Source organism: Salipaludibacillus daqingensis (assembly GCF_029891575.1).
Classification (GTDB): domain Bacteria; phylum Bacillota; class Bacilli; order Bacillales; family Salisediminibacteriaceae; genus Salipaludibacillus; species Salipaludibacillus daqingensis.
The window spans coordinates 230,685-288,355 of sequence record NZ_JARZHF010000007.1 but is presented as its reverse complement, the minus strand read 5'-3'; the positions used below and the strand labels follow the sequence as shown (position 1 = coordinate 288,355).

Genomic DNA, 57,671 nt, shown 5'->3' with positions numbered 1-57,671 from the left:
AAATTGGGGATATTCGCAGATTTCCCAGGTTCATTTAGTTCAAGAATAAAGCGATGTTTTCGTTTAGGGGCTACAAAAGAACTTTGCGAATAGCCATCTTCTGGGTTTCCAAAAGTTCCGAGAACAGGGGAAGCATCTAAAAAAGGGAATACTGTTAACAGGTCATCAATATTAGATTTTGTGGAAAAGATCCATGGAGTATAACGTATCTCATTAAACCTTAAAAAATCATCTAAAAGTTCTGTCATACCAGTATTCAACGCTGCTTCTGTGAAAACGAGGGCAGATAAATGGCCCCAGTAAATCCGTTGAGGAGTCGATTGATATATATCGTGTATGGCCATTACAGGAGTTGGACCAACTCCTTTGGCAACAATTGTCTCTGCCTCTTCAAATGTGCTTTGCATTTCTTTCGCCATTGTATGAAAATTCATTACTTGAATGTGAACTTCATATTTTTCATCAACATAATCAAGCCCAACTCCATGAACATAATACATTCTTTCTATCTCATTAGCATTCATACAACCTGTTAGCAATAGAAATATGATCATCATGGACGTGATGCTTTTCATCATTCTTCCTCATTTCCTTGTAGAATCTTTCGTTTTTAAAAAATCAGGTCTAGCCTGCTTTTCATTGGCTGAAGAATTTAATATCGTGTCCTTGAAGTCTCGGAAAGAACTGATAGGAGATAGAGGGACTAAATAAGGTATTCCGAAAGATCGTAAATTTGCCATATATAGCAAAATGGAAAAAGCAGCGATCATGAAACCAAAAAGACCTAAAAAGCTTGAAACGAAAACAACTAGAATTCGTAAAATACTAAATACGCCGATCATGGACTGATTCACTAACGTAAATGTAGCAACTAAAGAAGTTGCAATGACAACAATAATTCCTGGATTGGTAAATCCAGCCCTAATAGCAGCATCCCCAATAATTAACCCTCCTACAACGGTTAACGTTTGCCCTATAGCGGAAGGCATCCGAGAACCTGCCTCACGGAATAATTCAAATAACCCAAGCATTAGTAGCGCTTCAACTGCCGTGGGAAATGGGACCCCTTGTCTGCCAGTTGACAGTGTTGCAAGTAAAAGAACAGGAATTTGATCTTGATGATATGTGGTAACTGCAACCCAAAACCCAGGAAGAAAAACAGCTATCGATAAGCCGACAATGCGAAGAATTCGTTCAAAGGAATTATAAAACGAGATAAATTCGGCATCTTCCGCACTTTTTAAAAGCAAAAATATATTAACTGGTCCAACTAACGCAGTTGGGGTCCCATCAATTAACAAAATAAACCGTCCTCTAAGAAGGGCATTAGCTGTATAATCGGGTCGTCCAGTATATTGAAGGCTAGGTAATATTTGAAATTTTCCAGAAGACATCATTTCAACGAGCGTATTTGAGTTCATTAAGCCATCAAATTTTAAAGTGTTAAGTCGTTTTTTCGCTTCTTTAAGGATGTCGGGGTTAATAATATCATTGATATACATAAGACCGACTTCTGTTTGGGATCTATCTCCAATCGTAAAGGATTCATATTTTAACGACTCTGTCGGTAGTCGTTTTCGTATAAGTGCAGTGTTCACTTTGATATTTTCAATAAAGCCGTCTCTCGCACCTTTTACAGAAACTTCCGCATTCGTTTCTTCAGGATCTCTTCCAGGAATTTCAGAAATATCAATGGATAGTGTATATTGTTTCGAAGGGAAAAAAACTAATACATTTCCTTGAAAAAGTTTAATCGATAAGTCTTTTCTTTCCTTCACTTCTAAAATGGAAGAGAGTTTTATTTTTTCAATCATTTCTTGTTTATCAAACTTCTGTGCGGATCTAAAATATCTGTCTAATCTTGGTATGATGTCATCTTCTATTAAATGTGTGTTCGTTAATCCTTCTGAATATAAAAATAAAACCTTTTCTTCATTGCTAGGCGATGTAAACGTCATTTCATCAACACTGACGTCGCCACAGGACATAAATGTATCTTTGATAGTATCTTCAGTAATCCTTTGTGACTGTGATGAATGAGAAGAATTAGAAGGGCTCTCGTTTTTTCTTGAGTTTGTTAACCAATTAAGCAGTTTCATGACGTTTCACCTCTTTCTGACTTTCTGGAATAAATGATATGACTACCAGAGTTACCGTTAGCGAAATGAAATAGATAAGTGTCCCAGGTAAGAAAATTTGATTGACAAAAGCTAGGTATTCCATGTCACTTTTTGGTAACTGAGTTATCGAAAGTACGATGGAATACAGTCCGATAACGAACATATTTTTCCATTTCCTATTACTGATCGGTATAACTTGAGTAATCAAATAGATAAGAAAGGAAATTCGAATAAAAGATCCTGCTAACCATTGGAAAATAGAAAGAAAGTCAACGTGCTCTATAAATCGTCCCATCGATATCAATGCCCATTGCTCATAAGTTGGAAATCGAAGCCGCTTTAATTCTTCTACGCCAAATTCCATGTAACCTGCTGTTAATGGGCCTATGATCAAAATAGAGACAAATAAAGTAAATAGAAGTAACTGCCAATACTTGACTTGGTTTTTCAATCGATGTTGTATAAACAAAATCATCACCATTTCGCCTAAGCCTGCACTTGAATAAACAATACCGGAAAAAACAGGCATATACCCTTTCTCTAAAATAGGCAGGAGCAATGAAGCATCTTTATTTGGCATATTTGCAAACATGACAAAAAATCCTAGAAGAACAATGACCGGTAATAATACCCCATTTAAAATAGCAATTGTTCTTAAGTTAGTCAAAGTCGTTAGTAAACATAAAATAGCAAATATAACCATAATTAATAAATCAGGTGTAAATGGTAAATACGTAATGGAAGTCCACTTCCCTAGTTCTGTAATGCTGTGGGTTGCAAGAAGCAACAAAACGATACCTATCGATAAGCAGATCAACATTGCCGTGACCTTCCCTACTCGATTCATTATCCATTGGTAAATTGGTATCCCATTCATTTTTTTATAGATATAATAAATTAAAAAAAGCCATAATATATGTAATGCTATAGAGAAAATAACAGTAATCCATGCATCTCTGCCTGCCGTTTCACTTAATGGTGGGATAATAATCAAGTGATTTTTTAATCCAATTGTTGTATAGAAAATAAATAGTAAATATAAACGACTTATTTTATCTTCTCCCATGATACATTCACCCTCTATCTGTTTGCTTCCGCTTATCCTTTCCTTTATAGGTGAAAATTATCACTATTTGTTCAATCAACTTCCCTCTTATTCTTTTCTCATGTATGCTGATAATAATAGCTATAGAAAACGGAGGAAACGACGATGAAAAAATGGGCATTTATTTCAGACTTTGACGGTACAATCTCGAAAAAAGATTTTTATTGGATCATTATTGAAAAGTACTATCCAGAAGGAGAAGCATTATTTCACCAATGGAAAAATGGCGATATGAAAGACATTGAGTTTCTATCGACAATTTTCGGTTCGATCAATCAAACGGAAAAGCAAACGTTGGAAGATATTCATGAGATACCGATTGATGAACATGCGATTCCGTTTATTGAAAAGGTTCAAAATCAAGGGGCTGATTTTTTTATTTTAAGTGCTGGGACGGACTATTATATTAATGAAATTCTCTCTAAATATGGATTGACTGGTGTGGAAGTTTATTCGAACAAAGGAGTTTTTAAAAACAACAATGTTCAATTAGACGTAGATGGAAATGCGTGGCATTATTCCGAGCGTTATGGGATTGATAAATCCGTTGTGCTGAAGAAGATAAAGGAAAACTATGATTTTGTTTTTTATTTCGGGGATAGTGAACCGGACTCTCATCCTGCTAAATATGCGAATACGATGTTTGCTAAAGATGCTTTGATCACTATTTTAAGAGAACAAAATATTCCATATATACCTGTCAGAGACTTCAAAGATGTGGAGATGTTTTTAATGGAAGAAGGTTGGTTAAGTCATGGCGAATGAAGGAATGAGTATTCCAATTCCCGACGTGTTAGAAATAGATCACGGAGTACTAGGTCAATTGGAAAGCATTTTAAAAAAACATCGTTTTCAACGAGCGATTATTTTATTTGACTCTTTTTCTTCAGAACATTACCAAGGTAGAATCATCGAAAATACGTCAGGAGTTTCTGTCGATTGTTTAACTCTCGACTTAACATCTTCTATTTACGATTTAATTGATAAGGCGTTTCAATTGGACAGGTATGATGTGGTCCTTGCGATTGGTGGAGGTTCTATCATCGATTTCGGGAAATATGTCGCTTTTTCTAGAAGAACGCCTTTTATTAGCATTCCAATTTCACCGTCAAATGATGGGTTTGCAAGTAGTAATTGCTCCTTATTCGTAAATGGGAAAAAAACAACGGTACCAGCTAAAGTTCCTTATGGGATCATTGCAGATTTGTCGATTATTCAACATGCCCCTACTCCTTTTATTTTAGCTGGCATTGGAGACTTAATGTCGAACATTACAGCACTGTATGACTGGGCTTTTGAAGAAAAACATGGATATAGCCAAGGAAATGCTTTTGCAACAATGTTAAGTAAAAAAGCAGTGAATAGCTTTATTCGAACACCCATGGATGATTTACGTCAAAAGATTTTTCTGAAGGAATTAATGAGTTCTTTAACAATGGGAGGCATTTCCACGGTAATTAGTGGAAATAGTGCGCCTATTAGTGGAGCGGAACATATGATTTCTCATGCACTAGATAAAACATCGAAAAACCCGCAAATGCATGGTATCCAAGTTGGTGTCTGTACCTATCTTATGTCCCTTGTTCATGAACACCGAGTAGAACGAATGGTGAAAGTTTTCTCTCGCACAGGCTTTTTCGAACATGTGAAACAAACGCCTTTTGATCGAGATGAATTTATTCATGCAATTGATTTAGCTCCGTCCATGAAACCTACCCGTTACACGTATTTACATGAACGGAAATACAGGGAAAAAGCAAAACAACTCATTGAAACTGACCCGTATTTAAAAGAAATGATTAAAAACCCGTGATCACTTTTGGATCACGGGTTTCATCTTATGTTAGCTAAGTGAGCGTAGACATCTTTCAGGCAAGTAAAGCCTTGTTTTTCCACTTCTTCTACAGAATGAGACCACATTTTTGCTGTCATCTCTGCATCAGATAATGCATGATGACGGTTAGTTGAATCAATTCCATAATGAGCACAACAATCTTCTAACGTCACTAAATCTTTCATTGGATCTATCAACTTCGTCAAAAATGACGTATCCAAGATTCGATGATCAAATCTTGTTTTAAAAAGAGTCCAAGTGATGTTTTGCATAAATTGTTTTTCGTGATTAGCATGATGAGCCACAAGAGTGTGTTTATTAATGTACTTAAAAAAATCAATTAACACTTCTTCAGCAGGTGGCGCGTCTTGTAATTCTTTTGACGTGATTCCGGTTATCTTTTGAACCTCATCTGATATTGGATCTGTACTTTTTATTAAAGAATAAAAAGATTTTTCGGTTGAAACGTTCTTTCCGGTAACTTTTGTTGCTCCAATGGAGAGGATACGATCGCCTTTTTGTGGGTAAAATCCTGTTGTCTCGATATCAAATACGACTACTGTTAAATCGGAAAATGGAATGTGTAAGTGGTCTTGTTGCTTTATTGACTTCTGCAAGCGTCGCATATAAGCAACTTTAGCAGGATCCCTCTCGCTAATAACGTCTGTATAATGGTTGGAGGAAACCATACCGGATAATTGTTTAATCCACTGCCCCATTGGATTCATAATTTATCCTCATTTCCAAGCTTTTTTCGAGAATGATCCAATACAAGATTTAACAAAATCGATCCTTCTTTTATCCATCCTTTTAACATTTGACGGTCTGATTTTGATATCTGATCTACGTTAATAAAATGGATGTTTTCATATGACTGAGTTGAATCTGCATGTTTTAAACGATAATCGAGAGCTTTTAAAAATGTTTTTTCATATTTCTGTAATTGCGCCTCACTGTCTGAAAGGCGTTGAAATCTCTTTAATGTGGAAGAATCGCTAATCTTTTCAGCATAAGATAGCAATCTCATCGCATTAACAAAAGGAAATAATACGGTAAGCTTGAAATCAATTTTTCCTTTGTTAGGTCCTTTTTGGATTGGAATCAATTGACCAAACCAACCTAGTCCTTTTTTACTTGTTTCTACATTGTCAGCCATTCTTTTTAATAAGTGTTTTTCGTTTTCGATTTTATCAAAAACCATCTGTTTGCGTTCTTGTAACAAAGAAGGATCTCCAATTAATACTCTAGAATCTATAAAAATTGATGTGTTCCTTAAATTCTCCCAAGAATCCTCTTTAAGCCAATGAGAAAGTTGCTCTTCCCATGAGTGAGATGATCGGCACCATAACGGGTTATTTGCCATTACTTTTCCATCACAAGGCTCGTAACCACAAATCGTTAATCCTTTAACAATTTCTTTTCCTAAACGTAAGAAATAATCTTGGTGATCATCATTTCCTTCAAAGATGATACCGTGATCTTGATCACTCCAAACGGACTGCTCAAATCGACCAGCACTCCCCATCACAATAAAAGCGAAACGAGCAGGGGGATTTCCCTGCTCTGTCTCTACTTTTTTAATAGATAATAATACGACTTTTGCTATTAACTCATCGTGGAATTCATTTAGTTCAAAGTGATTGTTCTTTACGCTAGGTATCTTTTCTGTTCTCCACATTTTCAATTGTTCATATGATTGAATTTTCTGTTTCTTATGAATGGAAGAATCATAAGTTGGTTTCATTAAGCACCTGTTTTCTCTCTTTTGACATCTTCTGATTCACGAATGTTTTCAGGATAACCATAACTTCCGTGTTCGCTTAAATCAAGTCCAACGATTTCTTCTTCTTCTGTTACACGAATACCTCCAACCATCACTTTGTCCATGATTTTCAAGATAATAAATGCCATTGTGAAAGCAAACAAACCTGAAACGGAAACTCCTAAGAATTGAACGCCTAACTGTCCGAATCCACCGCCGTAGAATAGACCAGCAGATCCACCGTTCATTTCTGCTAATGCTGTTGTAGCAAAAAATCCAGTTGATAATGTTCCCCAAATACCTGCTACACCATGGACAGATAAAGCAAAGATTGGATCATCTATTTTCGCTTTGTCAAAGAATACCATACTGAAGTGAACGATTAGTCCAGCAACGATACCGATTATCACTGCTGCCCAAGGTGCAACAAATGCAGTGGAAGCGGTAATAGCTACTAAACCAGCTAACGCTCCATTTAACATCGTAGGAACATCTGCTTTTCCTGTAATCATTGAAACGATGAACATGGCAGCAACCGCACCGGCAGCGGCAGCAAGTTGTGTTGTTAATGCAACGTAACCAAAGAATGCACCGTCAACCCCTAATGTACTACCAGCGTTAAATCCGAACCAACCTACCCATAGAACTAATACTCCTAAAGCCGTATAAACTTGGTTATGACCGGCTAAATCATTTGATGAACCATCTTTATTGTATTTTCCAATACGAGGCTTCAATATAATCGTCGCAGCTAAAGCAGATGCTGCACCAGTTAAATGAACGACTGTTGAACCTGCAAAGTCTTGTTTTCCAAGATCAGCTAACCAACCTGCGCCCCAAATCCAATGTGCAACAACGGGATATATAAGTGCTGAAAAAAGTACTGCGAAAATAATATAAGCAGATAATTTTGCTCTTTCTGCAAAACCTCCAAATGCAATCGTTAATGCGATAGCTGCGAAAGCTAACTGGAACATGAAGTCCACTGATCCGGCGAGACCATCAACGACAGAATCAAAATCACCGTAAAAGAAATCTGACATTCCAATAAATGCGTTTCCTTCTCCATAAATGAATCCATATCCAACAGCCCAAAAAACTAATGAAGCAATTCCTACCGTGAAAATTGTTTTACCAGCAATATGACCGGCGTTTTTCATTCTAGTTGAACCTGCTTCTAGGAGAATGAAGCCACCTTGCATTAACAATACCAAAGCAAAACATACAATAATCCAAACGTTATTCAATAAAAAGATCTCATCCACAATACATCACTCTCCTCAAAAGTTTGTGTCAGTTTATATGCCAACTGATCATAAACCTCAGTATACAGACGGAAAATTCTGAAACAACGAACTTGTCAGATAATTTGACACATTAATTTAAGAAAGCGTTTCCTAAAAAATCTAACCAACAGTGTTAAGGAAATGAAAAAAGAACACAAGATTCCTTGTGTCCTCAGTGATTAGGATGTTTTGCGTAACGGTTGTTTTTGGCGTCTTCTCAGCCATTGTTGTTCAACATAACCAGTTCCTAGCAAAACACCGATAACAATGAATGCAAATCCGATTAGTTGAGATAAATAAAGAGCTTCATTAAGTAAAAAGAACGAACCTAACAATGCGAAAAAAGGAACAAAATTATTGAATATTGCCGTTTGTCCCGCTCCAATTTTTTGAATCGCAGCATTAAATAAGAAATGACCCAAACCTGTAGCAATAATAGCGGATGAGAAAAATACAATCCATATAAGGTCTCCAGTGACAGAAAATGCTTCATTACTCCCTGGTTCAAAGAAGAAACTAATCGTTATCAAACTGATGGAACCAATCATTAACAACATGCCTGTTAATTGTCTTGAAGATAAAGTAGAAGTTATTTTTTTAATTAAAATAAATGAAAAAGCTTGAGATACCATAGACGTAAACACAAGTAGATCACCAGAAGAAATTCCAGATACTGCTTGCTCTGGGTTTAGAACAACAAATGCTACGCCGCTAAAACCAAATATAATACCAATAAACCGAATTTTTGTTAATCTGTCGCCTAGAAAGATCATAGCAAAAATTGCTGTCGTTAATGGTATGAGCCCCAGTATTAACGAAGCATTGGACGCGGTTGTATTAAGTAAACCAATGGCTAATAAAGAGTGATGTCCGATTTGACCGAAAAGTGCGGCGAGGATTGTTAATCCCCATTCTTTTTTCGATAGTTTTCTTAAATCTTTTAAAAAATATAAAATTAAAATGGCGAATAAGCTAGCTGTCCCGATACGTAACCCTTGCATCATAACAGGTGGGAAATGTTCTACTAAGTATTTTACAGCAACGACATTTAGACCCCATATAACCATAACCATCACTAAAAGTATATAAGTTACAAAACGACTCACGTTCTTCCCTTCTTTCTCCAGCGTGTATCCTATCATATTTTAAGTGAAACCATAGTTTTACATACTTGATGTTCTTATCTGTTGTCGAAGAATTTTATCATACATGATAAAATTTATCGTTGTATAAATAAGTTAAATAAGCTGTTTCATCTGATGAGAGCATATTCTATGATCACTCAAGTGTTTTATTATAACAACGTCTATAACGATATGATAGGGTTAGTAGTTAATGAGTATTTATATTATATAGAAGATTTATAGAAATGGTGGGAATAACCATGAAAAAAAACCAAGGAATGATCAAGGAAATATTTGTGTTACGGAGTATTGGGTGCTTGAGTATTGTCTTTTTACACAGCATCTTTATTGCGCTTACTACAGTCCCTATTCGTGAAATGGGAGAACTAGCTGCCATCTCTTTTGACTCCGTGCAAATGATTTTATATTACGGAACACCGATGTTTATTTTTATTTCGGAGTTTTTAATTTCATATTCCTATAGAGACAGGCCACTTCCGGATAATTTCCTTCGTAAAAGAGCTCGATTTATTTTAATCCCATACTTTGTCATGGCGATATTTTATTCTATTCCTTTTATCCTTGAAGGTATCGATGTGTGGACTGTGAAACTATTAATGAACATATTTGTTGGAGATTATCATGGCTATTTTATATTAATTATTTTTCAGTTTTATTTATTCCATTACTTTTTTCACCGTTACTTAAAGGTACTTTCTCCAAGGTTTGTTTTAACGATCGCTTTTATTATTAATGCTGGATATTTAATTATTTTTAATTTTACAACCCCACCTGAAATGATTCCTTTTTCAACCTATATATGGGAAAGGTTTTATTGGATACCGTTATTCGGATGGATTTTTTACTTTGCTTTAGGTTATTATTCAGGATTATATTACCAATCGTTTATTCATTCTTTACAGAAGTTTCGCTATATTATTATCATAGGACCTTTGTTAACGAGTATTCTAATGCTATACCTTTATCATTCAGGATTTTTGCAAGTTCATAGTTCAAAACGAACGGATATTTTACTTCATACAACGATGTTTAGTTTGTTCTTATTTTATGTAACATCAAAATTTAAGACGCCGCCGAGAATTCTTGTGTTTATTAGTCAATATTCTTTCGGTATCTATCTTCTTCACTATTTTTACATTTTCTTAGCTGACTATCTATTTCGCCTATATCCTCTCAATATAGGTTTCACCTATATCATTTTACTTTTTACTTTTAGTATTGTAAGTTCCATACTAACAATTTACGTATTAAACAAATGGAAATATGGTTATTTAATGATAGGTAAGGTTGGCGCGCCTTACAAACAAAGCGTTGAATAAAGATTAAAACCGGGGCATCTGAATAAAAGATGCTCCGGTTTTTCTAAGTTATTCTGTACGTTTTGCATCGAGGATTAGTTGGAGAAGTTGCATCCGCTGCAATTCGTTTACACTACTTCGAGTGATACCGAACGTTAATCGATTCGAGTCCACTCGATTAACAAATACGAGATCCAATTCCGGAATTATGTCAATCGATTGTCCGTATCGACCGACGGCAGAATACATGTCCAAATCACTAAATGGTGATTCTGTAGCAACCCACCATAAATAACCGTAGTCAAATAAACTGTTCGATGGAACTTCCGCATGATCAGACGTACTTTCTTTTATCCACTTCTTTGGAACGATTTGTTCTCCTTCCCACTTTCCTTCTTGAAGGTAAAGCTGCCCGAAACGAGCAAAATCTCTTGCAGACATTCTAAATAAATAAGAAGGATGCGTCGATCGACGATTTTCGTATTTATAGTGGGTATGGCTTAACTGAAAATCTTCCATACCAATGGGTTCTGCAATGTTCCTCTGGAAATCTTCAAACAAATCGCTTTCTGTTGCTTGATTATATATCGTTCCTAATACATTGAAATCCCAATTATTATAGTAATAAAAATGACCTGGTAAATGAGAACTGCGATTTGGCCTTGCCCGTCTCATTCCCCATGATTCTTCGCCAGCAGGTAAATACACACCTGATGTAGACGTTAATAAATGTTGAAGCTCTGCTTGTTTTTCCAATGGATTTAATGGAGGGTTATCGTCGATGGATAAGTCTTCTAATGATTTATCTAAAGGTGGAAACCCTCCTTTTTCTTTCTCTATACCTATAAGAGCGCTCAAAAAACTTTTTCTAACGGAGTGAGCATTCGTGCTTTTCGTTACATCTCCCCATGAAAAAAGAACCTTACCTTCGTAAATGGCCATGGCAGAGGTTGAGTTGATAGAGTCGTAATATCTTCTCGCTTGCTCAAGAGCATCTGGGTTCCATCCAGCGTCGTGCACACTTTCGTGAAATTCCCACGTTGTCGATTGATCTGATTCCATCGAATAGTAAACGTAGATAAACATCCCCACCAGTATCACAATAATTATAATCAATAAACCAATAATTTTATTAAACAAGAGTATCATCCTTTAAGGTACAGTACGATTTCAAATATAACATGGTATACCCAACTAAGTCATGAAATTAACAATAAATAAAGTTGTTAAAGCCTTCACAAAACTAATTGACTATTTTGTCGAAAACTGATAGGATTTTTTTATTCACACAAATTAAAAGCTGGTTATGATGGTTATGGGTCACACTATAACATGAGCCGCTTCTGGAGAGTCCGCTTTATATATAGCGGCGCCGAAGGATTCACAATCTCAGGCAAAAGGACAGAAGAAAGATGTCTATACGATAGATGTCACTATTTCTTTTACCTTTAGAGATTGGAGCCACTCCAATCTTTTTTTTATACTTTAAGTTTAACTCCGTTAAAGGGCTAAAGTATAAATAAACTAAGGCTTTCGCCATGACTTGGCGATAAGCCAAGTTTTTCTAATTGTATTGGTAATGATCATTATTTTACATTGAAAATGATGAATCGGACAGGACCTAGATAGGTCACGATTTAAAATATTATGATGAGGTGAGAAAATGAAGCAAAAACGTGCCGTAGTTAGTGTTGTTGGGAAAGATCAGGTTGGAATTATTGCTAAAGTTACGACAGCTTTAGCAGACAATCATATGAACGTGTTAGATATTAGCCAAACGATTTTACAAGACTTTTTTACAATGATGATGTTAGTAGATGTATCCGAAGCAAAAGATTTGGACAAACTTCATCACGACTTTGACGAAGTAAGTAAAGAATTAGGATTAAAAATAAACATTCAGTTAGAAGACATTTTTCAAACGATGCACCGAATCTAAAGGAGAGAAACAATGATGAATATAGCTTTCGCTGAAATTCAAGAAACAATCCGAATGGTACAAATGGAAAGTTTAGATATCCGAACTGTGACAATGGGAATAAGTTTGAAAGACTGTATCGACCCTGATTTCGAAAAAATGAATGAAAGAGTTTACAACAAAATAACTACTTATGCTGGTGAATTACGGTCAGTTGCTGAACAAGTGGAAAAAGAATATGGGATTCCGATTATCAATAAAAGGATATCTATCACTCCCGTTGCTGAACTTCTCGGTCATGCAACAAAAGATGAAGCAGTCGAACTGGCAAAAACACTAGATCGCGCAGCTCAATTTTTAGGTGTTGATTTTATCGGTGGTTTTTCTGCTTTGGTTCATAAAGGAATTACAAAAGGTGATCAAACATTGTTGGATGCCCTCCCAGAAGCGCTAAGTGTTACAGAACGAGTATGCGCTTCCGTTTCTGTCGCTACAACAAGAACGGGTATTAATATGGATGCTGTGCAATTGATGGGAAAAATTATTAAAGAGTCTTCCGAACGAACGAAAGATGCAAATGGAATTGCTTGTGCAAAACTTGTTGTGTTTTGTAATCCTGTAGAAGATAATCCGTTTATGGCAGGTGCCTTTCATGGAACAGGTGAAGGCGAAGCAGTAATCAACGTTGGCGTTAGTGGACCTGGTGTTGTTTTGAACGCTTTGAAACGACATAAGGATGCTGATTTTGGCGAAATCTCAGAAGTAATTAAAAAGACAGTGTTCAAAATTACTCGTGCAGGTGAAATGATCGGCCGAGTTGTAGCCGATCGTTTAAACCTTCCATTTGGAATAATGGACCTTTCTCTCGCCCCTACCAATGCGTTGAATGATAGTGTGGCTGAAATTTTAGAGGAAATGGGTTTAGAAAGAGTTGGAACACACGGGACGATTGCCGCGTTAGCATTAATGAATGATGCTGTGAAAAAAGGTGGTGCCATGGCAAGTTCCTATGTAGGTGGGTTAAGTGGAGCCTTCATTCCTGTTAGTGAAGATAATGGCATGATTAAAGGGATTGAAGACAATTCACTAAGTTTATCTAAACTCGAAGCAATGACATGTGTATGTTCCGTCGGTTTAGACATGATTGCATTAACAGGAGACGTTTCCCCTGCCACATTATCAGGGTTAATTTCAGATGAAATGGCCATTGGGATGATTAATAAGAAAACTACCGCTGTTCGTGTCATTCCTGTCCCAGGTAAACAAGAAGGTGACATGGTTGAATTCGGTGGATTGTTAGGAAGAGCACCAGTGATGGGCGTTAATCCATTTAGTTCGGAGAAGTTTATTCAGCGTGGGGGACGTATTCCAGCACCACTTCAATCTTTAATAAATTAATGTGATATATAAAACAATGCGTCTATCTAAATGAAAAACGCGCCTTTATTGGCGCGTTTTTGCGTTAGTTTTCAAGTTCTGTTCGCTCAGTGATCTCTCCCCCATGGTTTTCCACTAATTGAAAGACTTGCGATCGATACTGTAACAGCTCAAAGGTTGCAGACAATTCCACTTCACGACCATCCTCTGTTATTATTCCTAATCGGGAAAAATACTGATCTTCTTCATCGACATAAGGAATAATTTCAGCTATATCTTTCCATAAATACGTTGTTTCTTCTGTAGCTAACAAATGGTTATAATGCAAACCTTCTTCATCTAAGTAATAATAATTCATAACCCCAAGAGAACTCATTGGGATGAATGTTAATGAAGCAATTAGAAATAACCACCCGACATTAATGGAAATGTGATTTTTCTTTAAAATAAATGATGTTATAAAATATAAAATAGACATGATAGGAACAATTAGCATTCCTACAATAAAAATGATATAAGCACTTATTGGAGCCTCAAGAAACCAATGATCTCTTGAAAAATACAATACATCTTGCATTATGTATATGACAATAATCGGAATAAAAAAAGCACTTAATGTAAAAATAATACTTATTACGATTAACCCTTTATGAATATCATCAGGATCAATTTTCCATTTTGTATCCATTTATTTCCTCCCTTTTTTATCTTGAATCCATGATATTAGGATTCAAGTTTATTTATAGTTACCGTATACGTAGAATAGTAAGGAAAAGTTTCAATATTTTAACTTTTTTCAAAACTTTTGCTTTTTTAATACGCTATATTTTTTTATTTGTTCTAAGCTAATGAAATAATCGTTTAAGAAATAAATAATTATTTCTAAATTGCTCTTGACATCGAGTGTGTATTATCAGATAATTATAAAAATTAAACAGTTATACATACTACGTATTGAGACTAGTAAATAATTCTCTGCCAGTAGAGATTGGAATTCATCGGCTGAAAGATTCCATTGGTTACGATTATTGAACCTACTCAATTTTTAACGAGTACGTTTTACTCACGTTACGAGATTCAAGTGGACATTTTCATGTCAACTAAGGTGGTACCGCGGAGCCAAATGCTTTCGTCCTTTTTAATTTAGAAGGATGAAGGCATTTTTTTATTTTTAGCTATGTTAAAACTTTTCAGAGGTTTTTTAAATAAACTAGGAATGATAACAGAGGCATTATTTTAAAACAGTTATAGTTACGTTCCATATACCTCAACAAAAACCTAACAAAAAGGAGGATGCAGCGTGTCAAAGAGAAGAATCGTCGTAAAAATTGGTAGTAGTTCATTAACAGAAAAAGATGGTCAATTATCTCCCTTGAAACTAAATACGTACGTTAAAGCGATCGCCGAATTGGCGGAAAAAGAACATGAGGTAATCCTCATTTCTTCTGGAGCAGTTGCAGCTGGTTTTAAAATGATTGGTTATCCTGCAAGACCAGTGACAGTGTCTGGCAAACAAGCCGCAGCAGCAGTTGGTCAAAATTTACTTATGAAAGGATATGCTGAGGCGTTCTATGAAAAAGGATTGATCACAGCCCAGTTATTGTTAACGAGGCAAGATTTCTTGCAGGAAGAGCAATATCAAAATGCGTCGAACACTTTAAAGGAACTATTAAAAAGAAAAGTGATTCCAATTATTAATGAAAATGATTCTACAGCGATAGAAGAATTGACGTTCGGAGATAATGATATGCTCTCAGCTTTAGTTAGCGGGTTTCTTCATGCAGATCAGTTAATCATTTTAACTGATATTGATGGAATATACGATGCGAATCCCCATACCAATCCTGAAGCGAAGAAATATGCCTTTTTAAATGAGATTACAGATGATTTGATGGAAAAAGCGCAAGGATCTTCCTCGAAGGTAGGAACCGGCGGGATGAATTCAAAACTAAATGCAGCAAAAGCTGCTTTATCTATGGGTGTTGACGTTTTTATTGGGAAAGGAAATGATGCGACTGTCTTATCAACAATATTACAGGGACAAGGAAATGGAACTTACCTCTCCCCTTCCAAACACAGAGTCATGAAAAATAAAAAACAGTGGATAGCTTATCACTCCACATCAAAAGGAAAACTTATTCTGGATGAAGGAGCAGCACATGCAGTTTTGAAAAATGGGAAAAGTGTATTACCCGTAGGAATTACTGCTATTGAGGGAAAGTTTGAGAAAAATGATGTAGTCGATGTCTACAATTCTGGTGGACAAATTATCGGTAAAGGGAAAGTAAACTATCGTGCCGAACAACTTAACTCGATGATTAACCATTCGGAAAAAAATAAAAAAGAAACGTCAAATGAAGCGATTCACCGGGACTATTGGTTTTCAATTTAATGAATGGAGGCTATTATCATGAATGAAGTTATAACAAAAGCAACAATTGCTAAACAACAAACGAGACAACTTGCACAAGTGACGACAGCTCAAAAAAACGAAGCATTGCATACCATTGCTAATAAGATAATCGAAAATACGGATAGCTTATTAGCAGCTAACAAAAAAGATTTAGAAGCGGCTGTAGAAAAAGGGTTAACAAAAGCGATGGTCGATCGACTAACGTTAACAAAAGAACGGTTGGAAGATATGGTTGCTTCCATCCGTTTATTAACAAATTTAGACGATCCAATCGGGCGTATTCAATGGCATTCGGTTCGACCGAATGGGCTTGACATTAAAAAGGTTTCGGTTCCCCTAGGTGTCATTGGAATTATTTATGAAGCGAGACCTAATGTGACTGTTGATGCTGCTGTTTTATCTATCAAAACAGGAAACGCCATTTTACTTCGAGGGAGTACATCGACGATTCATTCGAATCGAGCGATTGTTTCGGTCATCCGTTCGGCTTTATCGACTACGAGTATTCCTGAAGAAGCCATTCAATTAATTGAAGAAGCGAATCGGGAAAAAGTGAAAGACTTATACATTCGTAAAGATTTAATTGATGTTCTTATACCAAGAGGTGGAAAAAAACTGATTGATACGGTTGTGGAACAATCCCAAGTACCTGTTTTAGAAACGGGTGCTGGTAACTGTCATATATACATTGATGAATCTGCCAATAAAACCATAGTACTTCCTGTTGTTACAAACGCAAAAACACAACGTCCATCGGTCTGTAATGCATGTGAGACGGTTGTCGTTCATGAGAATTGGGCAGAACGACATTTATCCGAACTCGTAGAAGAATTACAAAGGCATCATGTTCATTTAAAAGGTGATTCTCAAGCAGTTGAATTCGATAACCGAATTGATCCTGCAGATGAGGACGATTGGTCTACGGAATTTCTTGATCTAACTCTTGCTGTAAAAATTGTTCCTTCTATTGAAAAAGCAATTGATCACATTCAACAATTCGGAACAAAACATTCTGAATCCATTTTATCGGAACATCCAGGAAACACTGAACTGTTCTTGAATAGTGTTGATGCTTCCACTGTTTATCATAACGCCTCTACTCGATTTACAGATGGCTTTGAATTTGGATTTGGAGCTGAGATTGGTATTAGTACACAAAAATTACATGCTCGAGGTCCGATGGGATTAGAAGCGTTAACAACAACAAAATATGTCGTTCATGGTCAAGGGCAAATTAAATAGTTTTGTAATTTAGATTTTTGTTGCAAGACTCTGTTGCTATCGTGAGGAAGGTACACTAATTCTTTGATTGCCGCATTTTCACCAAACTTTAAGCCAAACTTCCATTAACAAAAGGTTGTAACTTCCCCACTATCACAAAAAATAAGAAGGGTGATCCCATGCAAATGAGATCTCCTTCTTATTGTCAATATAGTTGTAAAAAAATTTACGTTAACGATCAACTAATACTTTTCAAAATCAAACTGCAACGGTAATACCTTTTCTACTTCAGATGTTAAATCTTCGACGAAATATGTGGCCCCTTCCTTTTCTCCTGCTAATTTTAATAACGGTGAAAATGGCGTCTGAGAAGACGATGATACTACTTCACACGTATTCCCATTTTTCATGATAATGTTCGTTTGTTCAGGATATGGTACAAAGAATTTTTGCCAAGAAGAGAGTAAATCTATCGTGTTTTCTTCTACCCACTTTAAGCTTGTATGATAAAAAACAAACGGTGCTATTTGACGCAGCCAAAAAATTTCATTTAGCCAAAAAGCAATTTTTTCACACGATACGACCACATTTTCATGCGATGTAGCATCTAACTGTTCTGGTGATTTTTTTGTCATACCTTCGATGAAACTGTAGTTTATTTTTTTTATATAATCATAACTTGCACGTCTTTCCCAATCAGATTCTAATAAAGAATCGGGAAAATAATAATTCTTTTCCATCTCATCTAGATCGATACCACATTCTTCAACAAACGTGACTTTTCGAAGAAACAAATTAATTTGTACCAGTAATGGTACGACATCCACTTCTGTTTCATGTCTTTCTAGATTGTACTTAAAGAATGCTTGTTTCTCCGTTGTTAATTCTTTTAGATGTTCATTCGTAAGGACAGTTCCTTTTTTAAAGAGAAGGTTATTGAACTGATCGTGCAAGTCATTTTCTAGCTGCATTCCTGGAAATAAATCATTTAGTGAAATAACAGAATCATTCATGATACTTCCCCATTTCGATTTAATTTGACAAAATTCGATACTATTTATATGATTCAGTATAAAAGAAAATGAACTAACGCACACTAAATTCGCCTTAAAATGATAAAAATCACGAAATATCTGAAAATACGGTGTGTGTTATTGTCAAGTGTGATATAATAGTAAAGTTGATTTACTTTACACAAAGAACAGGAGCGTTTTATTAATGAACAAACGATTAGACATAAGGAACATTGCGATTATTGCTCACGTAGACCATGGGAAGACAACTCTCGTGGATGAACTATTGAAACAGTCAGGAACGTATCGCGAAAACGAGCAAGTAAACGAACGAGCGATGGATAACAATGATATTGAGAAAGAACGTGGAATTACGATTCTAGCTAAAAATACAGCTGTTAATTATCAAGGAACTCGAATTAATATTATGGATACTCCAGGACACGCCGACTTTGGTGGCGAAGTGGAACGTATTTTAAAAATGGTTGACGGGGTTCTACTTGTTGTTGATGCTTTTGAAGGTTGTATGCCTCAGACACGCTTTGTTTTGAAAAAAGCGTTAGAGCAAAAGTTAACACCAGTTGTTGTTGTGAATAAGATTGACCGACCAATGGCTCGGCCGACCGAAGTCATTGATGAAGTGCTTGACCTATTTATTGAATTAGGAGCAGAAGAAAATCAATTAGACTTCCCTGTTATTTTCGCATCTGCTATTAATGGAACAGCAAGTCTTGATCCAGATCCTGAAAAGCAAGATGGTAAAATGGATATTGTATTTGATACAGTAATCGATACTGTTTCTGCACCAGTAGATAATTCTGATGAGCCATTCCAATTCCAAGTAACAATGCTTGATTATAATGATTATTTAGGTCGAATTGGTGTAGGACGTGTTTTTAGAGGGACAGTGAAAAAAGGTGATCAAGCTGCTCTTATCCAACGTGATGGAACGGTGAAAAAATTCCGTATTTCTAAACTTTTTGGTTTCCTTGGTTTAAAACGAATGGAAATTGATGAAGCAAAAGCTGGAGATTTAATTGCGATTGCCGGTGTGGAAGACATCATGGTTGGTGAAACGATTTGTCCAGTTGATCATCAAGACCCAATGGAACTTGTGAGAATTGACGAACCAACACTACAAATGACGTTTATTGTTAACAATAGTCCTTTCGCTGGACGCGAAGGTGACCACGTGACAAGTAGAAAAATTGAAGCGCGTTTAATGACACAAGTTGAAACGGATGTTAGTTTACGTGTAGAAAACACAAACTCCCCTGACGTTTGGACTGTATCTGGACGTGGTGAACTTCACCTTTCCATTTTGATTGAAAATTTACGTCGTGAAGGCTATGAACTTCAAGTATCTAAACCTGAAGTTATTATCCGCGAAGTAGATGGAAAAAACTGCGAACCTTTTGAGAGCTGTCAAGTGGATGTTCCTGAAGAATATACAGGAGCAGTCATGGAATCATTAGGTGAAAGAAAAGGCGAGCTCGTAAACATGATCAATAAAGGTGATGGACAAGTTCGTATGGACTTCTTAGTTCCATCTCGAGGACTTATTGGGTATACGACTGAATTCATGGCCCAAACGAAAGGGTACGGTATCTTAAACCACACGTTTGATAGCTATCAGCCTGTTGCTCAAGGTTATGTCGGTGGTCGTCGTCAAGGTGTACTTGTATCGATGGAAAACGGAAAAGCAACACCATATGGCATGCTACAAGTAGAAGACCGAGGTACACTCTTCCTTGAAGCTGGAACAGAAATATATGAAGGTATGATTGTTGGTGAACATACTCGAGATAATGATATCACTGTCAACATTACCAAAATGAAAGCTCAAACAAACATTCGATCAGCAAACAAAGATTTTACTGTAACAATGAAAAAACCTAGAATTTTAACGCTTGAAGAGGCTCTTGAGTTTTTAAATGAAGACGAATATTGTGAAGTGACACCTACTTCTATTCGTTTACGTAAAAAAATTCTTGATAAAGGTACACGTGAAAGAGAAGAAAAAAAATCAAAACTTACCACAAAATCCAATTAATTCCTTATAAAGCCTATCATAGCAACGATCTCAACAAAAATGTTGAGATCGTTTTTGTTTAAGCCTTTCATAGCAAGGGTTTCCCCCATTTTCATTCTCAAATTCGGTGTATTCGATACGATAGTGGAGAAATAAATAAGATGAACGGTCTAAGCACGACTAACCTATACTGACCCACATATATCCTTATTCATCCACTTTAACCATGTTTGATTATTTAACAAGAAGCCCCTATGATTAATATTGTTCATTGCTTGAGATGAATATTGAAAAAGGAGGAATGTTCAACTCTTTGAACAATAAAACTTTAAAGGTGGGAATATGGCTATGAGTAAAAACACAACGGCAATATTAGATACATTTTCGTTAGAACAACCAACAAAGGAAGATGGTCAAGGAATGTGGGCTCTGGCCAAAAAAACATCTCTTGATTTAAATTCTGCTTATAAATACATTATGATGGCTGAATATTTCTCCGAGACTTGTGTTGTTGCCAAAGAACGAGGTGAAGTCGTTGGTTTTATCACAGGATTTATTCAACCAGAACATCCAGATGTCATTTTCGTATGGCAAGTAGGTGTAGATTCATCTCAACGCGGAAAAGGAATCGGCTCCAAAATGTTAAATGAAATTATTTCAAGAGACGCATGTGAAAGCGTGAAGTATTTGGAGGCGACCATAACGAAAGATAACGAAGCCTCTCAGTCTTTATTTAAAAGATTAGCTAGAGAACATGACACATCATGCGAAGTGCATGACTGCTTCCCTGCTGACGTATTTCCAGAAGAGGGACAAAAAGCAGAATACACGTATCGCATCGGACCTTTTTCCAAGTAAATCGATCTATTTAATTAAAGAGAATCATTAAAAAAGACGGAGGGATTTTAAAATAATGACTAACAATGGCTTGAAAATTATTGAAGAACTTGAATCTTGTGTAAGAAGTTATGTAAGAAGTTTTCCTACTGTCTTTACAAAAGCACGTGGGTACAAAATGTGGGATGAGCAAGGGAAAGAATATGTAGACTTCTTCTCAGGAGCAGGAGCTCTTAACTATGGTCATAACGAACCAAATATGAAGAAAAAACTTGTAGAGTATATTTTGGATGATGGAATTACTCATTCATTGGATATGGCAACAGAAGCAAAAGTTAACTTTTTAGAAAAATTTAATGATGTGATCTTGAAACCAAGAGATCTTGATTATAGAATTATGTTCCCAGGTCCAACTGGAACAAATACCGTTGAGAGTGCACTGAAATTAGCAAGAAAAGTTACAGGTAGAACAGATATTATTAGTTTTACGAATGGATTCCACGGAATGACAATTGGGGCCCTTTCTGTTACAGGAAACTCTATGAAGAGAAGCGGCGCAGGAATACCATTACAAAATACTGTTACTATGCCTTATGATAACTTTGTCAGTGAAGATCTCGACACTCTGGAGTATCTCGAGCGATTTTTAGAAGACAATGGTAGTGGCGTATCGATACCTGCTGCGATCATTCTCGAGACAGTCCAAGGTGAAGGCGGTATTAATGCAGCAAGATTTGAATGGATCAAAAGAGTTGATGACATTTGTAAACGTTGGGGCATCATGCTAATCATTGATGATGTGCAAGCAGGTGTTGGTCGAACAGGCACATTCTTCTCATTTGAACCAGCTGGTATTAAACCTGACATTGTCTGTCTTTCTAAATCGATTGGTGGATATGGACTACCATTAGCGCTAACGTTAATTAGACCAGAACTTGATTCTTTCAAACCTGGTGAGCATAATGGAACATTCCGTGGAAACAATCACGCGTTTATTACTGCAACGGAAGCACTAACGTATTGGGAAGATCCAGCGTTTGAAAAGAGTATTCAAAAGAAATCTGATCAAATCACAACGTTTCTTGATAAAATGATAAAAGAAAATCCTGAAATGAAAGGTCACCTCAAAGGCAGAGGTTTCATGCAAGGGATATCTTCTGATGTGGATGGATTCAGCGAAAAAGTTGCTGAAGAAGCGTTCCGTCGTGGATTAATCATGGAAACTGCTGGTGGACATGACCAAGTATTTAAACTATTCCCTCCTATTAATATTGATGAGGAAGGTTTAGAAAGAGGATTTGAAATTATTGAGCAAAGCATTAAAGAAACTGTAAAAACCATGAATCTTGAAAAAGACACAGTAGCAAACTAAACAGGGATTACATCTAAGGAGGACTAACAAACATGAAAGTAGTTAAACTAAAAGATATCATTGGATCAGATCAAGAAGTGAAAGGTGAAAACTGGACCAGTCGTCGCCTACTATTGAAAAAAGATAACATGGGTTATTCTGTTCATGATACAGTGATCAAAGCGGGTACGGAAACGCACATTTGGTATCAGAATCATTTAGAAGCCGTGTACTGCATTGAAGGAGAAGGCGAAGTTGAAACGCTTGCAGATAATAAAATTCACAAGATCTCTGCTAACGAGATTTATGCATTAGATAAAAATGACGAGCATCTTCTTCGTGCATATCCAGGATCAGATATGAGAATGGTTTGTGTATTTAACCCACCGATCACAGGAAAAGAAACACACAATGAAGAAGGCGCTTATGAACTTGTAGAAGATGATGAATAAGAAGATTTCAGCTGGCTGCTTTGCAGCTAGCTGTTTTTTTGGAGTTGACCTCATCTATGAAAGAAGTTAAACCATTTATTGAGACGTTGGCGTTTTCAATTCTAGGAGGAGTTATCTTTTTTATATTAAACCTCCCTCTTCCCTGGATGCTTGGTCCGTTAACTTCGGTTATGTTATGGAATGGACTTACAAATAGAAGGTTGTTATGGCCAAGCTATTTAAAAAATGCAGGTTTAATCGTATTAGGTATGTCGTTTGGCCTCTATTTTACTATGGCAACGATTCAAGCCATTGGTCCTTATCTTATCCCATATGTTATTCTCACCTTCCTACTGATTATAATCAGTATTATAAACAGTTTATTCGTTTCAAAATTTATTCGAGTGGATGAAATCACAAGTGTATTTGGATCGATCCCTGGTGGATTAACCGAAATGGTTATTGCTAGTGAATCCCTTCAAGCGAATGCAGCTTATGTGATGGTCTTTCAAACAATTCGTCTCATTGTTGTTTTGTTTACAGTACCTTTTATCATCTTATACGTGTTTTCTAGTGAGAACGGTCAAACAATGGAACTGTTAGTTGAAACTAGTGCTACGTTTTTCTCTTTCAACGTTCTCTGGCTTGTCATTCCCATTGTGTTAGGAGTGCGATTTCAAAACTTATTACCTGCAGGGATCATGATCATCCCGTTAGCCATCACTGCGGGTTTAAATATAGGACCTGTTACCATTCCCTCTATTCCTAATAGTCTCTTTCTTGCAGCTCAGCTATGCGTTGGGACATCCTTAGGAAAGAGTATCTCTTTAAAAGATGTCAAATTTGCCGGTAAGTTTGGGCTTATTTATGCTGGTTTAGCCTTTTTATTAATTTTTATTTCTTTTGGATTTGGTTACATCCTCTATTCCCTAACATCCATGGATTTACCAACGGCCCTGCTTAGCACTGCTCCAGGTGGACTAGTTGAAATGGTTTTAACGGCATCCATTGTTAATGCAGACCCTGCTGTTGTGACGTCCCTTCAACTAACTAGGATTATCTTAATTATTGTTTTTGTCCCAGTATCACTAAAGTGGTATTTTAACCGAATATATAAAACGTAGATTAGTCACATGTGCATCAAAAAACTCAGTTCAATTAGTGAACTGAGTTTTTTGATGTTAAAATAGTCATTCATTTTTTATAAGCTAAAATCATCAATGGCATCATCGATTTCTTCTTGTGAGATTCCGATATATTTCAACGTGACGCTTTGTGAGGAGTGGTTAAATATTTTCTGAAGCATCGAGGCATCTTTATATTTTTTATAAAAATGATAACCGAATGTTTTCCGCATCGTGTGTGTACCAACATACTCTGCTCCTGCCTCTTCTGCTGCATCTTTTAATATTTTGTAAGCTCTATCTCGTTGAATAGGTTGCTTTGTCATTCGTGAAGCAAACAAGTATTCATCATCACTCATACCAATTGTATAATCTGTAGTATACTCTCGAATGTCACGATTTAATGGAAATCGTTTCGGTTTGTTTGTTTTCTCTTCGATAATATTAATGTATCGTTTCCCTCGCACGTCCCCTACTTTTAGTGGCAAAATATCTCCTACACGAAGACCTGTGTTTAAACCGAGTATAAACATAAAGTAATCCCGATAAGATCGATTGCGTAATATTTGTTTCATCGTTTCAATTGTTCGCTTTTCACGAATAGGTTCGACCATTCTTGGTGTCATGGCAAGCAAAGCTTGAAAATCTGATTTCATTTTAAATGGACGCTTCCCTTTCAGTTTCATATCATTCAATCGTTTCATTCGATGTTTCGTTTGATGTGCCCCTAATCTCTCCGTCAATTTCTGAAACTCTTTTTCCGTCAGTCGAATATAGTCGGCGTAATTTTTTTTATTCGATTCACTGGCCGTGTTCATATTTTTCTCTCCTCTACTATTTCTCTCTATTAATTATTTTAACATACAATGACACTCATTTAGTATTCTTATTTCGCTATTTTATCGATTCAATTTTTCACCTGTCAAAACTTCTGTATCTATTGGTATATATGGCTTAATTGCCATTTTTCATATTCTATTTTTGCAAACAAGAATACAAAATGAGTATTTTGTATTCTTAGAGTTCGCGCGTAAAAAAGAAGCTGCTATTTTTCGAGCAACTTCTGTGTGTCATTCTATATAGTGAAATTTAAACAAACTACAGTTGATCACCTACAAGTCATAAAAAGATCGTTTTGATCGTTATACGTCCATGAGTGAAGCCAATATTACTCTCTCTTATACGAATTCAATCTTTGTTCAAAAAGTCTGAAATTTCTTTATTATTTATTAATTTATATGTATTTTTATCTGCTCCTGATTTTTCAAATGCTATTAATCTATCAGACATTTTTTGTTTTCGTTGATGAAACGTTGTGATTATAAATTTCAGGAATTCCCAATCCATTTTTTCAGGACATCCCTGCCCCATGTCGTCTCGGTTGTTACCAATATTCATGATCCATCTTTTCAGTACACGGTACAAACAAATTCTTAACGGTAGTTCTAGATATATGATTGTATCTGCTTCTTGTGCTCTCAAATCAAACGTGGATCCGTAATTTCCTTCAATAATCCATTTATTTTTTTTGACGAGTGCTTCTTGTTTATTACAAAACGTTTCATAGGAAGTTTCCCTCCATCCTGGTTCCCAATAATAACGATCTAGGTGATATACCGGGATAGATAGCTTTTTACTTAATCGTTTCGCAAAAGTTGATTTTCCAACTCCCGCAGAAACCCCTACAACCATTACCCTTTCCATATCATTTCCTCCTCACATATCTGTGGTGATCTGTACGAAGTGAATTATAACTCCCTTTCCTGTATCATAGTTGATGTAAGGTAGTAAAAGGTGAATACATGATTTAAGTATTGAACTACCCGCCACTTCATTGCTCTTACGTGCTATTTGAAGTGGGGGATTCCTAAGAACACCTTCGTAACCGAAAGTTTTGATTAGGCTATCCCCGTCGCACCGACGGTTAGAAGCCTTATAGCTTCATTTTTGAGATTTAATCCTGCGTTCCTATCGCGGTCGTGATGCATGCCACAAACACACGTCCACTCACGCAAATTCAGATCTTTCACGTCTTTGTTTTTATAGCCGCAACTGGAACAACGTTGGGAGCTAGGGAAGGTTTTGCTCACTTCCACCACCGTCTTCCCGTACCATTTCGCTTTATATTTCAACATGGTCTTGAATTGGAACCAAGATACGTCAGCGATGGATTTAGCTGTTTTCTTATTTTTCATCATGTTCGATACTTGCAGACTCTCCATTCCGATAATATCGTGATTTTTGATAATATCCGTCGAAGTTTTATGCAAGAAATCTGTCCGCTTGTTTTCGATCTTTTCGTGTATTCGAGCGACCTTGATTCGTTGCTTATTCCAGTTGCTAGAACCGATGACTCGCCTTGATAGAACTTGTTGAGCCTTTACTAATTTTTGTTCTAACGACTTGAAATAACGATTGTTTTTGTATCTTGTTCCATCTGCAAGGATAGCGAAGTCTTTTAGTCCTAAGTCAACGCCCGTACTGGCGTTTGTCTTCGGCATGTCAACGACTTCTGTTTCAGCTAAGATCGACACAAAGTACTTACCACTTGGGTTGCGTCGTATGGTTGCATTGATGATTCGCCCGTCCACGTCACGACTTTTAGCAAACCGAACAAGACCAAGCTTCGGCAACTTGATGTGTTTACTTGAAACAGCGATATTTCCATTGGTTTGCTTTGTGATATAGGACTGTACCTTGTTCTTTTTACTTTTAAATGTAGGGGCTTTGGTTTGTTTTTTATAATACCGTTGGTAAGAATCAGCGAGGTTTTCAACCGACTTTTGCAGGGAAATACTATCCACTTCTTTTAAGAAAGGATACTGCTCTTTTAACGGGCGAACCGCCTTCATCGAATCGTATTTGTTGAAAAACTCTCCTTTCCAGTTATTTGAAGGTAGCTGACCGTTTTGCACCATGTCTTCGACGATGTACCAGTATGCGTCTTTTTGCTTCTGCTTACCGAGGAAGAAATTGAAAACAAATCTAGAACAACCGAGCGTTTTATGAATGAGATCGACCTGTTTTTGGTTAGGAAAAAGACGAAATTTGAACGCTTTTTTTACTACCATGACAACACCTCATTCACAGGAACGTTTGTTCTTATTATATCATAAGGTGAGTCTGTTGGCTATCGCCAATCGCCATTCATCTCCCCCATACCGCTGGGCTAAAAGCCCTTCTCGCGATGGAAGAGGGAGTCTTCTGTCGGAAAACGATAAAATATTTCGTGAAAATAATAGACGATACCGAACGATACCTCACTCCAAATGTAATAATATACTAAAATCGCGTGTCCATAAAGGAGAAATGGTAGATGAGTGATATAATACTTTTTGATGGCGTCTGCAACATGTGTTCGGCTAGTGTGCAATTTATTATGAAAAGAGATCCTAACAGAAGATTCATGTTTGTATCATTACAAAGTAATGTTGCAGAAGAATTGCTCTTAAAACATAACACTTCAAAAGACGTAGATAGTGTTGTGCTAATTACAGAAGGTGGACGTGTTTATGACAAATCAACAGCCGCCCTTCGAATTTCATCGAAATTAAAAGGCGGCTGGAAGCTGTTTGCTATTTTTTTAATCGTCCCTCCGTTTATACGTAACACGATCTATCAATGGATTGCAAAACATCGATATGACTGGTTTGGGAAAAAACAAGAATGCATGCTACCAACACCAGAACAAAAAGAACGATTTCTAGACTGATTTTGTTACTTTTTTTTGATTAATACGGTCCTCTGCATAAATGCGGGAGGAAAAATCGGTATCGTTGGTGATGAGAATAAATAAACTTCCCCATCCACAACAAATCTGCCCTTGCCCAAATATTCTGCATCTCTACCTTGATTTTGTAACTCTTTTTCAGTTGCCTTTATGTGGTCAGAGTAATTCTTATAATGGTCGTTTAACGTGAGACTAATTTTATTTTTGCCATATCCAAAATACAAATTTAACAAAAAGATAGACAAAACAAACGTAGCTAAAGTTAGAAATAGATACAACATAACTAACCTCCTCCTTATTTTTCCTGTATTTGTATATACGTCCATGGAGAAAAGGAGGTTTCAGACTTATTCCACTTCCATTGGATCAAAGCCTTCAGAGTATGCAGGATATATGTTCGGGTGTAAAATAGCTGCAATTTGCATCAATCCAATTAACAGTCGAGGCGAAGGACGGCAAAAATATGGTTCATCTAAAATATGTAGTTCACCATTAACGATCGCTCTCATCTCTTCCCACTGAGGGCGTTTTTTGATCACTTTAGGTTTTACTTTTTCTTTATGTACACCAACCCATATGACGCCAATCACATCAGGGTCTCGGTTATACACATCTTCCCAATCTGTTTTAACGCTCGCTTGCTCATAATCAGAAAAAATGTTCTTTCCTCCAGCTAGTTCTGTCATTTCTGTAAGCCAATTTTGCTTACCAGGCGTGAAAACAGGTTTTCCCCACCACTCCCAATAGACTGTTTTGTGCTCAGTCACTTGTTCACTTAATTTCTTATATTTTTCAAGCCAATAATAAAAACGATCGTGCGCAACTAAACCAGTTTCTCGTTTTCCTGTTTCTTCTCCAAGCCAAAGCAATTGTTTGCCAATATCTGAGAAAGTTTTTGGGTTTGGAACGATAACATAAGGGATTCCTTGCTCCTTTAAACCTTCAATATTTTTTTCCATACCAGGTACTGTTTGCGATGCCAAAACAAGGTCAGGTTTCAAGGCTGCTACCTTGTTTATATCTATAGACAAGTCCGGACCTAATCGTGGTAAACCTTTTAACGTATTCTCTGGCCAGTCTGAGTAATCATCCACGCCAATTAAATAGTCACCTAACCCCGCATAAACGGCTAACTCTGTATTACTTGGACAAATGGAAACAAGTTTCATATAGGTCCCTCCTCTTGATCATTTTCTCCGTAACGCTTTTCTTTCTGCTTGTGGAACACATTGAAAACAAACACTTATTTCTTCGTCACGTTCGTTTAAATATTTCGTTGGACTCGTTAATTTCCCTTTGCATAAATCACAACTTTTTCGTTTAAACCATGAAAACATAGTCTTTCATCCTCTCATATCAATGAGTTTAAACATATCAATCTTCTAACGACATGCATCGTTTATCTGAACTTGACCCGAATACCGTTTTCATTCATTTCTCGTAAAACGAACTCTTCTTCCCAACTAATTTTCAACGCATTCGTATCTGTTGCAGATACTTCATCTATGTCCGTGATAATTTCCGATAATTCTCTACTAATCCATGTAGACTCTTCGCCTTCGCGAAGCTTTTTCTTATATCGATTAAAGGCTGGGTCTAGTTCCTCAATATTTTTAAACACTTGTTTAAGATTTCCGTATTGACGAATCAAAGGCAACGCAGATTTTTCACCAACACCCGGACATCCAGGAATATTATCACTAGAATCACCTAAAAGCGCTTTTACATCAACCCATTGAGAAGGATGAATATCAAATTCTTTTTGAAAACTATCAGATGAATAAACGATCTCTTGTTTTTTCTTAGATAACACTTGAGAAGTTGTTGCATTTAACAGTTGAAATAAATCCCTGTCATTACTATAGATATACGTTTGCCCTGTTTCATTTTCGTGCCATGAAGTAGAGAAAGCACCGATAATATCATCAGCTTCAAATCCAGGAACGGCAATTTGATGGACGTCTAATTTATCAAGAAGTTCTACCGTTAAGTGATATTGCTCTATCAACGGTTTTGGAAGGTCATTTCGTTGTGCTTTATAAAATGAATAATTTTGGTTCCTCGTCGTATCTTCTCTTTTTCCATCCCATGCTACTGATATATGAGTGACATCATAATTTCGAGTTAGTTGAAATAATTTTTGAAAAAACACACGAGTTGCGTTAATATATTGACCTTTTTCGTTTTTTGAAAGTTGTTCGTCACTTTTACCATATGCTGTTGCGAAATACCCTCTGCTTAATAAATTAAATCCGTCTATTAGTAATAATGTCTGATCATTCATATTTACTTCTCTCCTGTCAGATTTAAATAGTGATGGACCACATGCCATGAAATAACTTTCTCCTCAAAGGTTTTTACATTTTTCCCTGGTACCGGACTGGAAGAAGGTAATTTCGTATAAGGCATGGCAGGAAATTCTTTTGTCTTCCTATATTTTTGGAAAGATTGATACGCTTTGGTGCCATTTAATCCAATCCACTTTATCGTCGGAAAATCTTGAATAAGCGAATTTAAATCATTCATCTCTTCTTGACGAATAGCTGAATCAAGGCTACCTTTTCGTTCGCAAGACGCCAACACATCCCATAGGGCAATCTTGTTTTCAATAAGGAAGGAACATTTCTGTTCATAATCCCATGTTGTGATATCTGTATTCAATAATTCACTAATAATAGACCAAAAATGGTTTCTTGGATTGCCGTAATACTGTTGTTTTTCAAGTGATTTAATTCCAGGCATTGACCCTAAAATCAGTACGTTGGCTTCTGGACCAATGACAGGTGCCATCGATGAAATAATTGTCACGTAATCGGCCTCCTCATGATTGGATTACTACGAAGAGGTGTATCGAAATGAACGGCTTGTTTCAGTTCTCTTTGCATAATACCTATCCCACTAGACGTAAGAAGCGGAAAAATCAATTCTGCTTCTTTCTGTAACGTATGATCAAGAATAGGCACGTATTTTTTCCCAGTTAATACTACAAATCTATCATAAGAGTCTAGCCCTTTATTTCTTACTTGTCTTATTAACTCGTCATTGGTGATGACTTCGTTTGTTTTCATTGAAAAACTAACGTCGTAAGGACCATCAACAAAATCATCTGGATGCAAAAACCCATGCTTAGCAGATAAAATAACAAAATCATCGAAGAAGTGTTTAGCGTAGGTTTTGCACAAACGATGAAATGTTCCAATATACGCCTCTTCCGCACGAACTTCTTGTCGGTTGGGTTGTTTGCTCCATATTTTTTTATTACCACAAGGAATGATGCAAATTTCGTTCATGGAAGTAACTCCTCTATCCTTTACTTATTGTATTATCGTACCATAAGAACGGAATGATGTTGATTAGAAACACTTAAAAATTAAGGAAAACCGCCCTAAAAAACTAGAGCGGTTTATTATTTAATAATCGATTGTTTTTTATCGCCTGCCGAACAGTCACGCAATCACAATCGAGTATTACTCATGAAATAACAATCACTTCAACGCCTTGTTCATTCATAACAGTTAACAAATGCTTATCTACCTTTTCATCAGTAATGATATAATCAATTTCATGAAATTCAGCAATTTTCACGAAATCATTTTTGCCAAATTTCGTGTGATCAGCTAATACGTAAGTTTCATCTGCCTGCTTGATCATTTGTTTTTTCAAAGAGGCATCTTCATCATGAGCTACTGTCAATCCATTTTCAGATATGCCAACGACTCCTAGAAATGCTTTATCTACAAAAAATCGAGCTATGCTTTGACAAGACTCTGTTCCGTACATATAACGATGGCTCTTATGAAGATTTCCACCAATCAGTTGAATACTAACAGAGGAATAAGACGCAAGCAGGTCTGCTTGATGAATCGAATTCGTAACCACTGCACACTCTTTATGTTGCATAGCAGCAGCACACGTTTGAACAGTTGTAGAAGCATCAAGAATGATTCGATCGCCTGTCTGGATCATCGAAGCTGCAACTTGACCAATTCGTTTATGATTGTCTGTTAAATTATCTAACCGCACGTGGTAACTTTGAATATCTCGAACGAGTTGAGACCTCGTCGCCCCTCCGCGTGTTCGAATAATTTGGTCATTCTCTTCTAACCGAATAAGGTCTCTTCTTGCTGTATCTTTAGATACTTGAAACATCTCACAAATATCTTCAATTCTGATCGATGGTTGATCGATTAAAAATTGAACGATTGCTTCCATCCGTTCTTCTTGGTTCATCAAGAAAGCCCCCTTCCTCTTCTTTTATTATAAGTATAAAATGCAATTAAATCAATGAATTATATGTTTTTATAAGTTTTTTCATTATTATTCACACTTTTTCTTTTCTGTTTCACGATGTATGATTGTAGAAAGAGTAGTCTAAGGAGGTTTAATCATGGAAGTAACGCAAGAAGCATTGGCTTTTTTACAGCAATTAATGGATAAACAATCAAAACATACCGTTGTTATTGGCTACAAAGCTAAAAAAAGATGAGGAACGTCAGACTTTCGGTTAACTCTGGATGAGTTACCTCATGCTGAAAATTTTGAATACCATAGCAATATAGCCTTTTATATTGATGAATCTGCTAAATCACATAGTCATCGCTTAACGATTTCAATGGATAATAACCGTTTAACTTTAAAAGATAAGAACGATCAAAAGCCGTAACGAATTAAATCGTCACGGCTCTTAATATATAAATGAATCAACCTATTTCGTTATTTTCATTTTTTCCCGTGTAATGGAAAACAAACGATAAGCTAGGCCAACTACGATACAAATAAAACTGACATAAATAAAGTTCCATTTAAAAAAAGTGAAAACTGGTGCTAATTGAGCAATAAATGGTGTTTCTAAAGGATAGCGCCACATGACAAAAGCAGCGGAAGTGTTTTCTAAAAAGTCGAATAAAACACCTGCAAATGGTAACAAAGGTACAAATGTAAGTGCCTTGACTGACATCCATTTTTTAAACACAACGGTGAGAGATGACGCTAAGAAGAATAAGTATACGAGCGGCCATACAACGTCAAAAGTAAAACGAGACGTTATATAATAGGTCCGGCCTTCTTCTCCATATTCACCAGCAATACGATAGAGGTCTTCTGCCGTGTATAAATAAGATCCGTCTGGGGACTCAGAAGTTCCAGTGACTTCTTTTGTTTGTTCTGCGACTCCGGGAAGTACAAAAGCAAGAAATAGGACAAATATTAAGAAAGACAAAACCCAAATTTTCAAGCCTACTCTTGTATATAAAAAAAGTAAGAAACGTTTTAGCATCATGCCATCTCCTAAAGTAGGACGTAAAAGATTTGATATATATTCCTTATGTTACAATGAACATTGCGCGAAAGAAATATTGACAGAAATAGGATTACTACCATCATATATTGGAGGATGAAACGATGCAATTAAAACCCATTCCTTATCCTATTTTCTTTGGATTAGCTATCGCCTTTAGTGCTAGTGCAATGAACATAGTTCTCGGTCAGTTATTGTTTGAAACTTTTCCTTTATTTTTAGGAGTCGTATCATTTGTTACTACATTTATTGCAGTTCAATTTTTAAACATGTATTTAAAAAGGAAACAAAACTAAATAATAAGGCTGAAATATTGCCTTTTAGAATATGGTGCGAAGTTATGTGAAATAAAATTAGAAAAACTTGGCTTATCGCCAAGTGCTGGCGAAAGCCTTCGTTTTGTGATACTTTAACCATTTAATGGAGTTAAACTATCTTAAAGTATAAAAAGGCTGTCTCAAAAATGATGCTTGAGACAGCCTTTGGTGCTTATTCTACTTTTTCTGTCCAACCAAATGGGTCAGGAAGTTTCCCTGTTTGAATACCTGTAATGGTTGAATAGAGAGATTTGGTTAATTCACCCGTTTGTCTACCATTGATGATCATCGATTGATCACCAGAGCTTAATTCACCAATTGGTGATACGACAGCGGCAGTTCCGGCACCAAACGCTTCTTCTAGATGACCACTTTCATACGCTTGGTATAATTCATTCATGGAGATTTTTCGTTCGACAACGTCAAATTTCCATTCTTTCAATAGTTCAATGATCGACTTCCTCGTTACACCTTCTAAAATACTATCATTCAGTTCTGGAGTAACTACCTGACCATTAATTTTGAAAAATACATTCATGCTTCCAACTTCTTCAATATATTTTTTCTCTACCCCATCAAGCCACATGACTTGAGCATGCCCTTGATTCGCTGCAGACTCTTGTGCATTGTATCCAGCTGAGTAGTTCCCTCCTGTTTTTGCAGTTCCTGTTCCACCTCGAACTGCTCTAGTGAAGTGATCTTCTACTTGAATGCTCACTGGGTGTATACCTTCTGGATAATAAGAGCCAACCGGTGATAAAATGACCATCAGTTTATAACTTTTAGAAGGTGCTACCGATAAACTAGGTTCTGTTGCAATAATAAACGGACGAATGTATAAAGACGTTCCTTCCGCTGATGGAACCCAGTCTTTTTCCACAGTAATTAATTGTTTCAAATAATTTAACATGAGCTCTTCACTAACGGGCGGAATACTTAGTCGAGCATTCGATCGATTCAGTCGTTTTAAATTTTCTTCCGGTCTAAACAATTGAACGTCACCATCTTCGGTCAAATAAGCTTTTAAGCCTTCAAATACTGATTGACCATAGTGGAAAATCATTGCCGCAGGTTCAAGAGTAATTGGCTCGTAAGGAACAATTTGCGGTTGAAACCACCCCTTATCTCTCGAATATTCCATTGTAAACATATGATCAGTAAACATCTTACCGAACTGAAGGTTTTCTGGGTCTGGTTTAGGTTTTTTATTAGGATTCTCTTTTACTTCTAATTGAACATCAATCATTGTGTTCACTCCTTTTCTTAATAGAAAAATTCCAGTAATCGTGTAATGTTGATTATACACTTGCTTTAACTTAGTTAATAGAAAAACGCTTGGAATAAAGCTACTCCAGCGCTATACAGGTTCATGTTATCGTCCGTCGTTTCACTTCGAAAGAAACTCTTCGTTCTACAGCGCAAATACCTCTGCAATCGGTAGAAGATTGGCACATACAGGGATTTTTTGCTAATAGACCTCGTAACTCCGATAATTCTTCTTCATCCAAAGATTTCAGTCGAGATTGAAGGGTCATGATTCGTATAAAAGAATCGCTCATGATTTCATCACTCACTTTAACGCGTTAATGCTATTTATTGTATCATAAACAAGAACAATCGTGATACAATTTTAGAATTGTTAAGAAATACGACACAATACTCGAATAACAAATCGTTGATTTGATGCAAAAACAGAAAGCGGGACGTTATAACTCTCAACGTCCCGCTCTTCGCTTTACTCGTTATAAAGTTTGGGAGTTAAGATGACAATGTTTTCTTTGCTAACTTAAGCTGCTCTCTTACTTGATCTTGGGACGTTCCACCATAACTTCGACGATTAGCTACCACTTGTTCAGGCGCTAAAACGTCGTATATATCTTCTTCAAAAAAGTCACTGAACTTTTTGTACTCTTCTATGGATAAATCGAGTAAGTACTTCCCATTATCAATTCCGTACAAGACGATTTTACCGATAATTTCATGTGATTGTCGAAACGGAACTCCTTTTGTAACAAGATAATCTGCAATGTCTGTTGCATTCGAGTAATCTTCAGATACCGCTTGTTTCATGTTCTCTTTTTTTACATTCATTGTTTCAATCATAGGCGCTAACATCATGAGTGAAGCTTCTAACGTTTCTACCGTGTCGAACATACCTTCTTTGTCTTCCTGCATATCTTTGTTATAAGCAAGTGGCAAACCTTTCAATACAGTTAATAAGCCAATTAAATTTCCGTAAACACGCCCGGTTTTGGCACGCAATAGCTCAGGTACATCTGGATTTTTCTTTTGAGGCATGATACTAGAACCTGTGCAAAAGGAATCGTCTAATTCAATAAATTGAAACTCTTGGCTACTCCAAATGACTAATTCTTCCGATAGCCGTGAAATATGCATCATCATAATCGATGCAGCGGACATAAACTCTAAGATGAAATCTCGATCACTAACAGCATCCATGCTATTTGGATACACATAGTCGAAACCTAATTCATCAGCAACTTGATGTCGGTTAATCGGAAACGTTGTCCCAGCTAAAGCACCTGCACCTAAAGGCGATCCACTTGTTCTTTTCAAGCTGTCTATGAACCTTTCTTTGTCTCGTTGCAACATCCAAAAATAAGCTAACAAATGATGTGCAAATGAAATTGGTTGCGCTCGCTGCAAGTGAGTATAACCAGGCAAAATTGTATCTACGTGATCAGATGAGATCTTTAAAATAGCGGATTGTGTTGCGTGTACCAACTCAATGATTTCTTCTGTATGCTTTTTCAAATACAAATGCATATCAGTAGCAACTTGGTCATTACGACTCCGCCCCGTATGAAGTTTCCCCCCTAGAGGCCCGATTTCATCTATGAGAAACTTTTCAATATTCATATGTATATCTTCATGCTCAATAGAGTATGTCAAAGCTCCTTGTTCGAGCTTTTTTTGAACACTTTTAAGTCCATCAATAATTGTTAAGGCTTCTTCTTCGGATACTGTACCAGTTGTAGAAAGCATTTTTACATGGGCAATACTCCCTTGAATGTCTTCGTTCGCAAGTTTTTGATCAAACGAAATCGAAGCAGTTTCCTGTTCAACAAGTTTATTCGTATCTTTTGTAAATCTACCACCCCAAAGCTTTGACATGATTGTTCCCTCCTATATATGAACTGGTTATATTTTTGGAATTTCACTTAATTTTTATACACTATCTAATGGTAATCACCGCTGGTATATCACAATGATATGCCAGCGGTGAAGGATAAACTTTTTATTATTTTTGTTGGTTATTCACTAATTCAGGTTTTTTCTTTTTATTGACTTGAGAATACGTTTTGGTAGAAAGACCCCATAGTTTAATGAAACCTACAGCAGCATTGTGATCAAATGCGTCTCCTTTAGAATACGTTGCTAGTTCTTCATTGTAAAGGCTGTTATCAGAATATCTCGCTACAACCATGTGTGTGCCTTTCCAAAGCTTCACTTGAACTTTCCCGTTAACTTTTTCTTGCGTGTCATCAATAAACGCTTCAAGAGCATTTTTCAACGGTGAGTACCATAATCCATCGTACACAAGTTGCGTCATTTTTTGATCGATTTGCGTTTTGTATTGTGTGACTTCTTTTGGTAATGTTAAAAATTCCATTTCTTTGTGTGCATTAATTAAGATAAGAGCTCCTGGATTTTCATATACTTCTCTTGCTTTGATTCCAACTAATCTGTTTTCAATGTGGTCAATTCGACCAACACCGTGTTTTCCACCAATTTTATTAAGTTTTTGAATAATTTTAACCAACGATTCAGGTTGACCGTTTAATGCAACTGGTTTTCCTTCTTTAAATTCAATCTCCACATATTCTGGTTCATCTGGTGCATCAGCAATCGATGCGGTCCAATCAAAAGCTTCTTCCGGTGCTTCTTTCCATGTATCTTCAAGCACTCCTGCTTCACAAGCTCTTCCCCAAATATTTGCATCAATAGAATAAGGTTTTTCAAGATTGACTGGAACTGGAATGTTTTTTTGCTTTGCATATTCAATTTCTTCTTCTCTATTCATTCCCCATTCGCGAACAGGGGCAATCACTTCTAGGTCAGGGTTCAATGCTTGAATCGATACTTCGAATCGAACTTGGTCATTCCCTTTTCCCGTACAACCATGAGCCACAGCAACGGCTCCTTCTTGTTCAGCAACTTCTACTAACAGCTTGGAAATGAGCGGTCGAGATAAAGCAGATGATAACGGATATTTTCCTTCATACATGCAGTTTGCCTTTAGTGCAGGAAGTAAATACTCCTCTGCTAGTAATTCTTTTGCATCAATTATAACTGCTTTATCAGCACCCACTTCTAGAGCTTTTTCTTTTATTGCTTCTAAGTCTTTTCCTTCACCGATCTCAAGACCTAAAGCAATAACATCGTACCCTTTATCTTGCAACCATTTAATAGAAACGGAAGTATCTAAACCTCCTGAATAAGCTAAAACAACTTTACCTTTACTCATTTTTAAATCTCTCCTTGAAGTAGTATTTTTATCTATCCTAACGTATCTTTATGCATTTGTCTACAAAAAAAACTAACTTTTCATGATTTTTTTTAATAATGCTTTTTGGGCATGGAGGCGATTTTCTGCTTCGTCAAATACAACAGAGTGCTGTCCATCAATGATTTCAGCCGTTACTTCTTCACCTCGATGCACGGGAAGGCAGTGTAAAAAGATAAAATCACTTTTTGCATAAGAAACTAATTGTTTATTAATTTGATAAGGTTTAAAATGTTCTTTGCGTTTTTCCTGCTCTTCTTCTTGCCCCATACTTGCCCAAACATCTGTGACAACAACATCTGCATCCTTCACTGCTGATTCTGGATCATAATGAAAGGAAATGGTTGTTCCATTTTCTGAAGCTTTCTCAACAGCTCGATTATATATGTGTTCGTCTGGTTCGTATCCTTTTGGACTCGATACACCCATATGCATTCCTGCTAATGCAGCTCCTTGTAATAAAGAGTGCGTCATATTATTGTTTCCATCTCCCACATAAGCAATTTTTAGTCCTTTTAACGTCCCTTTATTTTCATAAATTGTTAGAAGGTCAGCTAAAACTTGTGTTGGATGATGGGAATCGGTTAATCCGTTTATCACTGGAACCGAAGAGTTTGTTGCAAATTCTTCGATTGTTGCATGTTCAAAAGTACGAATCATCAACCCATCTACATAACGAGAAAGCACTTGCGCGGTATCAGATACTGTTTCCCCTCGACCTAATTGAATGTCTTTTGAACTTAAAAATAACGCATGACCACCTAACTGCATCATTCCTACTTCAAATGATACTCTTGTTCTTGTAGAAGATTTTTCAAAAATCATTCCTAACGTTTTACCTTGTAAATGAGGGTGAGGAACCCCTTCTTTTAATTGTTTTTTCATGATCGCAGCTTCTTCGATTAATTGAACAATTTCCTCACTTGTTAAATCAAATATGGTTAATAAATGATCAGTTGTCAATGTCCACTCTTGATCTTTCTCTTTTACATTCTCCATTGTTTTACACCTCTTTTAATCCTATGGTTTATTTGTTAACTATTGTTTGTTGAGATAACTTATGAACAAATTCATCAATTGCTCTTGGTGTATCTTCCATGTCCTCACCATTAACCCAACCGATGACAGCGCTCATCGTTTCTAAGCTTGTAAAGTAAGGAACGGCGTATTTTACTGACAGTTCGCGAATGTAAAAGCCGATTTTCTCCTTCTCTCTACCTTGGTTTGGGATGTTTAAAACCATGTGAGGCGGAGAGTTTTTCCAATAGCTTAACAGTTCTTTTTTATCTTTCACCATTGTTTTTGCGTATATATTTTTCGTTTCCAAAAATTGAGCTGTTCCTGTTGTAGCAGTGACCTCTGCTCCAGCATCATAAAGTGATTTAATAACGGAGACACTTTCTTGTTTCATTCGATCAGAAACGGATACAAACAATTGCAAAGGCTCATCTGTTTCTAACTTTGTATATCCAGCAAAGGATGCAATTTTCTTTATTGCTTCATTTTTTGTTAAACCGATTCCGATAATTTCTCCTGTTGATTTCATTTCAGGACCAAGAACGTGGTCGACTCCTTTTAACTTCGTTGCCGAAAAAATCGGAGCTTTAACTGTATAATAATCAGGTTCACTCATTAATCCTGTCTCAGGTGTTAGTTCATTCAGATGACTCCCGTTTTGAACCATCACAGCCCATTCAATCATCGGTACTCCTGTCACTTTACTGATGATCGGAACAGTCCTTGAAGACCTTGGATTAACTTCAAGTACATGGACAACATTCTCATGGACAACGAACTGTATATTCATGATCCCTATGATAGGTATCGCTTTAGAAATTTGTTTTACTTGCTCCACAATGACTTCTTTTATTTCCTCTGAAATGGAAACAGGTGGGAAAACAGTCATACTATCTCCAGAATGAACACCAGCTTTTTCTAAATGTTCGAATATACCTGGGATGAGGATATTTTCTCCATCACAAATCACGTCCACTTCACACTCAAGTCCGGGCACATACTGGTCGATGAGCAATGGCCAACAGCGGTCATTAGTATCTTCTTGCACTCTATGCGCATATTGCTGTAATTCGCTTTCGTTATAGCATATAAACATCGATTGACCGCCAATCACATACGAAGGTCGAATAAGTACAGGATATCCTATCGTTGAAGCGAGTTCTTTTAAAGCAGTAGATGAATGAGCCATGTCACCAGCAATATGCGGGATATTTAACTCATTTAATAGAGAATAAAACTGTTCGCGATCTTCTATTTGATCGATATGGTCTGGTGTTGTACCTAAAATTTTCACTCCAGCCTCTTCTAAGGTTTTCGCTAAATTTATTGCTGTCTGACCACCAAATTGAATCAATACTGATTCGACTTGCTCTTTTTCAATCACTGCTAATACATCTTCTGCAGCCAACGGTTCGAAGTAGAGACGATCGGCAATAGAATAATCTGTACTAACTGTTTCTGGATTATTATTGATGACAACCGCTTCATAACCCATTTTTTTCACAGCTAATGCAGCATGAACAGAACAATAATCAAATTCGACGCCTTGGCCAATTCGAATCGGTCCAGAACCAAGAACAAGAATTTTTTTACGGTCGTTCTGCACTTTCACTTCATCTTTTCCGTGCCAAGTTGAATAATAATAAGGTGTGATGGCATCAAATTCTCCAGCACAAGTATCCACTAATTTGTATGAAGGTTGAATATTCATTCGCTTATATTCATTTCGTAAAAATGACGGTAAAAAGTCAAAAAGTTCCGCAATTCTTTCATCACTAATATTTAATTTCTTTGAATATAATAAGTCTTCTTTTGATAACTGCGCCCAATTCGTTTGTTTTAAGTGCTCTTCACATTGAATAATTCGCTCTATTTTTCTTAAAAACCAGTAATCTATTTCTGTCCATTCCATCAATATATCGATAGAAATATGACGGACAAGTGCTTCTGCTATTGCGAAGATTCGTAAATCATTCGGAGTTTTTAATAAGTTCGTCAATTCCTGCAACGATTTTTTCTCCATGTTAGGCCAATGAAGGCTATGCACATTCAATTCCAATGAGCGGATCGCTTTATTCAATGCCCCTTCAAATGTTCTGTCGATAGCCATCACTTCGCCGGTTGCTTTCATTTGTGTTCCTAATGTTCGATCCGCTTCAGGAAACTTATCAAATGGAAATCTAGGAAGCTTCACAACAACATAATCTAACGCAGGTTCGAACGACGCATACGTATTTCCTGTAATCGGATTAATGATTTCATCTAATGGGTATCCAATCGAACATTTTGCAGCGATTCTAGCGATAGGATAACCTGTTGCTTTGGATGCCAGTGCAGAAGAACGACTTACCCGCGGATTTACTTCGATGATCGCATATTCATTTGATTCAGGATTTAAAGCAAACTGAATATTACACCCACCTACAACATCAAGAGCTCGAATCACTTTGATTGATGAGGTTCGTAACATTTGATATTGGTGATCTGTTAAAGTTTGTGAAGGTGCGACAACAATAGAATCACCCGTATGAACACCAACAGGATCCATGTTTTCCATGTTGCATACGATGATACATGTATCATTCGCATCTCTCATCACTTCGTATTCTACTTCTTTCCAACCTTTAATGCTTTTTTCAACGAGTACTTGGTGTATGGGACTAAGCGTTAATCCTTGTTTTAAAATCGTTTGAAACTCGTCAATATCATAAGCAAATCCGCCTCCAGCTCCTCCTAATGTATAGGCTGGTCGAATAATGACAGGAAATCCGATTTGTTCGATGAACGTCATTCCTTCTTCCATCGTTTCGACAATTTCAGATTCAGGAATTGGTTCATGTAACTCCATCATTAACTGACGGAATTGGTCTCTATCTTCTCCTTTTTGAATGGAAGGAACGGACGTCCCTAGTAATTGAACATTATATTTTTCTAAAATGCCATGTTCAAACAGTTCTACCGTTAAATTTAAACCAGTTTGGCCTCCGAGACTTCCGATCATTCCATCTGGCTTTTCCTTTGCGATAATTTTTTCGATAGACTGAACTGTTAAAGGCTCCATATATACGTGATCAGCGATCATTTCGTCTGTCATGATCGTTGCGGGATTGTTATTAACAAGAACAACTTCAATTCCTTCTTCTTTTAATGCTAAACAAGCTTGTGTTCCTGCATAGTCAAATTCTGCTGCTTGCCCTATCACAATTGGTCCTGACCCAATAACGAGTACTTTTTTTAAAGAATCGCACTTCCACATATTTCTTCCCCTCCTGCTGCTTCCACCTGCTGAATAAATTGTTTAAAGATATACGCTGTATCACTTGGTCCAGGATGTCCTTCAGGATGAAACTGGACAGTTTGGATCGGTAAATAGTGATGTTTTATTCCTTCTAATGATCCGTCATTCACGTTTTGAAATTGGATTTGAAATGTTGCTTTATTTATCGATCCTTCTTCGACAACATAGCCGTGATTTTGTGATGTGATCGCTACTTTACCAGAAATAATATCTTTCACAGGGTGATTTCCTCCGCGATGGCCAAACGGCATTTTCTTCGTTTTAGCGCCATGAGCTAAAGCAATTAATTGATGGCCTAAGCAGATACCAAGAGTTGGATACTGTTCCGTAATAACTTTGATTTTTGAGAACTGAGCTTTCATTTGCATCGGATCTCCAGGACCATTACTTAATAAAATGCCGTCAGGATTTAACTGGTGAATATCCGTTATCGATGATTCATATGGGACGATGGTCACTTTACACCCTTCATTTAGCAAAGCATCTAAAATAGACTTCTTATAACCGAAATCCATCATCACAACGTGAGGTCCATTATTATCAAAGGTCACCGATTCTTTGACAGATACAAGATCTATTAGATTTCTTTCTGTCTCTGAAATCCAACTCAATTCCTTAACTTTTTCCATATCATCTACGATTTTCCCTCTAACGGTATGGTGTTGACGAATAACAGAAACTAATTCTCTCGTGTCAATATTTTTTAATCCAGGTATTCCTTCATCTTCTAATTGTTCGGTGAATGTTCGAGATGATTGATAATGACTAGGTTCTTCACATAAATCATTCACAATGACCGCTGAAACGGCTATTTTCTTCGATTCTTGATCATAATCATTTAATCCATAGTTTCCTATAAGAGGATAACAAAATGTGAGAATTTGTCCTGCATAAGAAGGATCCGTCATCATTTCTTGGTATCCAGTCATACTTGTATTAAATACAACTTCACCAGTAACTGGTTTTAAAGCGCCGATCCAATCTCCTTCAAATATTTCACCTGTTTCTAGAACAAGATATCCCTTTGTCATGAAGATTCCTCCTTTAACTGTTCGTCAAGTATGTCATGTAGTATCATTAAAAATTGATCAATTTCTTCCTCTGTCGTATTTAAAGGTGGAAGAATTCTTAATACATTTGGTCCAGCTACAAGGGCTAATACATGGTTTTTACGTAATCCTTCGATTATTCCTTTGACTTCTTTATCAAATTCAACCCCGATAAGAAATCCTTTCCCGCGAACATCAACGATTGCTGGGAATTCCTTTTTCCACTCATGTAATTTAGTGAAAATCTTTTCGCTGTATCTTTTCACTTCATCTACTAAATGGTGGCTGACAATTGTATCAAGCGTTGCTTTAGCAGCTGTCATTGCTAAAGGATTTCCACCAAACGTACTTCCGTGTGTTCCTGGTTGAAAAGATAGTGCTGATTTATCTTTCGCTAATAAAGCTCCGACTGGAAAACCTGACCCTAATCCTTTGGCCAACGTCATCATATCTGGTTCAATACCATATTGTTCATAGGAAAATAGTGTTCCCGTTCGTCCCATTCCGGTTTGTACTTCATCTATAATGAGTAAAATATCTTCTTTTTGACAAGCATTTGCTAATTCTTGAACCCATTCGAGGTTAGCGGGACGAACGCCCCCTTCCCCTTGAACGAGTTCAAGGATTACCGCAGTCGTTTTACCATTATTTATTTTTTCAAGCGATTCAAAATCATTAAATGGTAAATAACGAAACCCAGGTGTAATAGGAGTAAATCCTTGGTGAATTTTTTCTTGAGCAGTTGCCGCAAGAGTTGTTCCAGTTCGACCATGAAAAGACCCAGTAAAACTAACAATTTCTACTCTTTCTTCATTCCCTTGATCTTTTGCGTATTTTTTAGCTAGTTTAATGGCAGCTTCGTTTGCTTCGGCCCCACTATTACAAAAGAAAGCTTGTGAAAAACAACTGAGTGATGTTAATTCATCTGCTAAGTTTTGCTGTGCTGGAATTTCAAAAAGATTGGAGCAATGCCAAAGCTTATCTAATTGCTCAGTTACTTTTGCATGTACTTCAGGAGGCACATGACCTAAATTCAGCGTGGCGATTCCTGATGTATAATCCAAATACATATGATCATTTTGATCCCATACATAACTACCTTTTCCTTTTGACAATGTTAGAGGTAGTCTTAAGTACGTATTCATAATTGTGCTTTTATTTGTCGTTGTTAACTCAGACATAATATGCCTCCTCATGCACTACTTTTGTTCCTACTGGATTTCCTTGGATGTATTGTGTAACATCTGCAGGTTGACAACCATTTAAGATTACGGCTTCGGAGACCCCTGCTTCAAGGACACTTAATGCGGACTGTACTTTTGGAATCATGCCACCTGTGATAACCCCAATTTGTATCAATTCTTTTATTTTTGATTTGGTCAACTCTGGATAAACATAAGAGCCAGAGGATTTTTCTTCCATCACACCTGGTACGTCTGAGATAAAAGCAAGTTTTCCTTTTAATGCAATAGCGATTGCGGCTGCTGCCATATCAGCATTGATGTTATATTTTTGACCATCTGCATCGATTCCAATGGGAGAAATAACTGGAATCGAATCTTGGTTAATGACCATATTTAACATGTTATTATTCACCGAAGACACCTCCCCGACGAAGCCTAGTTTAGAATCCAATGGTTTTGTCGTTAATAACGAACCATCCACTCCACTTAATCCAATCCCAGAGCCACCCGCCCGCTGTATATTTGCGACAATCTGTTTATTTAAAGAACCACTTAATACCATCTCTGCAACATGCAATACGTCAGCCGTTGTCACTCGTAAACCATTAACAAACGTTGATTTAACATTCCATTTATTTAAAGCTTCTGTAATTTCAGGTCCACCACCGTGTACGATGACAGGTTGGCATTTATAATCTTGTTTCACCTTAACTAATGTTTCAAAAAAAGAGTTTGGAAGTTTTGCTAAAATACTGCCACCTAGTTTAAAAACAATAATATCCATGATTTCACTCCTTACGTTCGATAAGATGCATTGATTTTTACGTAATCATAGGTCAAGTCGCATCCCCACGCTGTTGCCTCATGATCCCCGTCTTGAAGGTCTACGAATAGTTGTACATGTTCATTTGATAAATACCTTTTCCCTTCATCTTCATCGAAATCGACAGGTAATCCATCTTTTACAACAGGAATTGGTCCAATGAATACAGCGACTTTATCTGGGTCAACATATTGCTCGCTATAACCAACAGCGCAGATGATTCTTCCCCAATTGGGGTCAGCACCATAAACAGCCGATTTAACTAAATTAGAAGAAATGACTGCCTTACTAACTTGACGAGCAGAATTGGTTGATGGAGCTCCTTTCACGGTTACTTCGAGTAATTTTGTTGCTCCTTCTCCATCTCTTGCAATTTGTTTCGCTAACTCTTCACTAACTTCTTGCAACGCATTCACAAACAATGACCACTGGGGATGTTTTTCTGATAAAGGTTCATTTTTTGCAAGACCGTTTGCTAAAACTAATACAGTATCATTTGTACTGCAGTCCCCATCTACGGTGATCATATTAAACGTTTGATTCGTAACCGTTCTTAATGCAAGTTGAAGACTATCTGCTTCTACTTCAGCATCCGTTGTCACATAGGCTAACATTGTCGCCATATTAGGGTGAATCATCCCGGAACCTTTAGCAGCACCACCAATAGTAATCGTTTTACCGTCTATCTCAAGTTTTACAGCTGTATGTTTTGTTTTCGTATCTGTCGTTAAAATTGCCTGTTCGAAACGCTCGGCAGACTGATTTTCTTCTATGTTCATGGAAGAAACACCACTTGAGATCTTCTCCATTGGAAGGTTAACCCCTATAACGCCAGTAGAAGCAACTCCTACATGATGTTTTTTCACACCCATCTCATCAGCTGTTTTTTGTTGTGTTTCTAGCGCATCGGTCATCCCTTGTTCTCCAGTACAAGAATTAGCAATACCTGAATTCACAACGACCGTTTGCAACTTTTGATCTACTGCAATACTTTTTTTCATTAATTTTAGCGGAGCTGCTTGAAAGGTATTCTTCGTATATACACCTGCTGCTGTTGCAGGAATTTCTGAATGAAGCCATCCAAAATCTAATTTAGTTTTTCGTATACCACAATGCATACCTCCTGCAGTAAACCCTTTTGGACTTGTAACATGGCCTTCCGTTATTAATTGAATCTCTGTTTTTGATGGTGTAAACATATAACATACTCCTTTCGATTCTTTACCATTCCATTCATTTTCATAATAGGTTTTATCGCCTAACGCTTATGGATAGATAGGGATATGTTTTAGGCCTTCTTCGATTGGCCAATTATTCATAATATTTGCATTTTGAATTGCCTGCCCTGCGGCACCTTTTACGAGGTTGTCAATCGCTGAGATCACAATAAGTTGGTTTGTTCTCGCATCGATATGCACTGCAATATCACAAAAGTTACTACCGTATACCTCTTTTGTTGCAGGGAAGCTGCCAAGAGGTCTAATTCGCACAAATGGGTGTGATTGATAAAATTTCGTATATTGTTCATGCACTTCTTCTGGTGAAATAGTAGAAGTTAAGCGACCATACATCGTGCATAGAAGACCTCTCGTCATTGGAATTAAATGAGTCGTCATATTAATAAATACAGAAGAATTTGCTTCCTTCGTTAAATATTGTTCAATTTCAGGTATGTGTTGGTGTTTTCCAATTTTATAAGGTTTGACGTTTTCATTAGTTTCAGAAAAGTGAGTCATTAATGACTGTTTTCTTCCGGCACCTGATACACCAGTTTTTCCATCTATGATAATGGAATCCGTTTCGATCAGTTCACTCTGAACAGCTGGAATTAAGCCTAGTAAACTAGCTGTTGAAAAACAACCTGGATTGGAGCAAATCAACGAATCTTTTATTTCAGTGCCATATATTTCTGATAATCCATAAACAGCTCTATCTAATATTGCTTGGGCTGCAGCCTCTTCCCCATACCAACTCCTATAAGAACTCCGATCAGAAAGTCTTAAATCACCTGATAAATCGATGCATTGAATCGTAGTATCCAAAAAAGAAGAGATTAATTGTTTAGTAACCCCTGCTGGTGTTGCAAAAAACACGATATCAATGTTTTCTTTTAAGTTTGAAACGTCATATGTGTGTAATGGTTCTTCTATAAATGTTGTAAGATGTGGGTAAAAATCATCTAATTGTGTACCATGCTGTGATTGGGAGATAATTTGTTTTAATTGAAGATGAGAGTGTCCCTCTATGAACCTCATTAACTCCAATGCTCCATACCCCGTGCCACCTACAATAGCTACCTTTTTCAAAAAAACCATCTACCTTTCATCTATAAGTTGATTTAATTCATTATTATACTCTCAGGTACATATATATGCAACATTTTTATGAAACATCATTTATTTTTATACAATAATTTATACTTACAGTGTATAAAATCGGTATAAATTATTGTAAAGTGCATAAAAAAACAGGTGTTATAGAAAACACCTGTTGCTGGTATACTTATAAGATTGGCGATAATAACCTAGAAATAGATTCTTTAAACCGAATCCAGTTGGATCGTTTATTATACAGTTCTTCTGTTAGTCGAGTTGAATCAAGAATATCCCTTTCAAAAGCCTGTGCGAGTGTTTCCGATGTTTCCTTGTCATAGATAAAGGCATTCACTTCAAAATTAAGTTTGAAACTACGATTATCAATATTCGCCGTTCCTACGGAGTTCATATTTCTATCAACAACGATTGATTTGGCATGAATAAATCCTTTTTCATAAATGTACACTTTTGCACCTGAGCTTAAAAGTCCCCCAATATGAGAGAGAGTTGCCCAATAAATAAATGGATGATCTGGTTTATTAGGTATCATAATTCGAACATCTTTTCCCGATAAACATGCTATTCTTAGCGCATCTAATAAACTTTCGTCTGGAATGAAATAAGGTGTTTGAATATAAATAGATTCCTTTGCTGTCATGATCATCTTCATGTAACCATTTTTTATTTGTTCCCACTCAGAATCAGGTCCACTTGAAACGAGCTGTATGGTCGCATTTCCTTGATTTGTTTTCATCGGGAAATACCTGGGTTCATATTCGATGAAAAGATGTTTAGACGCTTGATTCCAGTCTAAGATAAAACGTGTTTGCATCGGATCAACAACATTTCCCTTTATCTTTAAGTGAGTATCTCTCCAATATCCGAATTTTTTACTTTCTCCAATATATTCATCACCAACATTAAATCCTCCGACATAACCGATCTGTCCATCAATAATACACAGTTTACGGTGGTTTCGGTAGTTTAAACGTATGTTAATTAAAGGGAACCGTGCTGGGAAGAATACACCTACTTCTCCACCAGCTTCCGTTAACTCAAGAAAATCTTTTCGACGAAGCTTTCTAGAACCTAACTCATCGTACAATATTCTAACATTCAGACCTTCTTTTGCTTTTTTGGTCATTTCATTGATCAACTGTTTGCCAATCGTGTCATTTCGGAAAATATAATATTGAATGTGAATATGATCTTTTGCTTGACGAATATCTTCTATTAACTGATCAAACTTATGTCTACCATCGTGAAATACTTCTACATTATTATCTTTCGTCAATATAGCATCGTTATTCACTAAATGCATATAAATTAAATCACGGTATGGATCAACGTTCGTGTCGTGAAAGGTAAAAGATGGGTTTTGTATTTGTTCTATTTGTTTGGATATGATCTCTACAATCCCAACCTTTTTTACACCTTCCCAGTCGAACAACCGTCGTCTCGTTAAATTTTGTCCTAAAAAGAGATAAATTATAAATCCTAAGACAGGAATAAAAAATAAAATAAGAACCCAAGCCCATGCAGAAGAAGCATCTTTTCTTTCAATAAATATAATAACTCCAGCAAATAAAATGTTAAACACAAATAAAAGCACTAGTAAAACGGATGTAATGTCCATAGGCCCTCCTTTAAAAGAGAATTGACATAATTAAATATAACCTATTTTACTATTATCTGTATATCATTTATTGTAATCGCGTAATGTTGAATTTAAGATTTTCTCATAAGGACCATAGTAAAAAAGAAACCCATTTTGTACTTTAAATACTATTCTATCTTAAAAAGACTGTTGCGGTCTTTCTAAACAGTCTTTTTAAGATAGAGTCGAAGTTGCTGTTTGTAACCTATTTCCTGTACTTCATCAACGACGTTCTCACTCGCCGCGCACTATTCTCCTTTCACATAGCAACCAACTCAACAAAAGTCACTAGACTCTCGCCTTACTCCATTTCTAAAGAATTTCAGGGAAGAAATAGAGACGAGATAGTGCGTTGGAATAACTACCGGACTAGCCAGGTTGAAACAAACTTAGCTAAATAAGTTTGCTGTGCTCTATTTTGATCTATCTGAAAGCAATTAATTTATTAGTAGAAATGGCATTGACAAACACAAGAGAAAAATGTTTTCAAGTTCAACAAAGAAGCTATTATTTCGTGTGAAGAGGTTTCAATTTAGCCTCTATCTCCTCACGCTGATCTTCAAAAAAAGGAGGTAGCGCTAAGTTTTCTCCTAAAGTATCAAAAGATTCATCTCCTTCAAATCCAGGTCCATCCGTCGCTAATTCAAATAGTATTCCATTTGATTCACGAAAATATAAAGAACGGAAATAATATCTTTCTACAAAACCAGAATTTATAAATCCAAGAGACTGAATATGCTCTACCCACTTCCGAAGCTCCTCTTCATTGTCTACTCGAAAAGCAACATGATGGACACTCCCTCGCCCCGGCCGTTCCGTAGGTAAATCTATGGAGGCTTGCACATGTACTTCTGCGCCATTACCTCCGTCTCCTGTAGAAAATACGACAACGTCCGTTCCTTCTAATTCATATCGGGAGGTTTCAGTAAAACCTAATACATCTTTTAAAACAGCATGTGTTTTAGTCGGTTTTGGAACGGTCAGTCTTATGGGACCAAGACCGATAATGCCTTTGTCTCTTGGAACCGGACTTTTCTCCCAAGGAGTCCCACCTGGAACACCAATATTATTTTCATCAGAAATAAACTGAAGCCTCTGTCCTTCAAAATCTCGGAAATTTAAAGTTTTCCGTCCGTTATTTGTTGTTATTTCTCCATGCTCAACATCATATTCATGGAGCCTATTGATCCAATAGTTTAATGAATGATCATTTGGCACTCTCAACGATGTCTGACTAATACTGTGTGTTCCTTCTTTTGTTTTTGCGGCATGTGGAATCTCAAAAAAAGTCAAATCTGTCCCCGGGTTTCCTCGTTCATCCGCATAGAATAGGTGGTATACACTCGTATCATCTTGATTAACTGTTTTCTTAACTAATCTCATCCCTAATATTGTCGTGTAAAAATATAAATTATCTTTCGCATTCGCAGTAAGTGCTGATACGTGATGAATTCCTCTTAAAGCATTCATAATATCCCTCCAAAACTACCATACTAACTTTTATAAAGTATATATATTTTAATTAGTTAAATCAAGAAGAAGTGATTATAAAACCTATTCTAATTAACAATCTTACTAAACAATTATATGTTTTATTTTCCTCGTTCTAGTGATACTAGTAGATATTTATAGTCTAATCCTTATTTATAATATATTTCACAAACCATTGATAAGGTAATAGGCTATCTTTTGTTGATAAGTTCGCAGTAACAGTAACGGCTAATTGTTGTTCAGGACAAATAAAAATAAATTTTCCTCCTCTGCCTGCTGCATAGTAAAATTCAGGTTGATGATTAACGGATTCACTTACCCACCAATGGTAACCATACGATTGTTTCCATTTTTCCGTAGAAACATGTTGCTTAGATGCTTCACGAGTCCATGACTCTGAAACTACTTGTTCTCCTTCCCATTGACCATTTTGCAACATCATGACGGCATATTTCATTAAATCTTCGGCTGTGAGAAACAAGCCATATCCGCCGATAGGTAATTCAAACGAGTCTTTATCCCAAGAATAATTGTTCATCTTTAAAGGACGAAATAAATACTTTTCTGCGAAAGTAAGCGGATTCATCTCTGTCGCTTTCTCAAGTATTGCACTTAAAAGATGAGAATCAGCATTATTATAAACCATTTGATTTCTTGGATCTTTTGGCAATGCAGATGTTAAAATTTTTTCGACAGAATCAGGTGATTCTATTGCCTGTTTCCATATTGTAGGATCGACTCCGGAAGTCATTGTTAATAATTGGCGAATGGTGATGTTCCCTTTATAGTATGGAAAATATGTTGCGATCGAATGATCTAATGAATCGATCTGCTCCTTATCAATAGCGATACCAATTAGAGTCGATAAAACAGATTTTGTTACAGAATTCATTTGATGTGGTTCTAAAATAAGATTTTCCGTTCTTTCATATGTATAAGCCAAAGCACTAGACTGATAAATCATCACTGTTTCTATTTTGTAATCATCGAATTGTTTTTCGAGACTTTCAATTTTACTCTTTGATAAATTACTTTCTTTGATCGTTGCATGCGAGAAAAAAGATGAATGATGTTTAGACATATTAATTACTCCTTTTAAAATAAAATTAGTGCAGTTTTTGATAAAAAACCACCATAAAACTAAAAAACAGTGGAGTGAGTTCAAGCTGTGCCCCCTGTCATACAACGGAGGAATCAACAAGCTACCTCTGACTGCCCTGTTTTTGGGGCTAATTTGATATCTTCTTCTTTAATTAATGTTACATTGATTATTATTTTCATGTCATAATTCGGATTATGTCGCATGGAGGACTATTTTAGATTTTCCCCAATTGCATCAGAACTAATCATAGTAAAACTGTAATTCTCCAGAATAGCTTTTTGACAAACTACCAGCGGTTATATTTCTAGGAGATGTTCACATATCGGTATTTCATATGCAAATTATTCCGCCAAGGTATAGAAAAACGAGTCAGAATGGATATATCTGACTCGTTTTTTAAATGTAGAAAGGCTTTTAAGTCATTCTCTTCTTTTCATATAGAAGCTAAGAATACCCTTCATGACCAGTGGCTATGTATAAATTGATCTCGACCGGAATCTTCTCTTTCTTGTTTGTATTTTTCGGGATTTTTTTTATAAAACGATTGATGTTCTGATTCAGCACTATAAAAGGTAGACAGTGGAAGAATTTTCGTGACGATTGGGCTCGTAAAGGGGCCCTTTTCTTCTACCTTTAACAATGATTGCTCTGCTAACTGTTTTTGTTCTTCATCTTCATAAAAAATTGCCGTTCGATATTGGCTACCTCTATCGATAAATTGACCGCCATCATCGGTTGGATCAATCTGTGGCCAATATAAATCAAGTAACTTTTGATAAGAAAAAACATCGGGATCATATATGATTTGAACAGCTTCATAATGACCACTCATTCCTTGTTTTACTTGCTTATATGTTGGTTTTTTTACATGACCGCCTGTGTAACCTGATAAAACATCAATAATACCTGGTAGTTCATCAAATGGCTCAACCATGCACCAAAAACAACCACCCGCAAATGTAGCTTTTTTATATGACATCCAATGTTTCTCCTTTCATATAGTTTTCAAAAAAGGCAAGGTTAGACGGATGTTAATTTCTGTCCTTTGTCTAGAAGCTCATTTGATACATTTGTTAAATTTTTAGTAGATTCTGCTAATTCTTTAACGGAATGAACAATTAAGTCCACTTCATTTTTATTTGATTGGAACATTTCATTATAATTTTCCATTTCAATTTTTACACCTGAAAAACTAGATTTTACATCCGTAATTTTCTTATCTGATTCTCTCGTAGCTTGGTTCATCGTTGCAAGTGATTCTACAAGCTGATTTGTATTATGATTACTTTCTGAAGATAAGTCAATAATTGATTGGGTGATTTGCTTCGAATTTTCCGCTAGTTTTCGCACCTCGTTTGCAACAACAGCAAACCCTTTTCCAGCATCTCCTGCTCGAGCCGCTTCAATAGAAGCGTTGAGTGCAAGTAAATTTGTCTGATCTGCGATTTGCTCAATTTTCCCTGTCATATTAGAGATATTTTCGGAAATCTTTTTCATCTCTTCTACTTTATTTGTTCCTATTTCCATTTGATCTCGAAGTACTTTAAAAGATAAGGTCATCTCTTCAATATTTTTTTCACTCATATTAGCTAAGCCTAAGACATTTTGATTACTCTTCATTGTTATTAAAGTATCTTTACTCACTTTTTCAGCACGTGCTGCTGTTTCATCAAGGGCTGCTTCATTTTCATCAACCATTGCTGCTAGCTGTTGACTCAACCCACTCAATTCTTGTTGAAGGCCTTGCTGTTCATTATATAAAGACGTAATTTCTTCTACCTTGCTATCTATATACGTTTCAACTACAAGTTGAGCATCGAAATTCATCACGTCTGTGATAGCAACGAGCACATCTGCTAATTTTTTCGGATCATGAACATAGAGTTGAACGATTTTAGGAATTAATAGACTATTAAATGCTTGGTACGTAGCTAAAAACCAACCAACAGGCAATTCCCCACGATTGTGTGTTGCTCCGATTCTTTTTCTAATCTGAACATATTTATCATCTATAGCACCTGCAAATAAGGTGTCCAAATACATAGAAAAAACATCTTTTAACCGTTCTCTAGATGAATGTGTTTCAGCAATGGCGACCAAGTCATTAAATTGATAGACATTATCCAAAACGGACTCCAGAAATTCATCCTTTATTTCCTCCATGTGTGGTTTTACCTCTTGTAAAATTATTAGGTTTTCAGGTGTTACGTTCATATATTGTAAACGTTGTTCAAGAACAGAATCCTCAAGTTTAAAAGATTTTCCTTTAACATATTGAAGAGTAGGATGAAAGTCTTGGTTTTTCCTTTGGTTTTGCTTCAGTTTAAATATTCCCATGTTATGTATCTCCTTCGTATAACTTTTGTTTAATACCTTTATACCTATTTTATACGAATGCAACGATTAATCAAGCATAACGTATCGATTAATTCAAAAAAAAGAACGATACGTTTTGTATCGTTCTAAGACAGATAAATATTTTCAAGTTTTTTCATAGAAGAAATCAATTCATTAATCTTCAAATAAATACAAGAATTCTTCATAGCCAGCAGATTCCATCTCTTCTTTCGGAATGAAATCTAATGCTGCAGAATTCATACAATACCTAAGCCCGGTTGGATCAGGACCATCATTGAACACATGGCCTAAATGAGAGTCACCATATTTACTTCTAATTTCTGTTCGGCGACCAAGTAACCCCCAGTCATCTTCTTCAACTATGGTTTCTTCTAAAATTGGTTGTGTGAAACTTGGCCACCCTGTATCAGAATCGTATTGATGAGTAGAACTAAACAACGGTTCACCTGATAAAAGATCAACGTAAATCCCGTCCTCATAGTGATCCCAATAAGCATTTCTATATGCTGGTTCAGTACCATCTTCTTGTGTGACCTCAAATTGTATAGTTGAAAGCTTTTCTTTCAACGTTTCCTCATCTTCTTTTTCATACATTCGCCAAAATGAAATATTTTCTTCTTCTGGTTCATTGAGAGAAACCTCTCTATCTTCACCCCAATATTCATCTAAAAATTCGTCTCTTCCAGAGTTAGAACGGTAAAATTCATATCGAACTGGATTTTCCTTGTAATAATTTTGATGATACTCTTCCGCTTTATAAAATGTATCAGCTTCTGTTATTTTTGTGACGAGAGGTTCATCAAAACGCATGGAATCTTCTAGTTCCTGTTTCGATTCTTCAGCCAACAGTTTTTGTTCTTCATCATAGTAAAAGATTCCTGAAGTGTATTGGTAACCACGGTCAACAAATTGTCCCTCATCATCGGTAGGATCAATTTGTCTCCAAAAAATTTGTAATAAATCTTCATACGTAACCATGTCAGGGTCATAAATTACTTGCACAGCTTCTAGATGACCTGTGTTACCTCCTGCTACATCTTCATAAGAAGGATTTTCTTCCTCCCCGCCAATGTATCCAGAAATAACGTCGTGCACTCCCTCTACTTTTTCAAAAGGTGGTTCCATACACCAAAAACAACCTCCAGCAAATGTTGCTACTCCACGTGTATCTTCGTCTGCTAATTCCATTGGTTCACTACCATAAGATCGCGATGTAAAATAATCATATATTATTGGAATAAAAATAACGGAAAGGACTGTAAAAACACCTATAAACAAAAGAACAACGAGTTTTTTCATTTGTTGTCACCTCTTTCATGTTGCGCTATATATATGGATTAATGCTATTATACTTAATTTTATTACAAAACACATGAATAGTGACTTACGTTTAAATAGATTTACAAACGAAAAGCCTGAGAATACTCTCAGGCTTTTTAATGTATTATTTTGCTTTTACTACGAGATCAACGTCAATATTTCCTCTAGTCGCTTTTGAATATGGACAGAAATCGTGAGCTTTATGAGCGAGCGCTTCAGCTTCTTCTTGGCTTGCACCAGCAACTTCTACATGAAGAGTTACGCCAACTTTAAAGCCGCCATCTGAAGGATCCTTTATGAGACTAACTTCCCCTGTTACAGTTGAATTAATTTCTTTTTTCTCTTTTGAAGCCATTAAATTTAAAGCTCCGTCGTAACAAGCTGCATAACCCGCTGCAAATAACTGCTCAGGATTTGACGCGTCTTTAGGAAGGTCTCCGCCTTTAGGCATTGATAAATCAACATCAATGACACCATTATCGGACTTCACATGACCTTCACGGCCACCATTTACTGTAGCACTTGTTGTAAAGATTTTTTCAGCCATACTCCACACTCCTTCGTTAATTTAGAAAATCTGTCCTACACCTTATTATATTTACGTTTATGTCAAAATCTAAACCTACTTTAGGATTTAAAATATATTAGTATGGAATAAACCAAAGCTTCATCTTTAGAAAAATCAGATGATGACTGATATACTAATCTACATAAATAAACTCTATAAACAAACAAATTTGAATGAATCATATAAAAGGAGACCTAATTTAATGAAACATATTACGTCACTTTTCACATTTTCTGATAAAACTAGCATTCCATATTATGAGTTTCCTGTTAAGCCAACAACAAATAAAGTGTTGCTTTGCATTCATGGCATTACTTCAGACTTAGAACATTTATTTATAATGGCGGAAAACATTCGTTCAAACGTTCGAATTGATATTCATATTCCGATTTTAAGAGGGTACACGTCTTTCGAAGAAGGCAAAGGAGACATTAAGCGAAAAGGAATCTATGATCAAGACTTAATAGAAATGATTGATGAGTTATCAAAGGAGTATGAAGAAATATATTTATTAGGTCATTCTATGGGGGCTGGAAATATACTTCGTTATTATCTTAATACCCCTTCAGAAAAAATAATAAATATTTTTCTCGTTGCCCCTTTTATTAACCCATCAATGAAAGTATTTCATGATAAAAACGATGACCAAAGTGATGATCTTTATGAAATCTTTTTCAAGCGTGCTGTTTTTTTAGGCTTGTTAGATCGTTTAAAAATTGGCTTCCTCTCGCATTTACCGGTTGTAAAAATACCATTAAGAGAAATACCCTACGATACTTCGTCGAAAACAATCAGTTATACGTTGAGTTTTCGGCTAATGATTTCTAGGTTTGTTAGCAACCTTGCAATCATCAAACGTCTACCTATTGAAAGAATCCATATCTTTATTGGAGAAAACGATGAAGTTATTCATGGGAAGAAATTCAAAGACTATTGGGAAAAAGAGGTTGGTAATGAAACCAACCTCTTGGAAGAACTTGATCATAACAGTGTCTTAACGAGTGAGGAATTTACTAGAAAGATGGCAGCAATCATTCGACATGTTTCTAATTAGGCTCTTCTTTGTTGAAACACTTCTTTTCCATTTTTAGCTAACGTTAAAAAGAGGGATAGCAATGGCGAAAAAGATGGTTTTGTTGCTTTTCCTTTTGCAATTCTTTCTAATTGCTGGCTATACCAAGTTAACTCTAACATTGCTCGATCATCAATAAAGGAAAGCCCTGTTTTTACAGGACTAATCCCCAACGTCGGTACATCATTTTCCATAAGTAAGTTAGGGAAATTTGGATAAATAGCCATTGGTCTTGCAAGACCTATCATGTCAGTTGCATTTTCATGTAACGCATGCTCC

General features: G+C 36.3%; 55 protein-coding genes and 1 riboswitch (2 of these 56 cut by a window edge). Of the genes, 15 read left to right on the top strand and 40 right to left on the bottom strand.

The features are described from left to right. The 3 genes in view from QDN89_RS15165 to QDN89_RS15155 are tightly spaced (at most 6 nt apart) and all read right to left on the bottom strand, a layout consistent with a single transcriptional unit that may run on beyond the window. A protein-coding gene (locus tag QDN89_RS15165) for a Ger(x)C family spore germination protein (protein ID WP_280771001.1) crosses the window boundary here: on the bottom strand, positions 1-578 show its 5' portion. 571 nt of this gene lie to the left of the window's left edge; the window shows 578 of its 1,149 coding nt (coding positions 1-578); the start codon lies at positions 576-578; the stop codon falls past the left edge of the window. Positions 579-584: 6 nt separating this feature from the next. Beyond that, positions 585-2,099, bottom strand: a complete 1,515-nt coding sequence (locus QDN89_RS15160) for a spore germination protein (protein WP_280771000.1) — start codon at positions 2,097-2,099, stop codon at positions 585-587. Beyond that, complete coding sequence (locus QDN89_RS15155) at positions 2,086-3,186, bottom strand: GerAB/ArcD/ProY family transporter (protein WP_280770999.1); 1,101 nt, start codon at positions 3,184-3,186, stop codon at positions 2,086-2,088. Before QDN89_RS15155 ends, QDN89_RS15160 begins: the two co-directional genes overlap by 14 nt. A 144-nt stretch (positions 3,187-3,330) precedes the next feature. Here QDN89_RS15155 and QDN89_RS15150 point away from each other — a divergent pair, with 144 nt between their 5' ends. Together QDN89_RS15150 and QDN89_RS15145 are read left to right on the top strand one after the other, a co-directional pair. Next, the gene (locus tag QDN89_RS15150; protein ID WP_280770998.1) at positions 3,331-3,990 is read left to right on the top strand and encodes an MtnX-like HAD-IB family phosphatase; all 660 of its coding nucleotides are present in this window, start codon (positions 3,331-3,333) and stop codon (positions 3,988-3,990) included. Then, complete coding sequence (locus tag QDN89_RS15145) at positions 3,980-5,038, top strand: iron-containing alcohol dehydrogenase family protein (RefSeq protein WP_280770997.1); 1,059 nt, start codon at positions 3,980-3,982, stop codon at positions 5,036-5,038. The genes QDN89_RS15150 and QDN89_RS15145 overlap by 11 nt, the downstream gene beginning before the upstream one ends. Before the next feature lie 20 nt (positions 5,039-5,058). On the opposite strand, the gene QDN89_RS15140 is transcribed toward QDN89_RS15145, so the two are convergent. The 4 genes from QDN89_RS15140 to QDN89_RS15125 all read right to left on the bottom strand — a co-directional run bounded on the left by QDN89_RS15140 (position 5,059) and on the right by QDN89_RS15125 (position 9,213). Beyond that, on the bottom strand, positions 5,059-5,787 hold the full coding sequence (locus QDN89_RS15140; protein WP_280770996.1) for an exonuclease domain-containing protein: 729 nt from the start codon (positions 5,785-5,787) through the stop codon (positions 5,059-5,061). Continuing rightward, a complete protein-coding gene (locus tag QDN89_RS15135) occupies positions 5,784-6,803 on the bottom strand; it encodes a DUF294 nucleotidyltransferase-like domain-containing protein (RefSeq protein WP_280770995.1) in 1,020 nt (339 codons plus the stop codon). The genes QDN89_RS15140 and QDN89_RS15135 overlap by 4 nt, the downstream gene beginning before the upstream one ends. Then, on the bottom strand, positions 6,803-8,086 hold the full coding sequence (locus QDN89_RS15130; RefSeq protein ID WP_280770994.1) for an ammonium transporter: 1,284 nt from the start codon (positions 8,084-8,086) through the stop codon (positions 6,803-6,805). Before QDN89_RS15130 ends, QDN89_RS15135 begins: the two co-directional genes overlap by 1 nt. Before the next feature lie 200 nt (positions 8,087-8,286). Further along, a complete protein-coding gene (locus QDN89_RS15125) occupies positions 8,287-9,213 on the bottom strand; it encodes a DMT family transporter (RefSeq protein WP_280770993.1) in 927 nt (308 codons plus the stop codon). Between the two features lie 278 nt (positions 9,214-9,491). Here QDN89_RS15125 and QDN89_RS15120 point away from each other — a divergent pair, with 278 nt between their 5' ends. After that, entirely contained in the window at positions 9,492-10,571 is a 1,080-nt protein-coding gene (locus tag QDN89_RS15120) for an acyltransferase family protein (RefSeq protein ID WP_280770992.1), read from the top strand. A 48-nt stretch (positions 10,572-10,619) separates the two neighbouring features. Here the strand turns inward: QDN89_RS15120 and QDN89_RS15115 are convergent, their stop codons facing one another. After that, entirely contained in the window at positions 10,620-11,699 is a 1,080-nt protein-coding gene (locus tag QDN89_RS15115; protein WP_280770991.1) for a serine hydrolase domain-containing protein, read from the bottom strand. A gap of 184 nt (positions 11,700-11,883) precedes the next feature. Next, positions 11,884-11,965, top strand: a riboswitch (glycine riboswitch). A 248-nt stretch (positions 11,966-12,213) separates the two neighbouring features. Between QDN89_RS15115 and QDN89_RS15110 the strand changes: the two genes are divergently transcribed. Together QDN89_RS15110 and QDN89_RS15105 are read left to right on the top strand one after the other, a co-directional pair. Beyond that, entirely contained in the window at positions 12,214-12,489 is a 276-nt protein-coding gene (locus QDN89_RS15110; protein ID WP_280770990.1) for an ACT domain-containing protein, read from the top strand. A gap of 15 nt (positions 12,490-12,504) precedes the next feature. Then, the gene (locus QDN89_RS15105) at positions 12,505-13,866 is read left to right on the top strand and encodes a PFL family protein (protein ID WP_280771043.1); all 1,362 of its coding nucleotides are present in this window, start codon (positions 12,505-12,507) and stop codon (positions 13,864-13,866) included. 64 nt (positions 13,867-13,930) lie between these two features. Here the strand turns inward: QDN89_RS15105 and QDN89_RS15100 are convergent, their stop codons facing one another. After that, positions 13,931-14,533, bottom strand: a complete 603-nt coding sequence (locus tag QDN89_RS15100; protein ID WP_280770989.1) for a hypothetical protein — start codon at positions 14,531-14,533, stop codon at positions 13,931-13,933. Positions 14,534-15,145: 612 nt separating this feature from the next. Between QDN89_RS15100 and proB the strand changes: the two genes are divergently transcribed. Further along, positions 15,146-16,237, top strand: coding sequence for a glutamate 5-kinase (gene proB / locus QDN89_RS15095; protein ID WP_280770988.1), 1,092 nt, complete (start codon positions 15,146-15,148; stop codon positions 16,235-16,237). A gap of 18 nt (positions 16,238-16,255) precedes the next feature. Then, positions 16,256-17,500 (top strand): glutamate-5-semialdehyde dehydrogenase, encoded by a 1,245-nt coding sequence (locus tag QDN89_RS15090; protein WP_280770987.1) that lies wholly within the window; start codon positions 16,256-16,258, stop codon positions 17,498-17,500. Positions 17,501-17,721: 221 nt separating this feature from the next. Here QDN89_RS15090 and QDN89_RS15085 read toward each other — a convergent pair whose 3' ends face one another. Further along, a complete protein-coding gene (locus QDN89_RS15085; protein WP_280770986.1) occupies positions 17,722-18,492 on the bottom strand; it encodes a hypothetical protein in 771 nt (256 codons plus the stop codon). Positions 18,493-18,697: 205 nt separating this feature from the next. On the opposite strand from QDN89_RS15085, the gene typA reads away from it, so the two are divergent. The 5 genes from typA (at position 18,698) to QDN89_RS15060 (ending at position 24,267) form a co-directional block, all read left to right on the top strand. Further along, the gene (typA, locus tag QDN89_RS15080) at positions 18,698-20,545 is read left to right on the top strand and encodes a translational GTPase TypA (RefSeq protein WP_280770985.1); all 1,848 of its coding nucleotides are present in this window, start codon (positions 18,698-18,700) and stop codon (positions 20,543-20,545) included. 327 nt (positions 20,546-20,872) lie between these two features. Further along, positions 20,873-21,382, top strand: coding sequence for a diaminobutyrate acetyltransferase (ectA, locus tag QDN89_RS15075; RefSeq protein WP_280770984.1), 510 nt, complete (start codon positions 20,873-20,875; stop codon positions 21,380-21,382). A gap of 55 nt (positions 21,383-21,437) precedes the next feature. Beyond that, a complete protein-coding gene (ectB, locus tag QDN89_RS15070; RefSeq protein ID WP_280770983.1) occupies positions 21,438-22,733 on the top strand; it encodes a diaminobutyrate--2-oxoglutarate transaminase in 1,296 nt (431 codons plus the stop codon). 32 nt (positions 22,734-22,765) lie between these two features. Then, positions 22,766-23,164 carry an ectoine synthase gene (locus QDN89_RS15065; protein WP_280770982.1) on the top strand — a complete coding sequence of 133 codons (399 nt, stop codon included), beginning with the start codon at positions 22,766-22,768 and terminating at the stop codon, positions 23,162-23,164. A gap of 56 nt (positions 23,165-23,220) precedes the next feature. Beyond that, complete coding sequence (locus QDN89_RS15060; RefSeq protein ID WP_280770981.1) at positions 23,221-24,267, top strand: AbrB family transcriptional regulator; 1,047 nt, start codon at positions 23,221-23,223, stop codon at positions 24,265-24,267. Between the two features lie 77 nt (positions 24,268-24,344). On the opposite strand, the gene QDN89_RS15055 is transcribed toward QDN89_RS15060, so the two are convergent. The 3 genes from QDN89_RS15055 to tnpB form a co-directional block, all read right to left on the bottom strand. Then, positions 24,345-25,085, bottom strand: coding sequence for a site-specific integrase (locus tag QDN89_RS15055; protein WP_342394384.1), 741 nt, complete (start codon positions 25,083-25,085; stop codon positions 24,345-24,347). A gap of 370 nt (positions 25,086-25,455) precedes the next feature. Continuing rightward, positions 25,456-25,971, bottom strand: a complete 516-nt coding sequence (locus QDN89_RS15050) for a P-loop NTPase family protein (protein ID WP_280770980.1) — start codon at positions 25,969-25,971, stop codon at positions 25,456-25,458. Positions 25,972-26,165: 194 nt separating this feature from the next. After that, positions 26,166-27,338, bottom strand: a complete 1,173-nt coding sequence (gene tnpB / locus QDN89_RS15045) for an IS200/IS605 family element RNA-guided endonuclease TnpB (protein WP_280770979.1) — start codon at positions 27,336-27,338, stop codon at positions 26,166-26,168. 245 nt (positions 27,339-27,583) lie between these two features. Between tnpB and QDN89_RS15040 the strand changes: the two genes are divergently transcribed. Then, complete coding sequence (locus tag QDN89_RS15040) at positions 27,584-27,979, top strand: thiol-disulfide oxidoreductase DCC family protein (protein WP_280770978.1); 396 nt, start codon at positions 27,584-27,586, stop codon at positions 27,977-27,979. A gap of 5 nt (positions 27,980-27,984) precedes the next feature. Here the strand turns inward: QDN89_RS15040 and QDN89_RS15035 are convergent, their stop codons facing one another. From QDN89_RS15035 to QDN89_RS15000, 8 genes are all read right to left on the bottom strand, one after another. Continuing rightward, positions 27,985-28,278, bottom strand: a complete 294-nt coding sequence (locus QDN89_RS15035; RefSeq protein ID WP_280770977.1) for a hypothetical protein — start codon at positions 28,276-28,278, stop codon at positions 27,985-27,987. A 66-nt stretch (positions 28,279-28,344) separates the two neighbouring features. Beyond that, positions 28,345-29,166 (bottom strand): cobalamin-binding protein, encoded by an 822-nt coding sequence (locus QDN89_RS15030; RefSeq protein WP_280770976.1) that lies wholly within the window; start codon positions 29,164-29,166, stop codon positions 28,345-28,347. An 18-nt stretch (positions 29,167-29,184) separates the two neighbouring features. Beyond that, positions 29,185-29,334, bottom strand: coding sequence for a hypothetical protein (locus QDN89_RS15025; RefSeq protein ID WP_280770975.1), 150 nt, complete (start codon positions 29,332-29,334; stop codon positions 29,185-29,187). Positions 29,335-29,396: 62 nt separating this feature from the next. Beyond that, positions 29,397-30,281: a 5'-3' exonuclease gene (locus tag QDN89_RS15020; RefSeq protein ID WP_280770974.1), complete on the bottom strand. Its 885-nt coding sequence runs from the start codon at positions 30,279-30,281 to the stop codon at positions 29,397-29,399. A 2-nt stretch (positions 30,282-30,283) separates the two neighbouring features. Beyond that, on the bottom strand, positions 30,284-30,805 hold the full coding sequence (locus QDN89_RS15015; protein WP_280770973.1) for a DNA-deoxyinosine glycosylase: 522 nt from the start codon (positions 30,803-30,805) through the stop codon (positions 30,284-30,286). Further along, a complete protein-coding gene (locus QDN89_RS15010) occupies positions 30,802-31,287 on the bottom strand; it encodes a DUF6884 domain-containing protein (protein ID WP_280770972.1) in 486 nt (161 codons plus the stop codon). The genes QDN89_RS15015 and QDN89_RS15010 overlap by 4 nt, the downstream gene beginning before the upstream one ends. Before the next feature lie 181 nt (positions 31,288-31,468). Beyond that, positions 31,469-32,227, bottom strand: a complete 759-nt coding sequence (locus tag QDN89_RS15005) for a DeoR/GlpR family DNA-binding transcription regulator (RefSeq protein WP_280770971.1) — start codon at positions 32,225-32,227, stop codon at positions 31,469-31,471. Positions 32,228-32,702: 475 nt separating this feature from the next. Then, a complete protein-coding gene (locus QDN89_RS15000) occupies positions 32,703-33,272 on the bottom strand; it encodes a hypothetical protein (RefSeq protein ID WP_280770970.1) in 570 nt (189 codons plus the stop codon). 125 nt (positions 33,273-33,397) lie between these two features. Here QDN89_RS15000 and QDN89_RS14995 point away from each other — a divergent pair, with 125 nt between their 5' ends. Next, a complete protein-coding gene (locus tag QDN89_RS14995; RefSeq protein ID WP_280770969.1) occupies positions 33,398-33,589 on the top strand; it encodes a hypothetical protein in 192 nt (63 codons plus the stop codon). 193 nt (positions 33,590-33,782) lie between these two features. On the opposite strand, the gene QDN89_RS14990 is transcribed toward QDN89_RS14995, so the two are convergent. From QDN89_RS14990 to QDN89_RS14905, 18 genes are all read right to left on the bottom strand, one after another. Further along, positions 33,783-34,856 carry a branched-chain amino acid aminotransferase gene (locus tag QDN89_RS14990; RefSeq protein WP_280770968.1) on the bottom strand — a complete coding sequence of 358 codons (1,074 nt, stop codon included), beginning with the start codon at positions 34,854-34,856 and terminating at the stop codon, positions 33,783-33,785. A gap of 121 nt (positions 34,857-34,977) precedes the next feature. Next, complete coding sequence (locus QDN89_RS14985; RefSeq protein ID WP_280770967.1) at positions 34,978-35,169, bottom strand: hypothetical protein; 192 nt, start codon at positions 35,167-35,169, stop codon at positions 34,978-34,980. Positions 35,170-35,368: 199 nt separating this feature from the next. Further along, positions 35,369-36,745 (bottom strand): argininosuccinate lyase, encoded by a 1,377-nt coding sequence (argH, locus tag QDN89_RS14980; protein WP_280770966.1) that lies wholly within the window; start codon positions 36,743-36,745, stop codon positions 35,369-35,371. A 127-nt stretch (positions 36,746-36,872) separates the two neighbouring features. After that, positions 36,873-38,099 (bottom strand): argininosuccinate synthase, encoded by a 1,227-nt coding sequence (locus QDN89_RS14975; protein ID WP_280770965.1) that lies wholly within the window; start codon positions 38,097-38,099, stop codon positions 36,873-36,875. A 72-nt stretch (positions 38,100-38,171) separates the two neighbouring features. After that, positions 38,172-39,137 carry an ornithine carbamoyltransferase gene (gene argF / locus QDN89_RS14970; protein ID WP_280770964.1) on the bottom strand — a complete coding sequence of 322 codons (966 nt, stop codon included), beginning with the start codon at positions 39,135-39,137 and terminating at the stop codon, positions 38,172-38,174. Positions 39,138-39,165: 28 nt separating this feature from the next. After that, on the bottom strand, positions 39,166-42,411 hold the full coding sequence (carB, locus tag QDN89_RS14965; protein ID WP_280770963.1) for a carbamoyl-phosphate synthase (glutamine-hydrolyzing) large subunit: 3,246 nt from the start codon (positions 42,409-42,411) through the stop codon (positions 39,166-39,168). Continuing rightward, on the bottom strand, positions 42,390-43,484 hold the full coding sequence (locus QDN89_RS14960) for a carbamoyl phosphate synthase small subunit (RefSeq protein ID WP_280770962.1): 1,095 nt from the start codon (positions 43,482-43,484) through the stop codon (positions 42,390-42,392). The genes carB and QDN89_RS14960 overlap by 22 nt, the downstream gene beginning before the upstream one ends. Beyond that, positions 43,481-44,683 (bottom strand): aspartate aminotransferase family protein, encoded by a 1,203-nt coding sequence (locus QDN89_RS14955; RefSeq protein ID WP_280770961.1) that lies wholly within the window; start codon positions 44,681-44,683, stop codon positions 43,481-43,483. Before QDN89_RS14955 ends, QDN89_RS14960 begins: the two co-directional genes overlap by 4 nt. Further along, a complete protein-coding gene (gene argB, locus QDN89_RS14950; RefSeq protein WP_280770960.1) occupies positions 44,676-45,470 on the bottom strand; it encodes an acetylglutamate kinase in 795 nt (264 codons plus the stop codon). The genes QDN89_RS14955 and argB overlap by 8 nt, the downstream gene beginning before the upstream one ends. Before the next feature lie 11 nt (positions 45,471-45,481). Then, complete coding sequence (gene argJ, locus QDN89_RS14945; protein WP_280770959.1) at positions 45,482-46,708, bottom strand: bifunctional glutamate N-acetyltransferase/amino-acid acetyltransferase ArgJ; 1,227 nt, start codon at positions 46,706-46,708, stop codon at positions 45,482-45,484. A gap of 66 nt (positions 46,709-46,774) precedes the next feature. Continuing rightward, the gene (gene argC, locus QDN89_RS14940; RefSeq protein ID WP_342394383.1) at positions 46,775-47,824 is read right to left on the bottom strand and encodes an N-acetyl-gamma-glutamyl-phosphate reductase; all 1,050 of its coding nucleotides are present in this window, start codon (positions 47,822-47,824) and stop codon (positions 46,775-46,777) included. Positions 47,825-48,011: 187 nt separating this feature from the next. Then, complete coding sequence (cls, locus tag QDN89_RS14935; RefSeq protein WP_280770957.1) at positions 48,012-49,460, bottom strand: cardiolipin synthase; 1,449 nt, start codon at positions 49,458-49,460, stop codon at positions 48,012-48,014. Positions 49,461-49,988: 528 nt separating this feature from the next. Continuing rightward, a complete protein-coding gene (locus QDN89_RS14930) occupies positions 49,989-50,951 on the bottom strand; it encodes a ring-cleaving dioxygenase (protein ID WP_280770956.1) in 963 nt (320 codons plus the stop codon). Between the two features lie 163 nt (positions 50,952-51,114). Next, entirely contained in the window at positions 51,115-52,053 is a 939-nt protein-coding gene (locus QDN89_RS14925) for a serine hydrolase domain-containing protein (RefSeq protein WP_280770955.1), read from the bottom strand. Between the two features lie 478 nt (positions 52,054-52,531). Next, positions 52,532-53,053, bottom strand: a complete 522-nt coding sequence (gene msrA, locus QDN89_RS14920) for a peptide-methionine (S)-S-oxide reductase MsrA (RefSeq protein ID WP_280770954.1) — start codon at positions 53,051-53,053, stop codon at positions 52,532-52,534. A 41-nt stretch (positions 53,054-53,094) separates the two neighbouring features. Beyond that, the gene (locus QDN89_RS14915; RefSeq protein WP_280770953.1) at positions 53,095-54,411 is read right to left on the bottom strand and encodes a protoglobin domain-containing protein; all 1,317 of its coding nucleotides are present in this window, start codon (positions 54,409-54,411) and stop codon (positions 53,095-53,097) included. A 174-nt stretch (positions 54,412-54,585) separates the two neighbouring features. Next, positions 54,586-55,731 carry a peptide-methionine (S)-S-oxide reductase MsrA gene (msrA, locus tag QDN89_RS14910; RefSeq protein ID WP_280770952.1) on the bottom strand — a complete coding sequence of 382 codons (1,146 nt, stop codon included), beginning with the start codon at positions 55,729-55,731 and terminating at the stop codon, positions 54,586-54,588. 145 nt (positions 55,732-55,876) lie between these two features. Further along, positions 55,877-56,299 (bottom strand): organic hydroperoxide resistance protein, encoded by a 423-nt coding sequence (locus QDN89_RS14905; protein WP_280770951.1) that lies wholly within the window; start codon positions 56,297-56,299, stop codon positions 55,877-55,879. Between the two features lie 223 nt (positions 56,300-56,522). On the opposite strand from QDN89_RS14905, the gene QDN89_RS14900 reads away from it, so the two are divergent. Continuing rightward, a complete protein-coding gene (locus QDN89_RS14900; protein WP_280770950.1) occupies positions 56,523-57,374 on the top strand; it encodes an alpha/beta fold hydrolase in 852 nt (283 codons plus the stop codon). Here the strand turns inward: QDN89_RS14900 and QDN89_RS14895 are convergent. Next, on the bottom strand, positions 57,371-57,671 hold the end of the coding sequence (locus QDN89_RS14895) for an NADH:flavin oxidoreductase/NADH oxidase family protein (RefSeq protein ID WP_280770949.1). Its footprint extends 932 nt past the window's final position; only the last 301 of its 1,233 coding nucleotides appear in the window; its start codon lies off the right edge, out of view; its stop codon occupies positions 57,371-57,373. The two genes, QDN89_RS14900 and QDN89_RS14895, sit on opposite strands and share 4 nt — an antisense overlap.

Coding starts and splice junctions, on each gene's coding strand:
- QDN89_RS15160 (WP_280771000.1), bottom strand. CDS start 2,099: ATGAAACTGCTTAATTGGTTAACAAACTCAAGAAAAAACGAGAGCCCT.
- QDN89_RS15155 (WP_280770999.1), bottom strand. CDS start 3,186: ATGGGAGAAGATAAAATAAGTCGTTTATATTTACTATTTATTTTCTAT.
- QDN89_RS15150 (WP_280770998.1), top strand. CDS start 3,331: ATGAAAAAATGGGCATTTATTTCAGACTTTGACGGTACAATCTCGAAA.
- QDN89_RS15145 (WP_280770997.1), top strand. CDS start 3,980: ATGGCGAATGAAGGAATGAGTATTCCAATTCCCGACGTGTTAGAAATA.
- QDN89_RS15140 (WP_280770996.1), bottom strand. CDS start 5,787: ATGAATCCAATGGGGCAGTGGATTAAACAATTATCCGGTATGGTTTCC.
- QDN89_RS15135 (WP_280770995.1), bottom strand. CDS start 6,803: ATGAAACCAACTTATGATTCTTCCATTCATAAGAAACAGAAAATTCAA.
- QDN89_RS15120 (WP_280770992.1), top strand. CDS start 9,492: ATGAAAAAAAACCAAGGAATGATCAAGGAAATATTTGTGTTACGGAGT.
- QDN89_RS15115 (WP_280770991.1), bottom strand. CDS start 11,699: ATGATACTCTTGTTTAATAAAATTATTGGTTTATTGATTATAATTATT.
- QDN89_RS15110 (WP_280770990.1), top strand. CDS start 12,214: ATGAAGCAAAAACGTGCCGTAGTTAGTGTTGTTGGGAAAGATCAGGTT.
- QDN89_RS15105 (WP_280771043.1), top strand. CDS start 12,505: ATGAATATAGCTTTCGCTGAAATTCAAGAAACAATCCGAATGGTACAA.
- QDN89_RS15100 (WP_280770989.1), bottom strand. CDS start 14,533: ATGGATACAAAATGGAAAATTGATCCTGATGATATTCATAAAGGGTTA.
- QDN89_RS15090 (WP_280770987.1), top strand. CDS start 16,256: ATGAATGAAGTTATAACAAAAGCAACAATTGCTAAACAACAAACGAGA.
- QDN89_RS15085 (WP_280770986.1), bottom strand. CDS start 18,492: ATGAATGATTCTGTTATTTCACTAAATGATTTATTTCCAGGAATGCAG.
- typA (WP_280770985.1), top strand. CDS start 18,698: ATGAACAAACGATTAGACATAAGGAACATTGCGATTATTGCTCACGTA.
- ectA (WP_280770984.1), top strand. CDS start 20,873: ATGAGTAAAAACACAACGGCAATATTAGATACATTTTCGTTAGAACAA.
- ectB (WP_280770983.1), top strand. CDS start 21,438: ATGACTAACAATGGCTTGAAAATTATTGAAGAACTTGAATCTTGTGTA.
- QDN89_RS15065 (WP_280770982.1), top strand. CDS start 22,766: ATGAAAGTAGTTAAACTAAAAGATATCATTGGATCAGATCAAGAAGTG.
- QDN89_RS15060 (WP_280770981.1), top strand. CDS start 23,221: ATGAAAGAAGTTAAACCATTTATTGAGACGTTGGCGTTTTCAATTCTA.
- QDN89_RS15055 (WP_342394384.1), bottom strand. CDS start 25,085: ATGAACACGGCCAGTGAATCGAATAAAAAAAATTACGCCGACTATATT.
- QDN89_RS15050 (WP_280770980.1), bottom strand. CDS start 25,971: ATGGAAAGGGTAATGGTTGTAGGGGTTTCTGCGGGAGTTGGAAAATCA.
- tnpB (WP_280770979.1), bottom strand. CDS start 27,338: ATGGTAGTAAAAAAAGCGTTCAAATTTCGTCTTTTTCCTAACCAAAAA.
- QDN89_RS15040 (WP_280770978.1), top strand. CDS start 27,584: ATGAGTGATATAATACTTTTTGATGGCGTCTGCAACATGTGTTCGGCT.
- QDN89_RS15035 (WP_280770977.1), bottom strand. CDS start 28,278: ATGTTGTATCTATTTCTAACTTTAGCTACGTTTGTTTTGTCTATCTTT.
- QDN89_RS15030 (WP_280770976.1), bottom strand. CDS start 29,166: ATGAAACTTGTTTCCATTTGTCCAAGTAATACAGAGTTAGCCGTTTAT.
- QDN89_RS15025 (WP_280770975.1), bottom strand. CDS start 29,334: ATGTTTTCATGGTTTAAACGAAAAAGTTGTGATTTATGCAAAGGGAAA.
- QDN89_RS15020 (WP_280770974.1), bottom strand. CDS start 30,281: ATGAATGATCAGACATTATTACTAATAGACGGATTTAATTTATTAAGC.
- QDN89_RS15010 (WP_280770972.1), bottom strand. CDS start 31,287: ATGAACGAAATTTGCATCATTCCTTGTGGTAATAAAAAAATATGGAGC.
- QDN89_RS15005 (WP_280770971.1), bottom strand. CDS start 32,227: ATGAACCAAGAAGAACGGATGGAAGCAATCGTTCAATTTTTAATCGAT.
- QDN89_RS15000 (WP_280770970.1), bottom strand. CDS start 33,272: ATGCTAAAACGTTTCTTACTTTTTTTATATACAAGAGTAGGCTTGAAA.
- QDN89_RS14995 (WP_280770969.1), top strand. CDS start 33,398: ATGCAATTAAAACCCATTCCTTATCCTATTTTCTTTGGATTAGCTATC.
- QDN89_RS14990 (WP_280770968.1), bottom strand. CDS start 34,856: ATGATTGATGTTCAATTAGAAGTAAAAGAGAATCCTAATAAAAAACCT.
- QDN89_RS14985 (WP_280770967.1), bottom strand. CDS start 35,169: ATGAGCGATTCTTTTATACGAATCATGACCCTTCAATCTCGACTGAAA.
- argH (WP_280770966.1), bottom strand. CDS start 36,745: ATGTCAAAGCTTTGGGGTGGTAGATTTACAAAAGATACGAATAAACTT.
- QDN89_RS14975 (WP_280770965.1), bottom strand. CDS start 38,099: ATGAGTAAAGGTAAAGTTGTTTTAGCTTATTCAGGAGGTTTAGATACT.
- argF (WP_280770964.1), bottom strand. CDS start 39,137: ATGGAGAATGTAAAAGAGAAAGATCAAGAGTGGACATTGACAACTGAT.
- carB (WP_280770963.1), bottom strand. CDS start 42,411: ATGTGGAAGTGCGATTCTTTAAAAAAAGTACTCGTTATTGGGTCAGGA.
- QDN89_RS14960 (WP_280770962.1), bottom strand. CDS start 43,484: ATGACAAAGGGATATCTTGTTCTAGAAACAGGTGAAATATTTGAAGGA.
- QDN89_RS14955 (WP_280770961.1), bottom strand. CDS start 44,683: ATGTCTGAGTTAACAACGACAAATAAAAGCACAATTATGAATACGTAC.
- argB (WP_280770960.1), bottom strand. CDS start 45,470: ATGGATATTATTGTTTTTAAACTAGGTGGCAGTATTTTAGCAAAACTT.
- argJ (WP_280770959.1), bottom strand. CDS start 46,708: ATGTTTACACCATCAAAAACAGAGATTCAATTAATAACGGAAGGCCAT.
- argC (WP_342394383.1), bottom strand. CDS start 47,824: ATGGTTTTTTTGAAAAAGGTAGCTATTGTAGGTGGCACGGGGTATGGA.
- cls (WP_280770957.1), bottom strand. CDS start 49,460: ATGGACATTACATCCGTTTTACTAGTGCTTTTATTTGTGTTTAACATT.
- QDN89_RS14930 (WP_280770956.1), bottom strand. CDS start 50,951: ATGAATGCTTTAAGAGGAATTCATCACGTATCAGCACTTACTGCGAAT.
- QDN89_RS14925 (WP_280770955.1), bottom strand. CDS start 52,053: ATGTCTAAACATCATTCATCTTTTTTCTCGCATGCAACGATCAAAGAA.
- msrA (WP_280770954.1), bottom strand. CDS start 53,053: ATGTCATATAAAAAAGCTACATTTGCGGGTGGTTGTTTTTGGTGCATG.
- QDN89_RS14915 (WP_280770953.1), bottom strand. CDS start 54,411: ATGGGAATATTTAAACTGAAGCAAAACCAAAGGAAAAACCAAGACTTT.
- msrA (WP_280770952.1), bottom strand. CDS start 55,731: ATGAAAAAACTCGTTGTTCTTTTGTTTATAGGTGTTTTTACAGTCCTT.
- QDN89_RS14905 (WP_280770951.1), bottom strand. CDS start 56,299: ATGGCTGAAAAAATCTTTACAACAAGTGCTACAGTAAATGGTGGCCGT.
- QDN89_RS14900 (WP_280770950.1), top strand. CDS start 56,523: ATGAAACATATTACGTCACTTTTCACATTTTCTGATAAAACTAGCATT.